Raw genomic sequence first — 48,593 nt, 5'->3', positions numbered from 1 at the left:
GATCTTAGTTTCGATTTGTGGCCAAAAATACAGCATCTCATCGCGAAGCATTGTCATGATGTCGCGCTGCCAGTCTTCCAGGATTGGAGAGTATTCTTCAATGAACCATACTAAGTCTTTTTCGGGATCCGGTGGGAAACGCTTTACCTCCGCAGCCTTGGCTGCCGCTTCTCGTTCGGCGATCAGATCGGGATCCAGATCCCACAAATCGTCGTAGGCCGATACGTATTCGGTGCTGCTTGAACGTTCTTTTTCCTTTTGAATCATTTCAATATAGCGCTTCTTATCAAGCTGATACGGCTTAATAAGCGTCGGATCGACATGCTCCTGAATGGCGAGGATCGCATCGATGAACTTTTCAACTGCTTCTGTGCCATATTTCATTTCATATTGGCTAACGCGCTCGGCCGTAGCAGACATGCTCTCGACCATATTGCGGTTGGACACGCCGAAGCGGGCGTTGTTCTTGAAGAAGTCGCAGTGCGCGAGAACGTGGGCAACGATCAGCTTGTTCTGAATGAGCGAGTTGCCTTCGAGCAGGAAGGCGTAACACGGATTGGAGTTAATGACGAGCTCGTATATTTTGCTAAGGCCGAAGTCGTATTGCATTTTCATCTTGTTGAACGTTTTGCCGAAGCTCCAGTGCGAGAACCTTGTCGGCATGCCGTAAGCGCCGAACGTATAAATAATGTCCGCCGGACATATTTCGTAACGCATCGGGTAAAAATCGAGTCCGAAGCCTTGTGCAATCTCTGTGATTTCATCAATAGATCGCTCCAATGCGCGTATCTCATCCTGGTTCATCCATCATCCCTCCGCAATCATATAAATGCGATTCATAAAAATATATGGATAGAAAGGGCCGATTATGCTGGACGGTTGGTCTTGGTAAGGTGAAAGATAGACAGGTGAAAAATTCCGAAGGAGGTAGAGGTGTTGTCGCCATCAACCGCGCTTAAGGATTTCAATACATAATTTAAACGATCCGAGACCCCAGGGACTCGGTTTTTTTTTGTGTCCGAATCGGCTGAATTCGACAGTTCTCGGCAGTTTGTGAGAATTTTGTGAGAGCCTCTCATTATACTTATTTTGAGAGAAACCGTGACTTTAGTTATAGAAGGATGAGTGATCGTGATGAGACGAATAGCAGGGGTTATATTGCTGTCGGTGCTAATGCTGGTTGCAGTGCTTAACCGCTCCACTGTCTCCATGGCAGAGACGCCCGAGCGATACGACGCTGAGAGTATTTATGCTTCTGCCAATGAAGCGGTGTTCTATGTGCGAGCTTTTCGAGATGATGGAGCGTTGATGAATGTAGGCTCGGGTTTTCTAACAGGCCCCGAAGGAACTGCGCTGACCGCTTACCATGTCGTTGATGGGGCAAGCCGATTAAACTGCGTGCTGAAGGATGGAACCGCTGTTGACTGCAGGATCACCGTGCAAGACGAAATGGCTGATACAGCGGTGCTGGAGCTCCCTTCTCGGACCGGCGGCGCATATTCATATTTGCGATTAAGGACAAGTCCGCTAAAAGCGGGCGAGAAGGTGTTTGCCATCGGTTATCCGATGAAGGGGACAAATATCATTACGGAAGGGATCGTCAACGCGCCCGTCGCCCCAATTAACGGCAGGAACCGTATTCTGATTTCGGCAGAGCTTGTAAGCGGCATGTCAGGGGGACCTCTGCTTGATGAGTTCGGCTATGCGGCGGGACTGCTGTCCGGATCGCTTCGCACGATGAATGGCATTCATCTAGCGGTGGATTCGGCCGACATCAAGCGGGTGATGGAACAGGTTAATCCATAGTAATCAAAACTAGAATGATGCTGGAGGCTGCGATTAATGAAGAAATGGGTTAAGAAAAGCTTTTGCTTGCTGTTGTCTGCAGCGATGCTGCTCGGTTTGATGCCATGGCTCGGGACCGCCGAGCGGGCGAACGCGGCAGGCGGATATGAGGATGTGCTGGTGAACGGCACCAAGCTTTACAACCAGAGCACGATCCACTTGAACCCGTCTGTCCCGAACGATGCTGCATATGAAGATGGCGGAGACGCAAGCGAATATGATGCGTTCATTTGGTTCCAAAGATCGAAGAATTCTCCGATTCCCGGCGTATTCTTCGACATGGACGATAAGGACGATTTATATGGAACGGATAAAGTGGACGACGACTTATATGGCACGATTACGGTCTCGCAAATTCCCGGTCTTAAGCAGCTTGCGGAGAGCGGGCAGGGTGAATTCCGCTTTTTCGCGCGCAATTTGTATGAATCCGACGACGATTACGTAACCGTCGGAGTTTCGACTTCGACGTTGGGAACCGTTCTAGATACGGATAACGGGGAAGATAATGCGGACACGGGCTGGAGGAAGCTGAGCCCGAACGATGTGCTCACAATTGATATCGTTGTTGACGGAACCGCCACGCTGGTCGGCGTTCATCTGTTCTTCCGAGATATTACTGCGCCGACGGTCAAGGATTATATTTTCAACACGACTGGCACAGAGCACGGCAACAGCACGATCGACGAGAATGAGCTTTTCTTGAAGTGGGGGGACGATCTTAGCTTGACTTACCCCTTCAGCGAACCGCTTAAGGCCTACTCTTCGGTTGATGCGCTTGATCTGAACAGACATGATCTGTTCATGAATCCCGCCGGAACGGGACTTCCGGCAGCCGGTCAGAAGCAGGGCATGAAGCTGCCGGATACGACGAGCTGGGGAAATTATACGGACCGTCTGTCCTATACCTATCAGGCGACCAACTACCAGCACACCGGAAACCTGCCGATCATGAACGGCGGCGAGCTGACCGCGCTCGCCGGCGGTACCAACCTCAACGAAAAGGCGCTGAAGCAGAAGCTGATCGATGCCGATTTCCACGATGCCGCCGGGAATCCGTTAATCGTGTCCAACTTCGCCGCAAGGTCGGCGTCGGACGCAGGATCGTCCTTTATTCGCGGCAAGGCGATCAATCCGTTCGATTCCGCGATCGACGCCGGCAATACGAATGACGGCTACCGCGTCATCGTGGATGCGGTGCCGCCGAAATACAGCTTTACCGCCAACGGCGTTCAGCCGGATATCGTTACCGGCAGCACCTTGAACGCGGGAGATACGATCGACTTCAAGGTGCAGTTGACGGAGGAGACGATCGCGAAGCAGGGGTTATCGGCATCCGGCCTGTTTCTGCATTTCAATAATGGAATGAAAGCCTACTATATTGAAGGGGAAAATTCAAAGGTTTGGACGTTCCGCGCGACCGTTACGGAGGATGATCTGGATGTCGCATTGCTGAAGGTCATTGCCTTGACGCATCAGTCCAGGGCGAGCAATACGCCTCCTTATGCGGACAAGGGCGTCCTTCAGGATTACGCAGGCAACCTGCTGACGGATGCGGTAAATACGTCCAAATCGTCACCGGCGCCAACAGATCCTTCCGCGCAAGTTGCGAATACGAAGATCGACTGGGCGCAGCTGTCCATCGACAACGCGGACCCGTCCTTCAGCTATATTTATGATGCCGACGGTGCAACGTCGGAGGTGTGGGGCAAGAGAGGCAAAATTACGATCGACGCGAACGATCCCGACGTGATTGCTCCTAGTTTCGACCCGACGGAGGCCGGAACGGTCAGACCGAGCCGCGGTATTTACCGTCCGCTGAATATGACAGGCGGAAACGGCAATTCTCCGGGCGTGGGGCTGGTTTACTATTACTGGAGCCAAAGTCCGGTTGACCCGCTGGCCGGCAAGGAGGCCGATCAATTCGCGGCGATCAAGCGGTATACGCTAACCGGACAACAGCCGCGCCAAGGCTTGTATCCGGGCGAGCTGCCGAATTTCAATCTGATGGTAACTAACAACAAGACGAATTTGCTGGAGCCCCCGTCTCAAGCGCTGACGGCGGCGAACAGCGGCGTCTGGTATTTGCACACCTGGACGGCGGATATGACATGGGAGACCGCCAGGGAGCTCATGCAGTATGAAAAGATGAAAACGTACAAAACGAACAACGCCGCCGCATACAACGGATGGATAGCCGATTATTGGGCAGCTAATCCAAGCGGTTCAGATGCGGACGCCGAAGTGTATGCGGGCGCCAAGGTATTGGCTGCGGTCGGCGATTACAGCGATCTCACGTTATGGACAGCGGCCGACTTCAAGCATGACGATTCCAACTGGATTTACAGCACAGCATCGATACGGCTCGATAACGAGCAACCTCAACTGTCGGCGGCGATCTCCGGCGTCAACGATACCGCGGAGGTCAAAGCGACCGTGACGGCATCGGACGCGCACAGCGGTCTGGATACGGACAAGCTGCTGTTCCAGTGGGTTAAGCCCGGTGCGCAGCCCGGCGCATTGGACTGGACGACCGTTCCGTCGAACCGCGTTGTTACAACATTGAACCATGTGATTGAGGACGGCGAATATGTTCTTTATTTGAAGGCGGCAGATATGGCGGGCAATACCGCACAGTACGTGATGACTGAGCGCGCTCTGGTCAATTCGGCCAGCACGGTAAGCATCTCGTTGTCGCCTGAAGGCTCCGAGGAATACGTGCAGAGCGGCGACATCGCCGTATCGGTTAGCGGAGCGAATATAAAGGAAATTTTGTACGCATTCAGTTTGTCTGCTGCGCGTCCGGCGGACAGTCAATTTAAGAAGGCTGCGGCTGCCGCGGCTCCGGAGCAAGAACCGGTGACCGAAGACCTTCAAGATGAAGAAACGGTCACCGAGTCGGTTTACGGAGATGAGACGTCTTCGGTAACGGAATCGGTCTATGGCAGTGTGCCGGCCGATTACACGTTGAACGGCGCGTATTACCTGCATGTTCGGGCCAAGGAAGAAGGAACGAACCGCTACTATGAATACAACAGTCTGTATCGATTCGATAACGCAGCGCCTGAGGCAGCGTTTAGCGTCAATGGCGTCAGTTATGCCCGTCCTGCGCATAGCGTGATCGTGACGGCAACCGAGCTCTATAATCCGGAAGGCATGAGCGTTTACTACCAATGGGTGCAAGAAGGAATGCCTGTACCTGACGAAACTTCAAGCGGCTGGCTGCCGCTGCCTGATGACGGCAAAGTAGCGATTGCGAGCGATATGCTGTCGCCGGGTGAAACAGCGCGCTTCACTCTCTATGTGTACAGTCAGGACGGGTTGGGCAACAGTGCCGTAACCGGCACGAACCCGTTCAAGCTATATAGGGCGGACGACACCCCGGTAACCGTGCTCCAGTCCGATTTAATCGCATTCTCTGGCGATGAGGCAAGCGGTTATAAGGCGACGATTCAAGTGGAGCTGCAGAGCGTTTCCAAAGACGGATTCGAATACGCTATTTCCAAGGATAACGGCGCTTCCTGGTCGGTATGGAAGCCGTACACCAATTATGTGCAGACGTCCGTGAACGAAAGCAATCCGCTGCAATTGAAGCTGAAGGTCAAATTTCGTTCCCAAGATGGTATTGAGAGCGGAGTTGTAGCGGTTGATACGTTGAAATATTCCGAGATGGCAGACGTGTTGTACGGAATTGCGTCCTACAGTACGCTGAAGCCGGTGAAAGGCGGAGGTCTATCGCTTAGCATCGCGGTGGCCGCTGGCATCAAGGTCGTACCGTCTGCCACGAATAATCCGGATATTCCGGAACGCATCAAGGGGAACAGCTTTGCTATCTCGCAAAACGGTGTATACGTCTTTGACCTGACCGATCTGACGGCGCCGGAACGCACAGGCAAGCTGCTTGCTGTGGTGAAAAATGTAGACAATACGGCGCCGGAGGGTTCGATTGAATTCAACATTACGGCCACGACGAGAGCCAATGTAACGGCAAAGCTCAGCACGTCGGAACCGGTGCGCATATTGAACAATGACGGCAGGTCCAGCTACGTGTTCAAGGATAACGGCCACTTCACATTCGAATTCGAGGACGAGGCGGGCAATGTCGGCACAGCGACAGCCACGGTTTCCAATATAGACCGTACGCCTCCGAGCGTCAGACTGACACAAACCTATGCCAAAGGAACGGCAGGCGACCAATATGTGACGATTAAGGATAACAACGGCCAAGTTGTGTTGGCTGAAGGCGTTAATCTGATTGTTGAGAAGACGGATGCCGCGGAAGAGGATTTCTTTGTCGTAAAAGGCAAACAATCGAATGCTTTGCTGGAGAACGGAGATGTAGAGATAGTCGTGCAAGACCGGCAGGGCAATACGACGGTGCTGGAGGAAACGGTCAGCCATCTTGCTCCGAAGCTGAAGCTTCCTGAGATTACCTACAGCTTCGTGGATAATGACGGCAATCCGCTGACTGACGACAAGATGGTGACGATTAACGGCAAAGCATACGCCAGGGGCCAAGTTAAGGTAACGCTTAGCGGCAAAGTGGACGCACCAAACCAGGTATTTCTGGGGATGGTACCGGTTAGTCAAGGCGCCGGCGGAAACAAAATCAGCAATGACGATGGCACTTACACCCATTCGACATTTTATCAGAGCAACGGAAGAACCCGAATTGTGTTGACCGACTTGCTGAATCGAAGAATCGTTTCTTCGATAGAGGTGGACGGACTCGACAATACGGCTCCGGAGATTGTGCTGGGCCGACCGATAGCTGCTGTGGCGAAGAACCAAGAGGGCTTTGATCCGCTGCAGAGTCTGGGCGGCTATACGGCAACCGACAATGTTTCCGCAAGCGATAACCTGACTGTCACGATCAGCCCTCTGGACCTCTCGCAAGTCGGCAGACATACCGTTGTCTATACGGTAACCGATGAGGTGGGCAATCAAACGAGCGTTACGCAGCAAGTCATCGTAATGGACAACAGCGGTCTGCTCATTACCGGCAACGGGCAAGTGTTGTCTTCCAGTCTGCAGGAGAAAGCGCTGTTCGATACGAACCGCATTACGTTTAATGTGAGCGGCTACGACAAAATGGACGTAAACGGCGAAGAGCTTATCAACGAGAAAGCATCCTTTACGTTGCTGTACTATTCGGGACTGTACCGTGAAGGTCAGATGAAGTATATCGCCGAGGAGCTGACGCTTGAGGAACTGATGAACAATCAGTACCAGATCGTGTTCCCGAAATCCGGTTGGTATACGCTAATCGTCAGAACGCAAGAGAGAGAAAGGGAATTCGTTTCCTTCTTCGTAGGCAACACGGATCAATAGTGAGACCATCCCAAGCATGAAGGAGTCAAAGCGGATGAAAGGTTTTAAGCAGAGTATTGTAATGCTGCTGGCCATCGTGCTGGCATTTGGATTTCCGCTCTCGGCGTTTGCCGAGGTGATCGGCGAGAGCGGTACGACGGAAATCAGCAACGGACTGGTCAAAGTGACCGTCAACAACGATACTGGCCGCTTCGCGATTCGGACGGTGGATGGCCAGCCGATCCGCAAGAAGGATCAGAATGTCAATTTGATGTTTCGCGGAGACGATCCGGAAAGCTCTTTCACGACTTTCCGGATCGACGGAACGGACTATATATTCGGGAATCCGTATAAATTCGGTGCCGAATTGTTCTCGGAGATCAGCATTCCGCAGATTGTATCGAACGCCGACGGCACGAAGCAAATCGAAACCATCTGGACGATCAAGGGCGTGCGGATCAAGCAGATTATCAAAATGTACATGAACACCTCGGACAAGATCAATTCCGGCAATGTCAATGTAGGCTATATTGTCTACAACAATACAAATGCCGATGTTCAGGTGGGCTCAAGGATTTTATTGGATACAATGGTAGGCAGCAATGACGGCCCCGCCTTGCAGGTGGGCCAGGCCTACAAGGCTCCGCTTCAAGTAGAGCGCAGGCTCGTGGACGAAGACAAGCTGCCTCCGGGCATCGGCGAGGACGAGAAGGCGCTGTACACGCTGCCCGCATACTGGGTCATGAAAGATAAGCTCGACAGTACGAATCCGCTCGCGACAAATGTAATCGCGTACGGCTTTAATAACTTTTCGGAAAACGACATGAATATCGTAGATGAAATGGTTGTCGGCCATTGGAGCAGAATGGCAAACGCCAAGTGGGATTACGAGGTTAATCCGAATCTCGATTTTACTACTGATACGAACGATTACGGCACTGCCGATTCCGCGGTCGCGTTGTATTGGAATCCGGATACGGTAGCCAAAGGCGCCGCTCACAGCTTCGAAACCGTATACGGGCTGGGCGAAATCGTGGAGGCGGACAAGGTCTTTTCCATTCGGTACATCGATCCGGTAAATCAGTTGGCAACGCTCGAAGACAGCAGCGGTTATGAGAACGAAGGCGTCTTCGATATCACGGCCGAGATCGAGAACCTGGCTTCATTCAATCTTGAGCAGTCCAGCATCAATGTCAATATGCAATTGGACAACGCGTTGAAGTTCGTTGATCTTGACGATCAGGGAAACATCAAGCGAGATGCAAGCGGCAAGATTCTTACGATAAGCGGCAATAAGCAGACCGCCATATTCCGCAAGGAAGCGACGCCGGAGGAAGCTGAACAGGGCATCGTGCCGAAGTTCAAGCCGGGGGAAACGGTTACTGCTTCTTTCAAGGTAATAGCGAAGGGGAAGGCTTGGCCGACAACGCCGGAGTATCTGATGACGGCAAGCAGCCCGGAGACCGAAGCGAAGCTGGAGGGCATCGAGGACGAAACGGTTAAAGCCCAATATATGTCCAGCAAGTCCAACTTTGTCTTCCTGCCTCCGGTAGGGACGGCAACGCAAACCTATGTGTACGCGATGTCGCCGGATGAGGTGTTCACCTCCGACGTGAAGTATATCACGCTGAACCTGTCCAACATTGAAGCGTACAATGCGGGAAATGCGACGACGGACGCGAATTTTGACTTGTATTTGAAAGAGATCGAGTCAGGCAACCGCTACAAGGTGCCGGTCAAGGATTCTGTGCTGCTGCAGCCTGCCAATGACGGACAAGTAGGCGACATGCGGATTACTTACCGGACCGGCGATCAGGTGGATCGGAACGGCGAGATAGTGACGGACGGCAGTGGCAATGAAAGGAAGGATTTGGGGCCGGCTTTGCCGCTCGGCGAATATCAGGTCGAGATCGACTACAAGGATACTGCAGATACGGGAGGCTTGTATGATCTGACTACCTCCCAGCGCTTTATGGTCAGCGATAATGAAAATGCCCGTTTGAAAAAAGCCAATATTTTGGCGGTCGTCAAGCGGACGTTCGACATCGCTTCGCCATATGACGGCGCGAGCTCGGATGAGCTGCAGGAGGCGTTCGAAGAGGCGTTCCCGAGCTACGATTTCCCGAGCCAAGCGGAATATACCGGCTTCAAAACGGCTTTTGGCGCGGCCATGCAGGCGATGGTGCTGAACGCCAAGGTGGTGGATCCGGACTTCGGCGGCGAGTACCTGCAGGAGATAACGGAAATACCGGCTTACCATCTGCGGGCGTTCGAGAGTGAAGAAGAGCTGGAGGAGTATAAGGAAAGCTTGGAGGAAGAGGACACGGGCACAGGAAGCACGGAGGACGAGGAAGGGCCTCCGGGCGATGAGGTGCTGGTCGAAATCCGAGGCATGATCAATCAAATCGGTTCCGGCGAGGATGCCCAGTATGTAGTAGATACGAAGCAGGAGCCGGCGCTTATCAACAAGGCTGTTGCTTACCGGGGCAAGGATATGGTGTTTGCCCAAGGCAAGCTGGACGTCCTCGGCGTGAAAGCGATCGCGGAAGCAACGGACAGTCCGTTCTTCGACACGCTGAGCATGAAGGGTGACGGAACGCTGAGCGTTGCCGGCAGCGGCTTCGTCTTCTACCGAGGCGAGTGGACGCTCGATTTCTTCAACGGCTTCAGCAAGTCGCTGCAGCAGGAGGAAGAGGATGAATCGGAAGAGGGCGAAGAGGAAGAGGAGCCGACCGAGGAAGAAAAGCAGAAGGAAGAGGATAAGGGCGGAGGCGAGGAGGATACTTCGCTGAACGATGCCTTGACCTGGGCTGCTGGAGCTCTCGGCGAGCGATTGAACCCGCTGCGCCAACTGCTCATTTCGGATGTGTACTTCAATCAGTACAGCTTGTTTGCCGCACCCAGCTTCTCCATTAGCGGCTTCGGCTTGAAATTCAACGATTACATTTTGCGCCCTGGGGGAATCTCCTTCGGCGGCAGCATGAGCATGAAGATCGTGGAATCGGAAATTAAAAACGTCATTTATAACGATCAGGGCTTTGTAGGTATCGACGCTAATCTGAAGTTTGATCTGAACGAGGACATCGGCCTGATCTCCCAAGCGGAAGAGGGCGCTGCGCAGGAGGAGGACGGCAGCGATATGCCGTCCGGTGAAATTACGATTGTCCATTATGTTCAGGAAGTCGAGGACGTAGACAATACGTACGGTCTGAAATTCAACGCCACGGTCAGCGGAGTCGGCGTCGGCGTTGAGCTTGCGCTCAAGCAAGTGGCGGACAAACGGATTTTGCCGGATGTCATCGGCTTCGAGGCGGAGCTGGGCGATCCTGGCGTAATGATTGCGGGAGCTACTTATTTGACGGGAATCCGCGGAGCGATTCGCGAGCTTGCGGATACGATCGCAGGCGAGGGAGACGTGCCGCTAACTCTTGAGGCCGGAGCAGACATCAGCTTCGGAATGGCTCCGGCGACCTTCTATGGAAGCATCGACATGACGCTGAAGAAGTCCGGCATTAAGCTGGTGGGCAAGCTGGATTACAGCCCTTCCCCCGATTCGGAGATGCTGACGATGCTTACGGAAGCGAAAATTGCGGCTCAGTGGATGACGCCTTGGTTCGTCAGCGCTTCGGCGACTGTTGACGTGCTGGGCTGGGATGTCATTATCGGCAAGGCGTCGCTGTTCGTCGGCCAAAATTTGATCAAAAACAGGATCGATTTCGAGGGTTTCGTGGGCGCCAAGCTTCAAATACCGTCCGATGTGCCGATTGTCGGGGGAATGCCGCTGGCTGGCGTGTCGCTGGGCCTCAACAACGATAAAATGTGGGGCAGCTTCTCGATTCTTTTTGTCAGCTTGGGCGTTACGTATTACTTCAACGGAGGAATCGAATTCGGCACCTCCGGAGAGAATTTGCCGGACGGTCTGCTTTATCTGAAGATCGACGACCCCGAGACGGGACCAAAGCTTATGGTGCTGGGCGAAGGCGCGGAGACCGTGGCAACCTCTTGGATGAACCGCGAGGAAGAGCTGCATGAAATCGAATATCATAGCATAGCCGATGGCGTCAGCTTGCTGGACAACGGTTCGATGAGTCTTGGCGTCGGCGGCATTAAAGTATCGGAAGAAGGCATGCTCCATGAGCTTCCGATGTCCGCCGTATCCGGCAATGCGATTCTGGAAGTGCAATACTACGGAGATAACCTGCCTGCGCTTGTGCTGAAGGACAATAACGGCAAAGATTACAAGCTGATCTATGACGAGAATCGGGTCAACGATCCGAATGCCAACGCCTTCACACAAGAAATCGCGGGCCAGAATGAGACGATACGCAAGGCGTACATTATGATTCCGGCCGATCGCGCTGGCAGCGGAGCATGGAAGCTGTACGCGGATCAGACCGTGGATACGCGGCTGTTCAACGTTCCTGTAGTCTCCTCGCTTGAGGAAATCAGGCTGGATCAGGATGCCGGCGGCAACCCCGATGTATTTACAGCATCGTGGAAAGCAATGAATGCCAAAGATGGAGATACGGTGAGCCTTTATTTGACTAAGGATTCGGTCCTGCCTGCCGCAGGCGGGAACGGCGAGCCTCAGGCTCCGGGAGACGCCGGCGTGCTGATCGCCAAAGATTTGGACGCAGCTTACGGCGGCAGTGTATCAGGCAATGCGACGACGGGAAGCGTGCAACTGGACGTGAGCAATCTGCAAATATTGGGCGCGGCCGAGGATTTGCGGGGCTTGATGGCCCAGGGAGATTATTACCTGCGTGCCGAACTGAAGTCCGCGAGCAGCTTCGATACGAAGACAAGCGCCAATAAGTTCGAGCTTATCGACCCGCTGGCGCCATCCGAAGTCAGCGATGCAGACATTGAGCCAGCGGGCAACGGATATTTCAAGCTGTCCTTCAAGCCAGCGGCCAAGAAGGCGGGGCAAGAAGGCTATGAACATAGCTACAGCATCGAGGGTCTGCAAGAAAAGAACGGCGAGCTTCAGGAATACGAGCCGTTTAGCTCCCTTCTTTTTACAGAGGAAGAGCTCCAGAAGTATTGGAACGAGGAAACCGGGCGGTATGAGGGCATCCGGCTCGGCGGATGGGTCGCTGCGTCTACCTCCAGTCAGGTGGATACGACGAGCCTGCAGGGAAGCGCGCCGCCTGCCGAGTCTCTGAAATACAAAGGTTTTCAGACCGGTCAAACCTATGTCGTTGGCGTGTCTGCCGCGGTGAAGCCGGATAAGGCTGCCGATAAGAACGAAAATATCCATTATGCCAAACGGGTAAATACGGCGAGCGCTTTGCTGCCGGTTGTGGATAAGCCGGTTCTTTCCTTCCAGAATACGGAATCGGCTAAGGTAACCGAATCAGCTGGCGTATATGCGGAGTTGCTGAGCGGGTCTGTGCGTCAAAGCGTGCAGGTGAAATCCGATCAGCGAAATGTAGAGGTCGAGGCGACCTATGACGGCAAGTCTCTAGGCAAGGTTGCTCTCGCAGACAACGGCAGCGGAAGCTCCGGCACATTGGACTTCGATTCTTTTGTGTCGGACGGCACGTATGCCGTTGAGCTGCGGGCGAGAAACAAAACAACGGGTGATTTCTCGATCGCAATGCTGTATTTGACGGTGGATACGACGGCTCCGGTTCTATACATCGAATCGCCTCTTCCCGGCGAGCGTACGGCGGGGGGCAAAATCAAGGTAACCGGTCAAACGAGCAATGATGCGGTTCTGAAGGTTGCGGGTCAGACGGTTGCAGTAGGCAAGGACGGCAAATTCAGCGGAGAGATTGCCGTATCGGGCGATAAGCCAACCCTGAACTTGTTGTTTGAAGCCGTCGACAAGGCAGGCAACGGCAACAGCGCTTCATTGACGGTGACGAACGGCGGCTATCAGGTGCCGGTAGGTTTGGTGCTCCGCAAAGTATCGAACATGGGCATCCGAGACGAGAAGCAGCTTGAAGCGTTCCTCCGTGTGCCGGACGGGAAGGACGCAAGCGGCAAAGCCAAATTCAAGGAAGTGCCTGTTGCCGAGTCCGACTTGGACCGTCTGAGCTACTCCTTGTATTCGGGAAATGCCGCGCAAGTATCTTCCGATGGGGTTGTTACCGGCTTGTCGGAAGGTTCGGCCATAATAGCGGCCGACTACCGGGTATCGGAAGAAGCTGCGCTGCAAGGAATGGTTGTCGTCGATGTTGTGACGGATATTGAAGCGTATACGACGGCTGTCAACGGAAAAGCGGCGGTGACGAAGGTCAACGTCGTATCAATTGGAGAAAGGGCGGATTCCGAGCTGGTGTACAAGGTGTACAAAGCAGCGAACGGAACGCCAGAGGCTCCGCGCTACAAGGACGATGTCAGCGGCTGGACGAAGCTTCCGGACGACGGGATTATTCCGGCAGCCAGAGGCGATAAGGTTGCTGCAGCCAAGCGCCCGGAAGGCGGGAAGCAGGCACTTGCGGTGTCTGCGTTGATGCCGGCGGTTATCTGGAGCAGCTCCGGCGGAGACTCAGGTGGCGGAGACGGCGGCTTCCCAGGCGACATTGGCGGAGGAGAAGAGACGGGCTCCGGATCTGATGAATCCGGTCTAAGCGCAGCGGGAGCCAATGTGAAGACGGAGAAGAAGAATGGCCGTCTGGTTGCCCGAATCGATGCAAGCGAGGCTACTGACGGTGCGACAGGCAACGACTTGCGGATTGAAGGCACGGATAAGACAGTTGTCGGGTATGAACTCACGCTGGGCCAGTCTCTGCTGGCAAAGGCGGCCGATAGAGGGCAGAATGTTCATATTTTACTTCCTTTTGCCGAGCTGTTGTTCCCTTCGGGGGCAGCTGCAGGACAGGAACTTAAGCTGACGATTGATAAAAATAGCGCTCCTAACAAGGTCAAGCTGGAGAAGCTGGCGCAAAGCCTAGGCGCGACCTTGCTGGGAGACGGCGAAGGCGCGACCTTCAACATCTCGCCTGCTGGAATGTACAAGGATCGTTCCGTCGAAGCTAGAATTGCTCTGCCGGATACCATTGCGGCCAGAGATATTTCGTCGGTCGTCCTGCAAGACGACAGCGGCAGCTGGACAACGCTTCCATGGTCAATCGATATTGTAAGCAACAAAGCCTATGTGAGCGTGACGCTGACGGGCAACGGAAGCATTGCCTTCATCAGCAACAAAGCGGCGTTCGACGATGTGAGCGACGGCAGTTGGGCGAAGGATGTGATTCAGCAGGCTGCCGGCAAGCTGTTCATGACGGGACGCACCGCGAATAGGTTCGATCCGAACAGCCGTATAACCCGGGCAGAGTACTCGGTCGTGCTGTTGCGCGTGCTTGGGTTGATGAATCAACAGGGACAGAGCAAATTCAAGGACGTCAAGGCTGACGATTGGTTCAGCCGCAGCGCAGCTATCGCTGCCGACAACGGGCTAGTCAACGGCTTCGAAGACGGAACGTTCCGTCCGCAAAGCGGCATCTCCCGCATGGAGGCGATGGTTATTGCCGGCCGTGCGATGAAGCTGGCAGGCGGAGGCGGAGCGGTTACGAAAGCGGAAGTCGATCGCATTCTGGAGTCGTTTGGTGATGGAGATTCGATTCCGCAGTGGGCCAGAGAGGCTGTTGCCATCTGCGTACAAGAGGGCATCATCTCCGGCGTTAACGGTGCGTTGCTCCCTAACGGCACGCTTACAAGGGCGCAGGCGGCAGCTATCGCAGTCAGACTAAATAGCCTTGTGCCTGCCGGCAATCTTTAAAGCAGAAGAAGAGACGCATTTCAAACGATAGATCGGGAAGGTGTTATATGCAATTTAGGCAGAAATGGATCAAGCTGCTGTGCTGCGCATTATTGCTGCTTCCCCTCCTCCCGGGAGGGGTCCGGGCTGCCGGCGGCAGCTGGGCAGATGAGGCGGTTACGAGCTGGTATGACGAGAACTACTCAACCTACAGCATTAATTCGGCGGACATGCTTGCGGGCGTTGCGTCGCTGGTCAATAACGGGATTACCGATTTTAGCGGAAAAACGTTGCAGATTTCGTCAAGCATGTCGCTGGCAGGCAACGATTGGGTGCCAATCGGCAATGCCGAGCATCCGTTCAAAGGTATATTGATCGGTCAAGCCGGATTAAATCCGGCATTGACCGGCATAACGGTTACGGGTGCCACTTACGGCGGCTTATTAGGGTCGATGAGCGAAGCTACGGTAGGCAAGTTTACGATTTCCGGCACGGTGAAGGCGGAATCCTCCGCTGAAGCGGCTGCCGGAGCAATTGTAGGGTATATGGACGGGAACAGTACGATTCTGGATGTGACCAGCACGGTTGCTGTCCAAGCGTCTGGCGCAGATCCCGGCATTGTCTATGCGGGGGGAATCGCAGGCAGTGCCTCTGGACTTCTTTCTAATGTAGTCAATCACGGAAGCGTGTCGCTTGTCGGCGCAGGCGATGCGATGGCGGGAGGCATTGCAGGCGCGACAAACGGCGAGCTGCAGATTAAGAAGGCTGAGAACACCGGTACGGTAAGCATCGCCGATGCCGTAGGCAGAGCCGATGCGGGAGGCATTATCGGATTGGCGTCCGAGCCGCTCTTGATGGCAGAGGGGCAAACCGCGTTCCGTAACAGCGGCGATCTGTTCGCCGAGAACACGGGCGGAGGCGGTATCGGGGGAATTGTCGGTCGTGTGGCTGCTGAGGCATCGGTTGAGTTCTCCGACCAAACCTTCCATACAGGGAGGATTTCGGTGAGCTCGCCTGGTGCTGATGGCAGTGCCGCCGGCGGATTGGTAGGCTTCTATGAGCCGGTCGAGGGGCTTGCAATCGAATTTGCTTTCGTTCCGTCATCGGCCGGCATTAGCAACATCGGCGGAACAGGCACGTACACAGGGGCGATTGCCGGTCTGGTGGCAGGAGATTTCGTCTGGGGAGAGGACATCAGCAACAGCGCGCAACTGTCAGCAGGAGGTATGTCGGAAATATATACCGGCGGGATTGCGGGCAAAGTACTGGGCACTGCCACCTTCCTATCTGCCGCTAAGAATAGCGCGGCGATTGGGGTTGAAGCTTACGAGAGCGGCGTGTACACCGGCGGGCTGATCGGTTTCGCCGAGACACGTCTGGTGCTCGCGAGCGATGACTCGGCTGCGTATGTGAATAGCGGCGATATTACGGTCATCGGAACAGCGTCGGACGTGTACACCGGCGGCATAGTCTCCAACATCAACTATTCCAAATCGGGGCCCAATGTCGCCAGCTTAGGCAATATTTCCGTGGGAGGAATGGAGCGGCTCTATACCGGCGGCTTTGTTGGCTATGCTTCCGGTGCGGACGCCGATATTACCGGTGAATCATACAGCGGCAATATTGAGGTTGATTCCGGCGCTTCCAGCGCCGACAGCGAAGTGTATACCGGCGGAATCGCAGGATATTACGATTTGGGAGGAACGATAGAGAGCCCCATCTTCACCGGCAAGATCGACGTGTCGGTCGTTCCCGGCAGCGGAGCTCAAACCGGAGGTATCGTTGGCGCTATAAGCGGAGGAACGATCGCCGGCGCCGTAATTGGCGGCACTACTGATATTCCTGCTCTGATTCGTTCCGGCGGAGATGCCGGAGGTGTGGCTGGTACGGCGGAAGGATCCATCGAGAATGCCGTCGTCCGCTATGCGGACATTGAGACTAGCAGCGCAGGCGGGTCCGCAGGCGGCGTGATTGGCGCAGATAGGGGCTCGCTTATTCTGGGACCGGCAACAATTGAACGAATAAGCTTGAACGCCAGCGCAGATGCGGACGGCTCCAGTCTGGGAGGCTTGGCTGGAAAGATTTCGGCGTCCGTCAGTCTGGACGCAAATGACAGAACCGTTGACCTCCGTCATATAACGGGCGTCTCAGCAGCGGAAGACTCATCGCTTGGAGGAGCGGTCGGAGATAGCGGAGCCAACATGTCTGCCTCCTACCTAAGAACGATTTCGAATATTTCCTTGGAAGCCCAAGGTGATCGCTCCGATGTCGGAGGAATTGCAGGTAGGAGCAGCGGTTCATCAGTCGGTTTGAAGGCGGATACGGTATCTATAACGGCTAGCGGATCCGACAGCAGGCTGGGCGGACTGGCAGGCAGCCTTAGCGGAGGAGCCGTTTGGAGCGGCAACGGATCCGACAGCAATAGTACAGGTCTCTCGATTGTTGCGGCCGAAGCGGCCGATGGAACGAGAATCGGCGGCATTGCAGGCGGTATATACGATTCGTCGTCGCTTCAGAGCATCGTTGCCGACAGTCCTGTCCTTAGCGCTGAAGGGGATGCCAGCATGGCGGGAGGGTTGGTCGGCGAGATGGTCGGGGGTTCGATCGCTTCCTCCATCGTTATCGGAACGCTTCCTGATTATGCGATGTTGAACGTATCCGGCAGCGGCAGCCGGGTCGGCGGTTTGGCCGGTCAAACAGAGAATGCTGCCATTACCGGCAGCGCGCCGGCAGCCAGTCTTGAGCATGTATTGGTGACCAGCGCCGAGACGGCTTCGGGAGCATATGCCGGCGGTATTGTCGGTTACAACACGGATAGCGCGATTAAGCAAGTATTCGGCTCCGTGATCAAGCTCAACGTGAAAGGTAGCGGAAGCTTCGCGGGAGGCTTGACTGGTTACAATCGGGGGGTAGCCGGATATGAGGACGAGGCTTTGGCGAAGGTGCTGCGAAGCAACAGTATCGCAGGCCTGACGATCCTTATGCCAGCTACTGCAAGCTCCTCCACTGTCGGAAGCTTGATCGGCGTGAATGATCGGAGAACCGATGAAGACTTTGACAAGGCGGCAGCTTCAGCCGTGAGCTCAATTCAGTCCAGCAAGATGACTGGAAGCGTAACGGTACACGGCGCTTCTTCTGTCGTAGGCGGTCTGGTCGGCGACAACAGGAGCTTTATTGCCAACAATAGCGTGACAGAGAAAACACCTTTGCTGGCAAGCGGCAATCTCGTTACGATTGGCGGACTGGCAGGCCAAAACTCGGGGATGCTCTATCATATGTTCTCGAATGCTGCGCTCACCGCAAGCGGCGCTTCATCGGTTATCGGCGGTATTGCGGGCGACAACGCCGGTACGATTTTGTCCTCTTATCTGGAGCATGATTTGATGATTAATAGCGGCGGAACAGCGGGCAGCTATGCCGTGATCGGAGGCTTGGCCGGCAGAAACAGCGGAACGGTGGAGCAGAGCTATACGCTATCCAAAGTGACGTCTAACGGAAACTATACGTATGCAGGAGGCCTTGTCGGAGACCATTCCGGAGAAATAATCAATGCATATGCAGGGATGGCCGTGTCGGCCAGCGGGACTGGCTCTTACAGTGGCGGATTGGCGGGGAGAATAACCGGCGGCACTGTATCCGGCAGCTATTCGGCCGGGCAGTCAACCGGTGTTCTCGGTGCTTATGCCGGCGGGTTTGCAGGCAAATATGAGAACGCGAGCAAGGAGATCATAGACAACAGCTTCTATTTGAAGGATGAAGGACTGTCTTTGAACAGCGGCGTGCTTGATTTTGGAGGAGGCACCTACAATGAGCTGAACAATTACGCCCGCTTGAGGCCTATTCTGTCTTCGGCGCTTGCCAATCAGGAGACGTTCCCGGTCATATCCGGTTGGACGTTCAGCGAAGCGGCATGGCGATACGGCTCTGCGGGGGGGCATTATAAATACCCTCAACTGAACTTGAACGGGGCAGAGACTGAGGGTCCGCGAACCGTCAGCTTGGAGTGGTACACGCGAAATCCGTCCGCCCTAACCTTTACGATTCGTACGGAGGAAGAACTCGCCGGCTTGGCGGCTATCGTTAACGGTACGGCCGCGGGAGTCGGACCATTCAGCTTTATCGGCAGAACGATCCAATTACAATCGTCCATCGATCTGAAAAATTCCGACTGGACGCCAATCGCATTCGACGAGCAGCACCCGTTCGAGGGAGTATTCAACGGCAATGATTATGCGATCAGCGATTATAAAGTATCCGGTGCAGTCCATGCAGGCTTGTTCGGCGTAATCGGCAGCGACGGCGCCGTGAGCGGGCTTGTCCTGGCGCCGATTGGCATTAGCGGCCAGACGACTGCCGGTGCGCTGGCCGGTCTGAACTTGGGCAGAGCAGAGCAAGTGAAAGCGTCGCTTGCTGAAGGCACCATCGAGGGAGCAACGGCAGTCGGTGGTCTTATCGGACGCAATGCCGGGGAAGTATCCGGCTTGTCGTTCTCGGCAGGCGGTAACGGCAAAGTTCGCAGCTCAGCCGATCAAGCTTATGTAGGCGGATTGATCGGAGACAATGGTTCCTCTTTGACCGGTGGAGCAGTAACCGTTACCTCCGGCGCAATCGAAGCTGCTGGCAGCGGGGCGCTCGTCGGTGGATTGACGGGCAGACAGAACGGCGATTTAACCGAAGCGACTCTTGTTCTTCAGAACGGCGCCGTCATTCTTGCCACAGGGACGGGCAGCGCGGCAGGCGGCATGGCAGGCAGCGCGGAATCTGGATTGGCAGAAGCGCTGAACGTAAGCTTGACGGGAGGCATGATTCAGGCGACAGGAGCGGATGCAACAGCCGGCGGCATCTTTGGACGCTCGGCCGCCTTGCAGGGAATTCGTAATTCGGAAGTGTCTGGAGACGGAAAAGCCGCTGTCATTTCCGGAATCTCCTCAGCCGGCGGCATCGTCGGCACGAAGGTTGGAGGCGGCGACGCGGCATTCGACATCGAGCAGGCTGACGTTCGAGATCTATCTATTATCTCGTCTGGAGCTGGCGCCCAGTTAGGCGGTATTGCAGGCTTCCTGTCCGAAGCCGCGGTAAATGACGTTTCGTTCAACGGTTCGCTGATGGCAACCGGCGTCAGTGCCCACGTTGGGGGAATCGCTGGCCATGCGGCTAACGTGATACTGTACAGCGTGGAGGCAGCTCCGCAAATCAGTATGACTGGCGGCTCCGAGACGAGTACGGCTGGGGGGATCGCCGGAAAGCTCGAATCCTCGAAAAGGGACGTAACGCTCGATTTCGGATATGTTGTACCGCTTTATCCAGGTGTATATGAGGCTACAGTAACGGCAGGCTCCCTCTCCATCGGCGCGATCGGCCAGACGGCGGACCTGTATGCCGGGGGAATTGCAGGAATAATGGACGGCGTTTCATTGTACAATTCGGAATCGAATCTTTCCGTTGCAGCCGCAGGAGGGAAAACGTCCTTTGCAGGCGGGGCGGTCGGCTACGCGAAGGACAGCCGCATCGTTGGCATAAGCGCTGACGGCTCCATTCAGGCCAAGGAAAGCATTCATTACAATGGGGGCGGTCTGGTCGGCCTTGCGTCCGGCGGATTCATTTTCTACGCCAAGGCGAATACGGCTGGCAGCCAGCCTGTTCACATCGGAGACAGCGTTGCGAACGGTCGCTCGGGCGTCAATTCGCATGTCGGCGGCTTTATAGGCCAAGCGGAAGGCACAGAGATTCGTTATGCTTCATCGAACCGCTCGGTCAAGGTGCAGAATGCCAACCTGTACAGCACGGTATATGCCGGGGGCTTCGCCGGGCTATTGGGCGATACGACTAGCGGCATCATTTCCGAGGCATATGCATTGGGCGGAGTAAACGCAAGCGGAGCGGCAGGCGTCTACGCCGGCGGCTTTGTGGGTGCGGCTAATGCCTACCATATTGAGCAGGCTTACGCTTCAGGCACTGTTTCCAACACTGCCTTTGATGCCAGAGGCGGCGGCTTCGCGGGAATGATCAATTATGGGACGACAATCGAAGATGCCTATTCGGATTCGCAATATGTGCGCGTAATCGGAAGCAACGGCGCGACCCGTTCCTACGCTGGGGGATTTGCGGGCTATAACGACGGCAGCATATCCCGTTCGTATGAGCGCGTGACGGAAGTATCGGCGCAAGCCGGGGGCTCCAACAGCTATATGGGCTCGTTTATCGGCTACAATTATCGCGATGGGAAGGTACAGAACTCTTATTATGAAGGAGAACTGGTCCCAATCAAGCACGATACTGCGGGTGCCTTGCAAAGCGCGAACGTAACGCGTGTTTCCTTCACTGCGGACAGCAAGCCGGAGGGCTGGAGCTTTGCGGGCGGCAATCCCGTATGGTTCTATGCGGCAGGGGCACAAGGACATCGCTCTTACGCTCCGAAGCTGCTTGGACTGGCCGAGTGGCGTTTCTCGCCGGACTTTGGCTTTGTAACCAAAACCGTAAAGGGAGAGACGGCAATCGAAGCGGGTTCTGCCGAGAAGCTTGCGGCACTTGCTCTAATGATTGATGATGCGGACGGCTCGTTGTATAAGCTGTTCGACCCAGCGGGTAACGGTCCTCTCGATATCGGAAGCATCACGCTTGCGGCCGATATTTCTCTGGCGGGCAAGCCGTGGCTGCCTATTGCAAGCTTTGCGCAAGTTCTTGAAGGCGCCGGATATATGATTTCCGGATTGACCATGGACGGAACGGAAATAGACGGTTACGGTCTTGTTGCTGAGAACCGCGGCACGATTCGCAATCTGAAGCTGGCAGACGCTGCCGTATTCGGCGGATCTGGACTTGGCTTGATTGCCGGCGTGAATGCGCCGGAGGGAATGATATCTCAAGTGACGGTTACAGACAGTCTCTTATTCGGGCTAGGAGATCTCGTCGGCGGCGTAGTTGGCCGCAACAGCGGGACGATAGAAAGCGTCGCCGTCAAGGGAGCGACGATTAACGGGAGGAACGCGGTTGGCGGAGTTGCGGGCAGCAATACTGGCGCCATAACCGACTCCTTTGCCAAGGCAGCAGTTAAGGCTGACTATACGGAAGGTGCTGGAGCGGCAGGCGGCATCGCAGGACTTCATGAAACCGGAGGAAGAATACTTCGCAGCTTTACTTACTCCGAGGTTGCGGCAGAGGCAGCCGATGCGACGGCAGGCGGTATCGCTGGATTCAGCAGAGGCGCTATTACCGATAGCTATAGCAGCGGCACAGCGGAGGCTAAGGGCCTTGAGTTCGCCCGAGCGGGCGGCATTGCCGGCTATGCGGCTCACGGAACACTGACAACCAACTTGAGCGGAGGGCAGGCTGAAGCCAGCGTCGCCGGTAGTCTGGCCAAAGGCAAGACCTTCTTCGGAGGCGTCGCCGGACAGCTTGGAGACGCGGCTGTGCTAGTCAATAACTACTACGACGCGCAGATGCTGCAGCAGCCGATTGCGTACTATCTGCCGATAGGAACGAAGTTAAGCGGTGAAGCCGGGAAGGCGGAAGGCAAGAGTACTTCCGAATTGACCGGAGGCGTGCTGCCTGTGGGAATAAGCGCCTCTACATGGATAGCTGCCAGTGGATTTTATCCGCAGCTAGCTTCGTTCAGCGGCTCCCTGGACAGCCAATTGTCTACCGTGGCGGTTATGCTGGCGAATGGGGATACGGCGTACAAGGTAAGAGGAAGCTACGGCAAGACGCCGGACGCTTCCATTGGCTGGTCAGCAGAAGGTACGGCGCCGATTGTGCTGACGGCGGTCAAGAACGGGGCAAGCCGTACGATTGCCATTAATAAGACGGCATTCCGCTATGCCGAGACGGCGACAGCGCCTGAGTCGTCCACAGAGCGAAGCTTCAAGGACAAAACGAATGTTGTATTGACGACCGGCGAGACGGGCGGAACCATTTACTATACGGTTGACGGCTCCGAGCCTAGCGAAGCATCGAAGCTCTATACACGCTCGATCGAGCTAGCAGCTTCCGCAGTCATTAAAGCGATAACTGTAGTAGAAGGCAAAAACGACAGCGACTTGCTAGTCGCCGAGTTTACGAAAACGACAATCACTGATGGCGGCACAGACGGCGGCGACGGCGGCGGTGGTGACATTGGTGGCGGCGATATAGGAATTGATATCCAGCCGGACCGGATCGTCGATGTGATGGTAAACGGCAAGTCACAGGCTATCGGCCAGGAGAGCTCTGTAACGGTGAGGGGTCGTACGACAACTACAATAGCCATTCGGGAAGATCTGCTGGCCAAGCTTCTTAACGGGCTAGCAGGGCAAGTCGAAGTTGACATCGTCTTCGGCACTTCTGCGGATGTGTATCGGGCTGAGCTGAGCGGTCAAATGATTGGGCAAATGGCCGATCATGGCGCTTTTATTCGGATTACTGCAGGCGCGGTATCCTACAGGTTAGCGGCTAAGGAGCTGCAGGCTCAGTCAGCCGGCGCTTCAGTTGTTCGTCTCGAAGTCGCCGCTCCTGCGTCCAATGCCCAAGGTATGAGGCAATTGCAGCAAGGCGCGGCTGAGGGGCATTACAACATCCTTGCGAAGGCAACCGAGTTCCGGGCTCTATATATGAAGGATGGAAAAAGCGTAGAGCTGAGCACGCTGAGCGGTTATGCCGAGCGTACCATTGAGCTCTCGGAAGAAGCCGCGAAGCATGCAGTCGCTGTGATGCTTGCCAGCGACGGGAGTCTTATTCCAATGCCAACGCGGGTTGTATATGCGGACGGCGTCTGGAAGGCTGTGGTCAAGAGCTTGTCTGGAAGCGGCATAATCGCGGTCATAACCGGGTCATCGGCGGGCTTCGCCGATGTACAGTCTCATTGGGCAAAGCAGGCGATAGAGGATTTAGCTTTCCGCATGATTGTCAGTGGAACGGGCGCAGGCAGATTCGAGCCGGGACGAAGTATAACCCGAGCCGAATTCGCGGCTATTATTGTTAAAGCGTTGGGACTGCCGCAAGCAGTTGGTTCAGCCGACGTCACTTTCCTTGATGTTGACGCTAAGGCATGGTACTCACCCTATATCAAGACTGTGAATGCTTACGGACTAGTCACCGGCTATCCGGACGGCCGATTCGGAGCGAATGATACGATCAGCCGGCAGCAGGCGATGACGATTTTATCAAGAGCGATGAGCCTGGCCGGTTACAAATCGGAAGTTACCGCAGCGGAAGCAGATGAGCTGCTGAAGAGCTACGCCGATGTTGACAGCATTGCCGACTATGCGAAGACGGGGATCGCTGAGAGTATCAAAGCTGGGCTTGTCTCCGGCAGAAGCAGATCAGAGATCGCTCCTGCCGAACCGATGACCAGAGCCGAAGTTGCGGTTATCGTTCAGAAGCTGCTGAAGTTGACCGAATTGATCTAGTGCAGCTTGTTGCAGCCGAATAGGAAACGACAATGGCCGCGTACGCAACCCTTGAGGGAGCGACGCGGCCGTTGCCGTGAGTGAGTACGAGAGCAACTATACCAGGTTCATAGTTTACCGCGCTTTTGTGAGTTTTTTGAGAGAGATTGATGATATAATGGAGCCAACTTTGCAGGAAAACGGGGTTGAACGCAATCGACACACATACGAATAGACGCAAACTTGCGGGGGTTGCGATCATCATCTTGCTCTCTTTCGCTTTATTTGCCGGCATCTACTCTCAGACTCTTCCAAGCAAAGGAGTCCCTCTGGCAGAGGAAGGCGTGCTTGATTTGACGGAATGGGATTTTGACAATAAAGGCTTCGTCATGCTGGACGGAGAATGGGAATTTCATGAGGGCATGCTGCTAACGCCAGAAGATTTTCACAATGTCCAAAAGAAGGATATCACCTATCTGGAGGTACCGGGCTCATGGCAAGGACATACTAGCGAAGGCGGCATGGAACGCCGGGGGTACGGCACCTACCGGCTTAAAGTTTTAGTCTCTGATCCTGACGAGCTGTACGGTATTAAGATCCGCAGCATTCGGATGGCCAACCGTCTGTTTATCGACGATAACGTGGAAGGCGGGAGCGGATTGCCGCATCATGTCAATGCAGCGGCCAAACCCGGCAACACCCCTTACACCGTGATTTTTAAGCCGTCGGACAATGAAATCGAAATCATCATTCAAGTATCAAACTATGTTTTTGTTACTGGCGGTATCGTCATTTCCATCCCGTTCGGCCTGCAAGAGGACATTACAACATTAAATGGAATCCAACTGGGAACCGATATTGCGGCGATCTTCGTCCTAGGCATGTTCGGCGCATACCACGTCAGCTTCTATTTTCTTGGACGCAGAGAGAAAACGTATTTGCTTAGCGGTCTTTATCTGCTTATTCTTGTCGTACAGAAATCCGTTTACGGCGAAAAAATATTGCAACAGCTGTTTCCTGGACTGCCCTTCGATATAGCCTATAAGCTTCTCGATATTAGTGAGTTTGCAAGTGCTGCAGTCATCATTATGTTCTTCTACTGCATCGATGCTCGGCTTATGTCCGTTCAAAAGCTGCGCTTAACCTTATTGCCTATCCTTTTATATATCGGCGCTGTTATTTTACTGCCCTATCGTTTGCATATTGAGTTGAAATATTGGTTTTTTGTGTATATCGGCGTTGCTGTCCTGGCTATTATTACGCGGATGATCTATTTATATAGCAACTTCCGCGATGATACATATGACCGCTCCGAGCAATTGCTATTTATCGGCGGCAGCCTTTCATTGCTCGTATTTCTAGTCGACGGCGGCCTATATGCGGAAAATATCGTTTCGACCGACATGGTGGGCAAGTTTGGCATTATTTGTTTCATTGTGTTCATGAATATTCTGCTCGCCGTAAGGTTTGCAAAAGCCTATGAGGATTCGGAGCGGCTGTCGCGCCAGCTCATGATCGCGGGTCAATTGAAGGATGAGTTCCTAACCCAAACGTCGCATGAAATCAAAACGCCTTTGCACGGCATATTGAATATAACTTCCTATCTGCTCGATGACTCGGAGCGTAATTTAACCGCTAAGCAGAAACAGCATTTATGGCTCGTCAAAGATACTTCAATGAAGCTGTCGATGCTCGTTAATGATTTGATTGACGTAACGCGTCTCAGGCAGAACGAGCTTCGTTTACAGCCCAAAGCGGTCGAGGTCAGAGGAACCGTACAAATCGTCATCGATATGCTTCAATTCGAGCTGGCCGGCAAGACGGTAAGGCTGGTTAACGAGGTCGAGCGCGATGTGTGGGTCGTGGCGGATGAGAACCGGCTGCGACAAATCGTCTACAATCTTATACATAACGCTATTAGACATACCGACAATGGCATGATTACCGTTAGCGCACACATCTCGGAAAGGCAGACGGCCATCTCGGTCGAAGACACCGGAAGAGGTATTCCGCTGGACAAGCACGAGGCGATATTCGGGTACTTCGAGCAAGCGGAAGAGCCTTTGCCGCTGGACGGCTACACAGGACTCGGCGTCGGCTTATACATAAGCCGCAAGCTTACGGAGCAAATGGGGGGCAATATACGCGTCGCCTGGTCGGAAGTCGGACGCGGTACGCGAATGACCTTTATGCTCCCGGGCGTGGAGCACATGCAAAGTTACATGCAATCGGCCTCTGCGGCTGAATTGTCGGATCCGCACCGGTTCCATATGGATATGGACGAGCTCGACATTTTGGAAGACCACGAACGCAGCGTTCTGATCGTCGATGACGAAGCGTCCAACATCCATACGCTCTTGACTATTTTAAGAAGGCAGCCGTATAACGTCATTGTTGCCTTTTCGGCGCAGGAGGCGTTGTCGAAGCTTAAGGAGCATGCTCGCATCGATCTTGTTATTCTCGATGTAATGATGCCGCATATGTCGGGCATTGAGCTTTGTCAAATTTTGCGCAGCCAGTATTCCATTATCGATCTGCCCATTCTATTCGCAACGGCTCGAGACACACAGCAGGATATCGCGCTCGGCTTCCGGGCTGGAGCGAACGATTATGTGACGAAGCCGTTCGACAGCGAGACGTTGCTTGCCCGGATCCATACGCTGCTTGCGATGAAAACGTCGATGCAAGAAGCAATCCGGAGTGAGCTTGCATTCCATCAAGCTCAAATCAAACCTCATTTTCTTTACAATGCGCTAAGCAGCGTCATTTCGTTCTGCTACACGGACGGCGTCAAGGCGGCTTATTTGCTGTCCATGCTGAGCAAGTATTTAAGGTTTATTTTGGATATGGACCGCACGGTCCTGAAAGTTCCTCTCCATCGCGAGTTGGAGCTTACCGAAGCATACATCGAGATCGAAAAAGCACGTTTCGGCGAGCGTTTCGACTTCATCTGTTATGCGGATGAGAGCATTCGAAGCGTTGCGATTCCGTCATTATGCATCCAGCCGCTTGTGGAAAACGCGATCCGTCACGGTTTGTTCGAAACCGACAGCGGCGGACTTGTAACGCTCAGCATCGCAGAGGGTGACGGCTACATTCAAGTAACCGTGGAGGATAACGGAGTCGGCATGCCTGATGATCTGATTTACCGTCTGTCTACGGATAAGCATCCGCAAGGCAGCATCGGCATCGCTAATATACGCAAACGCCTAGAGGCTATTCAAGGGGCGACATTTGCCATCGATTCAAAGCTTGGCTTCGGGACGAAGGTTACGATGTTTTTGCCGATTGAAGATTGATGAAGTTGAGGTAAACAGGCTGAAAACAGGCGGCTATGGCCCGCCAAGGGGGGACATTATGTTTCGCGTTATAATCGTAGAGGACGAAAAGCCAATCCTGAACTTAATGAAAGTCATCATCGGGCAAAATCCGCATTACACGATTTTGAATGCGTTCAGCAATCCGTTAGAGGCGCTGGAGAGGATGGCTGAACTGAAGCCGGATATCGCTTTTTTGGATGTAGAAATGCCTAAAATGAGCGGTATAGCCTTAGCGGAGAAAATCGGAGAGTTGTCTGAGTATACAAAGATCGTATTTACGACGGCCTACAAGCAGTATGCGCTCGACGCTTTTCAAGTGTATGCCTTCGATTATATATTGAAGCCCGTTACGCCAGATGCCATCGAGCGTATTGCGAATCGGCTGCTAAAGCTGCAGCTCTCTTCTCCATTAGTCTCCGCGTATTTACCGGCTTATAGTCCGATTAGCTGCTTTGGCGGCTTTGATGTACGGAATGGAACGGGGACGCAATCTGTTCGGTTTCCGACCCGTAAATCGGAGGAACTGCTAGCCTATTTCCTTTGCCACCCTCGCCGTGATATAAGCAAATGGCGCATTATCGACCTTCTGTGGCCCGAACTTCCTGAGGAGCGCGCGCTTCACAACCTGCACAATACGATATACCGCTTAAAAAAACTGACGAAGGAGCACGGACTATCGCTCGATATTCAAAAAACAAATGACGGCTACCTGCTCGAGCCGCTCCAAACCGTTTACGACGCACTTGAATATGAACAGCTTGAAACGGTGCTGACAGAAGAGTTTGCCGATATACCGCAAGCGGAGCGCCTTAGCTCATTGTATAAAGGGCCGCTGCTGGCAGGCAAAGATTATTTGTGGAAAGCATCGCTGGAGGAAAACTATGCGCGCAAATACAATTGGTTGATTCGTAACCTAGTGCTGCACGACTTTGCTATGGAGAATTGGAGCAAATCCGAGTCTCGTCTGCAGGATTATCTGTCCATATATCCGCTGCAGGAAGAGATGAATAGACTATTGCTCAAGTTGTACAACAGCATCGGAGATGTTCACAAAGCGGCGGCGCACTCTGCAAGGTTCGAAGAGCTGTGTCTCAATGAATTTGGTGTCGATCCGCTTTCGGTTTAGGCTCTTACCTATTTTGCAACCCTTTCATTAGGCGATTGCATAGGATAAAGGAACTTAATCGCGAAGAGGAGAATGAGCGTGTATCCTTTGAATTATAGCAACTGGAATCGATATCATGAATACATGAGAATAACGGATTATGGACAAAGGCCGCTAGTCGTGGATATCGAGCAGGCTGCCGAACAAAACGCTACTTATCGAACGGCGCTATGGACAGGGAAGTACTTTCAAGTAACCCTTATGAGCATTAATGTCGGAGACGATATAGGACTGGAAGTTCATCCGACGACCGATCAATTTATTCGGATTGAGGAAGGCCAAGGATTCGTTCAAATGGGTGATCGCAAGGAAGTATTGGATTTTCAAGTAATGGCTCGAGACGGCTATGCGATTATGATACCAGCAGGCAAATGGCACAACGTAACGAATACGGGGAATACCCCGCTTAAATTGTATGTAATCTATGCGCCTCCCCACCATCCATTCGGCACGGTTCAACCAACGAAGGCCGATGCCTTGTCTGCTGAATAAGGATCCGGTTCGATTATCGTCCTACTCGTTCATATAATACTGGATTGACCTCCCGATTTGCGTTATCTTATACGTATACAGGTATAGGACAGATTAGAGGAGCTGATGCAAGTGGCTTATCATTATAATGATGAGATGAAGAAACGACTTCGACGTCTGGAAGGACAAGTTCGTGGCGTACTAAGACTGATGGAGGAAGAAAAGAACTGCAAGGATGTCATTACCCAGCTGTCGGCAGTCCGCAACGCGGCAGACAAAGCGATCGCGCAGATCGTAGCTGAGAATCTGCAGCAATGCATCCTGGAGGAGCAGCAATCCGGCGGGGATACGAACAAAGTAGTGAAGGAAGCGATCGAGCTGCTAGTGAAGAGCCGTTAAAAAAAGTTAGAATCAAAATAAAGAACCTGCAATAGGGATATGACAATCACTGCGAGCGCAGAGAATAATCATCCTACTTGCAGGTTTTCTTTTCGAGAAAAACAGATTTGATCAAATTTGCCTGCAGGATTCCGATATATATATGAGTGATGATGATGCAATTTGTCTATTTACAAAGGATTTTGAGGTTTCTTGTCGAATATTCTTCACTTTAAGTTACAGTGCCTTATGAAATGGAGTGCGCATCATGTTTTATACGACTAGAGCAATAATTATTTTAGGAATGCATCGAAGCGGGACTTCACTGATTGCCAGAACGGTTGGCTCTCTCGGCGTTTATTTAGGACAGGATGCCGATATGATGCCGCAAGGAGAAGATAATCCTGAGGGGTTCTGGGAGCTTACCAGTATCGTTCAACTGCACGAGAAAATATTGAATAAGCTTGCTTCCTCATGGGACACGACCAAGCCTCTTCCTGATGAGTGGTGGCTAAGCAATGATATAGAGCCATTTAAGAACGAAATGAAGAATATAATTTCTTCTTATTTTTCCGGTAAAAAGGTATGGGGTTGGAAAGACCCAAGAACTTGCTTATTGCTTCCTCTATGGAAAGAAGTGTTGAAAGAACTGCACATAGATGCAAGCTTCGTTCTGTGTGTACGCAATCCGCTAGGTGTCGCTGCCTCTCTAAACAAAAGGGATCGTTTCTCCTTCGAGAAATCATATGCGCTATGGTCGTTGTATACGCTGCACGGCTTGTATTACTCCAATGGGGAAAAGCGAACTGTTATTTCATACGAGGAATTAATGGAAAAGCCCAATGAAGTCTGCCAACGTCTTCAGAAATTTTTGGGATGTTCGGATGAGCCTAAAATACGAGAGATCGCTGTCGCTGCTGTCAATAAAAATCTCAGGCACGATCAATTTTCAATCGATGATCTATTTCATGAGCCGGCCTCTCCTGCCGACGTTCAAACGTTGTATCGTTCTATGCTGGATATGACGACTAATGAGAATAAACATTTTATTGAGTTTGAAAGATGGGTTGTTCAAACTTTACAGAATTTTAAACAGATTTCATCCATTTTAAGCCATACGCCTAGTCATAGAATGCAAGTATTTTGGGGGGATGAGCAGGGGCATTTTTCCGAAACGAGTTCAAAGTTTGTAACAATAGAGGTAGGTTCGTCTCCAGTGCGCTATCGGGCTACTATTCCAAAGTTTGCTGGAAATACATTGCGGATAGATCCTTTGAACCGGATAGGTTTTGTACAAGTTACAGAGTTGAAATTATCCTGCGGTAACTCCTCATATGATCTCATTGATCTGTGTCCCATAGCGTATATGGACTTTATCCGAGTAACCGATAAACAGGATGAAATTATTGGAATCAGCATTAGTAACGATCCGCATATTATTCTCTCCGATCTCCCCGCCTACGATGGAGAAGTCGTGCTAAGCATTGAGATAGCCGTTTCATTTGAACTGAGTAAAGAGATCGTGAAGAGGATTAAAGCTTTGCCTACGATGGCCCAAATCTCCAGTACATTGCAAGCTATGGACGCTAGACTGCTGGGCTGGGAGAAAAGCCACATCGAGGCGGAAAATAACTTGAAAATGATCAACTCACTGCATCAGCAGTTGCAGGAGCGCGAGAGTTCGATTAATGAACTCGCAGTTCAGTCCGAGATACAGCTTGAATTGTTGGAAAGAATGTCTGACGAATACAAGCAGTTACAAGAGAAGCATGAAGAACAAGAACGTTTGCTAAATGATCGGGCTAATAATTTGGAGGACAAAAATCAAGAAGCAGAATCGGATGTAGTAAATGTTTTGCGCAATCAGCTTGAGCGGAAAACAGAGGAAGCAGAACGTTATCGCCAAGAGATTAGTTTGTATGGCAATTCATTATCCTGGAAGGTAACTAAACCGATCCGTCAATCTGCGGAACTTCTTAGACGAGCCAAAAGACGAGCAAAACGTTTGCTCAAAAAACGTATTAACCAGTTGAAAATGATTCGTTATAAGAGTCAGTCTATTCATGGACTACCGACCATCTTTGACTATGATAATTATGCCCTTGTCGTCTCTCATACGAATTTCTTGGTTTCGATGGGGGGGACAGAGAAATATATCCTTGAACAATCGGCGTATTTGGCCGAATACAATATTGGAACAATCGGAATATTTCCCGGCCAGCAATATGAATTTCTTGCTGATCTGGAAGTAACGCAGTATGGCGTAATTGTTGACGGTAAGGTGAAAGGTTACTACAGTATTGACCAAGTGGTTGATTGGGTTGTAAAAATGGCCAAGCATATAGGAAGCATGTACTCCCATCACTTGTTATACTGGAATTTTGGCGATTATGCGAAGCTACTTAGGAAGGCGCAGGAGGAATCGATCCGACATACGTTTTTTATGCACGATTTCTTTGCTCTTTGTTCTAGTTATCATCTCATGTATGAACCAGCTAATGTGGATTCATTTCAGAATGTTCATCAGAGATCATGTATCCCCGAGCTTACTCAAGCGCAGGTAGGTTGCGCTTCTATCTGTACAAGCTGTACTCATTACAATAAATTGTCTACGTGGAGAGAAGCGACAAAAATAATTATTGATTCGGCTTATCAGGTTGTCGTACCCTCCGATTTTGTAAAGGATACGGTACTATCTGTGTTCGGCGATGTTTGTCATAAAATTAAAACACATGGGCATCTCACGTTTAGCGGACAGCATTTCGTACACAAACCTAGGCATGAGAGGAAAATCCGTCTCGCATACCTGGGATACAAAATGGACAATAAGGGCTGGGCACTGTGGGAAAAACTTTATCAAAATGAGCAATTGAATGGAATTTACGAGTTTCATCATGTAGGCTCAGCACAAAATTATGATAAAAACGTCGTCTGTCATAGCTATTCTTTCGTAACTCATGGCAATATGGCTGCTGTAAATATTCTCATCGAGCAACAAATCGATGTAGTATTGCTTTGGTCGATTGTACCGGAGAGTTATTCTTATACCTTGCATGAAGCCATTGCAGCGGGCGTCCCCGTACTGACCTCGCCCAAAAGCGGCAATATTGCTAATACCCTGCAGCTGCATCCTGAACTCGGCAAAGTACTGGGAGGCGAGGAACAACTGATGGCCTTCTTGCATGATGAACAATCAGTACGGAATTTTAACTCGGGCGAACGAGCTCGCTATCAACTTGCATATAATCATTTGCCCGAATAAGAGAGGGGTTTACTCTATGATTGTTACGACCTCGATTTGTGCTAACTATTTGCCGAAAGCGATGGTTTTGGCGAAATCAGTAAAAGAAACAAATCCCGATATTAAATTTGTGGTTTGTTTATTGGAGAGACATACGCATCCCGCTGCGGAGGCTTATGAATATTTTGATGAAATTGTGTTGGCTAAGGATCTGGGGTTTGAACATTTTGAAAAAATGATTTTTAAACATTCGATTGTGGAAGCCTCGACAGCAGTAAAGGGCCAGCTCTTTGTTTATTTGTGGGAGACCTACAGCGAAGAAAACAAGTTTGTTTATCTGGACCCCGATATCCAGGTCTATGACGAGCTTGTTGAAATGACAGAAGCTCTGGATCGACATGGAATTGTATTGACGCCTCATCTTTGTCATCCTGAGGATATTATGGACGCCGTCATGGATAATGAATTAAGCGCGTTACAACATGGTGTTTTCAACCTAGGTTTCCTGGCAATCGGTAGAACAGCTTCGGGCGAAGGAGAGCGTTTTATAAGGTGGTGGGCGAGTAGGCTAGCCATGTTTTGTTACGATGACATCCCGCGGGGAATCTTCACCGATCAAAAGTGGATCGATCTTGCTCCTTGCTATTTCGATGTTTATATTTTGAAACACCCTGGCTACAATGTTGCCCCTTGGAACTTATCGAAAAGAAAAATAACTTATACTCAAGGTTTTCAGGTTAACGGAGAAAAGCTGCGCTTTTTTCACTATTCAGGGTTTGATTCTGGCGCGAATGAAGGCATGATTAAAAAATATGTACCGGATAAAAGCAATGCGGTCTATCAACTGAGAGATGCTTATGTTCAAGATCTAAATGCTAGGGGACAAGATCAATTGGGACGTACACCTTGGTCATATGACTGCTATTATGATGGAAAACCGATCTCGCGAGCTGCAAGAATTTCTTATCGGGATGTACCTGAGCTTTTTTATGTTGTTGATAATCCGTTCAATAAAAACGATTCGTTTTATCTAAATTATCAAAGTATCCATCAAAGTGCCCAGCAAGTCATCAGACAAGGAAAAAACTTAATTAAACGTTTGCTAAAAAGGGTGTGAACACAACTACATTTGACTGGGGAGTTAAAGCATTGAATAAATGGATTTATGTAGTGCTCGCTATCGCTTTAGGTTTACGAGTTTATTATATTGTTACCAATACATTTCCTCCGCTCGAAGGAGATGCTTTTGGTTATGACAAGATGGCTAAGCAGTTTTTGGATACCGGTGTGCTCGGATACTTGAAAACCACGCCGAATGCCTTTGTTATGCCAGGTTTTCCTGTTTTGCTATCAGCGGTTTACCTTATATTTGGAACGGATTTGATTTGGTTTCGTCTTTTGCAAGTCATATTGAGCGTCATCACGCTATTTGTTGTATATAAAATCTCTCAAAAGTTTATGAAAGAAAGTTATTGTATATTAATTGCGGCAATTATGGCTATCTATCCAGGCTTCATCTATGCGAATGGACTCGTATTGACAGAGGTAAGCTTTACGCTGCTGATGGCTTTGTTCCTATGGATGTTATGGCTTGGTGTTGAGAGTGGCAGCAAGATACATTTAGTGCTGTGCGGAGCTTGTTTAGGAATGAGCGTCATGTTCAGACCAACGCTAGCTACGCTGATTGTGCCGATTATTGCGTTCTTTATTATGCAAGTTCCCTCAAAGAAGCGAATACTTCAGTCGATTCTCTATGTCGGTTTGAGTTCATTCGTCCTTGTATTGCCATGGTGGATTAGAAATTATCTATTGTTCGATAAGCTTGTTTTATTTACGACATCCGGGGGCAATCCGTTTCTTTGGGGCGTTCATCCCTATCTTATTGGAGTGTTAGATACGTTTAATGCTATCTATAAGTTGAATCCGGACGAGCTTTCGCGCAATCAGCTATGGACGAGCAAAGCTAAAGAGATGTTTGCGGATCAAATGCATAATGGATTATTTATTAAATGGTTTGTTTTTGGGAAGATGAATTTATTTTGGAAGCTGCCTTGGGTCGAAAATGGCGAGATCGCGCATTTATTAGAAAAGCTTAGAAATCCGTTGCATCTCCTATTAGTGATCGGCGGTTGGATTGGTATTTGGCTTAGCGTGATTCGCAGAAGTCCTTTGCAATGGATTGCAGTTGTGATGATTTCTTACACAATTTTGCATCAAGTCATGCTGGCAATTCCCAGATATGCATTCCCGGTCATGCCTTATATGATTATTATGTTTGTTTATGTATTATCTTCAGCAACTGATCTACTGAGGAAGAGGTTAGCGCGATGATACGTAAAATTTGCTTGGTTTTAACAACGATTTGCCTGTTGATGGTAATTGGCGGGCTTCTATTAAACCGGGATAGGGAAGAAATGCGTTGGAAGCAAAATGGAAGTATAGAGCTAAATCATGAAGTGTACACCAATATGAATGAATGGACAGCCTATAACATTTTGAAAGACGGGGATTGGGAATCAACAAGCATTGATCCGATTCTAATTAGTCCACTCTTTGCGGCTGCCGATGGGAAAAAAACCTACCTTCATATCAAGATGGTTACGGACAGCGATCGAATTCAAGTGTTCTGGAGAGGACGTAATGAGGACTTTGCAGAAGAACGAAGTAAAGTGTTTGACAATCATTCTGCCATCGAATTAATGCTTGAAGGTGATGTAGAACAAATTCGCATCGATCCGGCTGAACAACCAGGAGTTAGCTTTGAGATACATCAAGTTGATGTGAAAAGATACAAGTAGGAGGGCTGACGACAGGATGTATGATCTTGCCGAGGGATGCTTTAGTTTAGGGTGTCGCTGTTTTGAAGAAGGGGAACTGCACCTTGCATTAAAGCATTTCAATAAAGCGTTAGAGCTGGGGTATGAGGAATACGAAGTTATACGAAATCGTTCACAAGTATACGCTGCAATGAAGCTTACGGGTAAAGCGATCCGTGATGCATACCATTGTTTGCGCTTACTGCCCGATGATTCCCATACGGAGGCTGTTATTCAGCAGATACGGGCTTTGAAAGCAGAGCTCGAAATTCCCATTGTAAAAACAACCGAAACGGAGCTAACGAACAATAAAGATGTACTCCCGTACTTTCTTATCGTCGGTACGCAGAAAGGAGGGACAACGTCGCTCTATAAGTACTTGTTACAGCATCCGAATGTACATCCAGCGGTGACAAAAGAGATTCATTATTTTGATGAACTGCTGCACTTTGGCCTGGATTGGTATCTGACTCACTTTCCCGAATCGTTGCCTCATGGAGATATAACGGGTGAAGCTACGCCTTATTACTTATTTCACCCGCATGTGGCGACACGAATCAAAGCGGCGCTTCCAGCTGTGAAAATTATTGTTTTGCTGCGAAATCCGATTGAGCGGGCTTTTTCTCATTATCAAATGATGGTGCGAAGAGGGTTGGAAAAGTTGTCTTTCTCTGAAGCTCTACATGCCGAACAGGATAGAATTGCAACGGAATATGCACGTATGGAGCGGGATAATACCTACTTTAGTCCGACTTGTACGCAATATTCCTATCTGAAACGAGGTTTATACAGTGAGCAGTTGGAGCGATGGTTCCAGCAGTTTCCGCGCGAGCAAATCTTAGTTATTAGGAGTGAACAATTGCTGCAAGATACGGCAGCTAGCTATAAACAAGTGTTGCAGTTTCTTCAATTGCCTGACTGCGATCTGGAACAGTATGCCATGCATCACGAAGGTGGGTATAAAGACGAAATTGATTCGGATACAAGATCATGGCTGGAACAATATTTTGAAAAGGACCAACGGAGGCTCGCACTTCAATTGGATGGAGAATGTTACAAATAAACAGGAACATCATTAGTCGGACATACTTGTTTTTGGATGTGGACAATCTTCGTTTAGGTCTGAATAAGGATTTGAGCATTCGCTGTTACAAGAATAAGACATATTAGAGTTGATAAACAACAATGGATAAAGAACCTGCAAGAGGAGTGAACTTCCGCTGCGATCATCGCAGCCGTCGCTTCCATCTTACAGGTTCTTTTCGTTTTGTTTGATGCCGTACATCGCGTGGTCAGCGTCGTTAATAAGCTCCTTTAAGCTGGAACCGAGACCGTAGTTCGCACTGATGCCAATGCTAGCGGATACTCGTATGGTATGGTCGCGAATAAGGAATGGCTCCTTGATCGATTCTTTGATCTTGCCGGCTACGAAATCGATGTCATTGTTGTCCACAAGATGCTGGAAGCAGATGAGGAATTCGTCGCCTCCGTAACGGACGAGAACATCGCTCTTGCGCACACCTTGCTTCAGTCGCGCAGCGATCTCTAGCAGAAGCAAATCGCCGACGTCATGACCGTAGGTATCGTTCACGTCCTTGAAGTTATCGATGTCGATGAACATTACGCTGAACTGCTTGTCTGCTCCGTTCTGATAGACATGGCTTAAGTAGCGTCGGTTATACAGCCCTGTCAGGCTGTCAGTAACACTAGCGTTCTCTAGCTCAATGACATAGCCGAGGATGACGGCCAAAGACTTCACGGTGGAGAGCTGCTGATTATTCAGCTCAATCGGTTCGCCTCCGAGCAAGCAAATCGCGCCAACCGCTTCATTGCTGCTTGTCTTGACGGCAACGCCAACCATAGAACGCTGGGCAAGCTGTGCCGCTGCGGGGAGTCCAGCCAGTCTGGAATCGTCAGACATGTCGTTAATCGTAAGATGGGGGCCGCTATGGCTGTCATCAATGATGAGCTTACAGAGCGGTGTCAGTAAAGATTGCGGTATCGGATCCGAATCATCGCTGCGATTGAACGCTTTCAGGATGCGATTGGTAGTTATATCGGATGTTGCGATTAGGATCATGTTCACTTGAAGGAAATGCTTTAATGTGTCTACGATATGTTCGGCTGCATCTTCTAGTGAGCGGTCGTAACTGCTCATGTTCTCAACTCCTGCCGTAGTGTTGAAACAAGGGAATTCCCTTCTTATTCCATAGTAGTCGAAAAGGCATATATACTCAAGGCTGAATTCGCAATTCATTGGGGATTTTGCACTATGCTTATATGGAATATATAGTAAGCGAATGAATGTGGATGGAAAAACACTTCAATTCACATTGTGAATAAACAAATACATTAATTCAACTAGTTATAAAATTAACACTTGAATTAATTCGAATCTTATTGTTAAATGAAATTATGAAAGGGCTTCATCGCGTAATCTAATTAATTATTTTATTAACATTAACTAAAATGAGGTGTAAACGGATGGCAAGCAACAAGGCAACGATGATCGTAGACAAGGATTTTATTATCGGGGAAGTTGATAAACGTATTTATGGTTCATTCATTGAACATTTGGGACGCGCCGTATATGGCGGCATTTATGAAGCGGATCATCCGACGGCTGATGAGCAAGGCTTCCGTTCGGACGTTATTGAACTCGTGAGAGGCCTTGATGTACCGATCGTTCGTTATCCTGGCGGCAACTTTGTATCCGGATACAACTGGGAAGATGGCGTTGGCCCGCTCGATCAACGTCCAAGAAGACTTGAGCTGGCATGGAGAACGATCGAACCGAACTGGATCGGCTTTAACGAATTTATGGATTGGTGCAAGAAGGTCGGTACGGATGCAATGATGGCCGTCAACCTCGGTACGCGCGGCATTGACGAAGCACGCAACCTAATCGAATATTCGAACCATAAATCCGGCTCGTATTGGAGCGATTTGCGCATCTCGCACGGCTATAAGGATCCGCATAACGTGAAGACTTGGTGCCTCGGCAATGAAATGGACGGCCCTTGGCAGATCGGCCATAAGACGGCTTATGAATATGGACGGCTGGCGAATGAGACCGGCAAAGCAATGCGCTGGGTAGACCCAACGATTGAACTCGTTGCTTGCGGCAGTTCCTACAACGGAATGCCGACTTACCCTGAATGGGAAGCAACTGTACTGGACCTTTCGTATGATACGGTTGACTATATTTCGATTCACCAATATTATGGCAACAGGGATAAAGATTCGCAAAACTTCCTTGCGCTGTCACTGGGCATGGATGAATATATCGATACGGTAATTGCTACTTGCGATTACATCAAATCAAAGAAACGCAGCAAGAAAAAAATTAATCTTTCGTTCGACGAGTGGAATGTATGGTATCATTCCAACGATCAGGACAGCAAGATCGATCCGTGGTCGATTGCCCCTCCTCAGCTGGAAGACATATACAACCACGAGGATGCACTGCTTGTCGGCTGTATGCTAATCAGCATGCTTAAGCGTGCAGACCGGGTGAAGATGGCGTGTCTAGCCCAACTAGTTAACGTTATCGCTCCGATTATGACGGAGAACGGCGGCGCAGCATGGAAGCAAACGATCTATTATCCATATATGCATGCCAGCATCTTCGGTCGCGGAACGGTGCTTGTACCGCTTGTGAAGTCTCCGAAGCATGATACGAAGCAGTATACGGATGTTCCTTACTTGGAATCCGTTGCCGTGCATAACGAAGAGAAGAACGAAGTAACCATATTCGCGGTTAACCGTCATCTGTCCGAGTCGCTCTCCTTCGAGATCGATCTGCGCAGCTTCGGCGCTTTCCAGCTTATCGAGCATATCGTGCTCGAAAATGATGACCTGAAAGCATCAAATACGGCTGCGAATCCTGATAACGTGAAGCCGCATACGGCAGGTAACGCTACGATTACGGACAACGGCAAGATCGAAGCACAGCTTGCCAAAGCTTCGTGGAACGTGATCCGCATTAAGTTGTAATCGCAAGCACGATTGGTTTTAGAAGCTGCATACGGGGTGTCCCAAGTTGCAATTGCGACTTATGGGATGCCCCTCTGTTGTCCAAATATAGGAAAGCATAAGATTCAATCCTATTCTTCTGCCTATATTTCAACGCGAAACGAAAGCTTTTGCCGCCAAGGACGGCACAGAACCGAGCTGCGCAAAGACGCAGCTAACGGTTCGTGCGTAGCGACAGCCGTTTACGCTTGTATTATGAAAGAAGGAGGCGATCCAAACAAATGATTCATGCGAATACCGATTCGGAATGGCTTCCATTATATGAAGCGTTAGCGAGCCAAGTACGCTTATCCATCATTAATCTGTTGGCCAGCAAGCCGATGAACGTGAAAGAGCTTGCCGAATCGCTCGGACTGAGCAGCGCAATCGTAACGATGCATGTGAAGAAGCTGGAGAAGGCGGGGCTTGTCCATACGAAAATGGTTCGAAAGCATGGCGGCACGCACAAAATTTGTTCGCTTGCCGAAAGATCGATTGCGATTGAGTTGCCTCATCCGATCCCCGATGTGAAGAAAATGCATGAGATTAGCGTGCCAGTCGGACATTATACGCAGTTCGAGGTACATCCGACCTGCGGTATCGCTACGGTTGACAAGACGATCGGTCAATATGACGATCCGCGCTTTTTCCTCGAGCCGGAGCGCATGAACGCAGGCATTCTTTGGTTCGGCAAAGGATTCGTCGAGTACAAGGTGCCGAATTATTTGCTGCCGGGTCAGAAGCCGTTGGCGCTTGAGATTGTGCTTGAGATCGGGTCGGAAGCGCCTGGCATTAATGAGAACTATCCTTCAGACATCTACTTTGAATTGAACGGCAAAGACATGGGCACTTGGACAAGCCCTGGCGATTACGGCGACGTAAGAGGGCGATATACGCCATCGTGGTGGCTGGACAGCGTGAATCAATACGGGCTGCTCAAGGTGATACGCATTCAGGAGGACGGCACATTAATAGACGGCCAGCATATGTCCGATATGTCGATCGGAGAGATTGGCCTCGACCGTAACTTTTGGACGTTCAGCATAGGAGTAAAGGATGAAGCTGCTCATGTCGGCGGTCTAACCTTGTACGGCAAAGGCTTCGGCAATTACAATCAAGATATTTTGTTCCGTGTATTCTATGAGGACGCCCGCAGCAATTAAGGCGGCATTGTGACGGATAATAGACGCTCCTATTCGCTTTGACGGGTAGGAGCTTTACTCGTTGCGTGATTTTTATAAATGCCAATTCGCGCATAAATCGATATAATAGGAAGAGAAGCATGAAAGCGGGAGGTGCAGGAATGCGTACAATGTTCTCTTTTTTGCATAAATATAAGGCAGCGACCGCTGTGGCGCTCTTGCTAATGTTGACGGAGCTTATGGTCGAGTTAATCCAACCGTTCATTATATCCAAAATCATAGATAATGGCATTGGCAACGACAATATGACAGTCGTTCTGCAGTGGAGTGGCGTACTGGTTGGATGTTCGTTCATTGCTTTCGGTGTCGGTATTGTAAGCTCGTTTTATGCGTCCCATGTCAGCCAAAGCTTCGGCTTTGACGTGAGAGAGCGGTTGTACGAGAAAGTGCAATCGTTTTCTTTTGCGAATTTCAATCGTTTTCCGGAGTCCTCGCTTATTACGCGGTTAACGAATGATGTGATGCAGCTTCAGAATACGGTGTTCATGGGACTGCGGATCATGCTTCGCGCTCCGCTGCTCGTTATCGGCAGTGTTGTGATGGCATTCATCGTTCATCCGAAGCTGGCGTTGTTCCTCGCAGCAGGCATACCGTTTCTAGGCGTATTTCTCGTATGGGTGTTGCAAAAGGGCGAGAAGCTGTTTCGCTCCGTGCAGCAGCAGCTTGACGGGGTGAACGGCGTGATGCAGCAGAATTTAAGCGGCATGCGGCTCATACGCGTGTTCGTTCGAATGAAGCATGAAGCGACCAGATTCGCCTCCTCGAGCGAGCGTCTAATGGAGAAGACGGTCGCTGCGATGAGGCTGACCGAAACGACGATGCCGATTATATTGCTCGTTATGAATACATGCGTGTTGATTGTACTGTGGTTCGGACGTTTCGAGCTGGACCGAAGCGGAGCGAGCGTCGGCGAGGTTGTCGCAATCGTCAACTATGCGATGCGGACGACGGGCGCGTTGTCGATTCTCTCGATGATTATTGTGAACTTCTCTCGTGCAAGGGCATCGGCTCAGCGCGTGGAAGAGGTGCTGATGACCGACATCGATCTTCTCGATACGGAAGAGAGCGATAGGGAGGCAAGGCTTAGAGCGGGAGACGTTTCGTTCGAAGGGGTTTCCTTCCGCTACCCTGATACGGGCGAGCATGTATTGGAAGCGATTACGTTCGAGGCGAAGGCAGGCGACACGGTAGCAATTATGGGTGCGACCGGTTCCGGCAAAACGTCGCTTATGCAGCTCATTCCGAGGCTGTACGATTTGGATGAAGGCATTATTCGTCTAGATGGTGTTGATAATCGACAGCTGAAGCTAGCCCAGCTTCGCGGTCAGATCGGATATGTGCCGCAAGATATTATGCTGTTTACCGGTACTGCTGCCGACAATATTCGCTGGGGCAAGGAAGATGCCACTCAGGAAGAAATTGAACAGGCGGCAAAGCTGGCACAAATTCACGACACCATCATGAAGCTGCCTTTGCAATATGAGACTATCGTGGGCCAGAAGGGCGTTAACTTGTCCGGTGGGCAGAAGCAGCGGCTTACGATTGCCCGCGCGCTTGTGCGGCAGCCTGTCATTCTGCTTCTCGACGATAGTACGAGTGCGCTCGATGTTCAGACGGAAGCGAGGCTTCTCGCTGCTCTTAAGCAGATGCATTGCACAACCTTCCTTATCACGCAAAAAATAAGCACAACGATAGGCGCCGACACCGTATTGCTGCTTGATGACGGGAGGCTTCTCGCTCAAGGCACGCATGAGCAATTATTGAATGGTTCTAATCTGTACCGTCGAATCTTTGAATCGCAGTTCGGGAAGGAGGGCGTGTCCAATGCTTAACCAATTGAAGCGGCCATTCCAATACGAACGACCCGAACGAGCGGCTGAGGCTAGGTCCGGAACCGGAGACAAGGCGGAAGCACCGAAGAAGAAGCCGCGTGCCCGTAACGCCTCGATCACGCTGAAGCGAATGGGCGGTTATCTGATGCAATATAAAGGCCGATTATCGGCTGTTGTCGCAATGGTCGTGCTAAGCTCGGCATTATCGCTGCTTGGCCCGTATTTGGCGGGGAAGGCCGTTGACCGATTCCTTATCGATCGCGACAGCGGGTTTATCACCTTCCTCGCACTTATGGCAGTGGTATACGGCATGCATTCCTTAACGATGTGGCTGCAAAGCATATGGATGATTACGATTTCGCAGAAGACCGTCTACCAGATGCGTGTTCTGTTGTTCAATCAACTGCACCGGTTGCCGATTCCATATTTCGCGAAGCGTCAGCAAGGCGAACTGATGAGCCGGGTGACGAATGACATTGAGAATGTCAGCTCCTCGCTCAACAGCTCGGTTATTCAACTGCTGTCCAGCGTATTACTGCTTATTGGTACAGTATCCGTCATGCTGTCACTTAGCCCGCTGCTTACGCTGCTCACTTTCCTTATCGTTCCGCTTATGGTGTACGGGATGAAGTGGATCACGAATCAGACGAGCAAGCTGTTCAAGTCGCAGCAGCGTAATCTTGGCGATCTCAATGGTTATATAGAAGAAACGCTCTCCGGTCAGCGTATCGTCAAGGCATTCTCACAGGAGCAGAACGTCATATCCTCCTTCCGCATCCGCAATGAACGGATACGGGTGTCTGGCTTCTGGGCTCAGACGATATCAGGCTTCATTCCGAAGCTGATGAACGCGCTCAACAATCTAAGTTTTGCGATCGTTGCCGGCGTTGGAGCAATTCTCGCTCTGCAAGGCTCCATTTCGGTGGGCGTTATTATTATTTTCGCGGAATATGCGAGGCAGTTCACAAGACCGCTTAACGATTTGGCTAACCAATGGAATACGCTGCTGTCGGCCATTGCAGGTGCGGAGCGGGTGTTCGATGTACTCGATGAGGAAGAGGAGTGCAAGGACGAAGGCGAAGCAGCTGTACTGGACATTGTGAAAGGCGACATCTCCTTCGATCGCGTATCGTTCTCCTATGGCGAGGGAGCGCAGACGCTTAGAGAGGTGAGCTTCCAAGCTTCGCCGGGTGAGACGATTGCGTTAGTTGGTCCGACTGGAGCTGGCAAAACAACGTTAATCCAGCTGCTGTGCCGATTCTATGAACCGAGCGGCGGCCGAATTATGATCGACGGCCGCGATGCAGGCAACTGCACGCGCGAGAGCCTTCGCTCGCATATGGCGTTCGTGCTGCAGGATCCGTTTTTATTCGAGGGAACGGTTCGAGACAATATTCGTTACGGAAGGCTGGACGCAACCGACGAGGAGATTGAACAGGCAGCGAAGCTTGCCAACGCGCATTCCTTCATTACAAGGCTTCGGGGCGGCTATGATGCACTGCTTAAACTCGATGGCAGCGGGATAAGCCAAGGTCAGAAGCAATTACTTGCCATTGCTAGAGCGATACTGGCCGACCCATCTATACTCGTGCTTGATGAAGCGACAAGCAGCATCGATACCGTTACGGAAATCAAAATTCAAGAAGCGTTGCAGCGCCTTATGCAAGGACGCACCAGCTTCGTGATTGCCCATCGTCTAAATACGATCCAGCAAGCCGACAAAATCGTCGTACTGCAGGACGGCGTTTTGACAGAGATCGGATCTCATGATGAGCTGCTAGCCAATAAAGGGTTTTACAGCAAGCTCTTCAGCGGACAGCTGGACAGCACCGTATTAAGCGGCGCACATTCCTAGCTTTAACTTCTGACCTTCGTTGTCGCCTATTAAACTCCAACTCAGCAGACGTACAATCGATAGAGAAGCGCTTGCCATACTATGGCTAGATGCTGATTATTGCAGGACGTATGAGCTAGAGTAGGGAGGAATAGGAGAGAGTGGCTGAAGGAGACAACCATATCAAGCGGCATAGTTACACAGTTACGAAAGAGCTGTACAATCGCCGGTTTGGACATATGAGCGGCGTCATATGGATAACCGGGCTATCAGGCTCAGGCAAGTCTTCAATCGCGAACGAGCTGAATACGATGCTTTATGAGCGCCATATTTATAGCATCGTGCTTGATGGCGACAATTTGCGGTTAGGGCTCAACAAAGATTTGGGCTTCAGTACTAAGGATCGAAGAGAAAATGTGCGCCGTACGGCCGAAGTAGCAAAGCTGCTCGTGCAGGCTGGCGCAATCGTGATCGTTGCGCTCGTATCCCCGATAAGAGCGGATCGCGATATGGCAAAATCGATGTTCGAGGAAGGCGAGTTCGTCGAGGTGTACGCCGATTGCCCGCTTGCTGTATGCGAGCAACGCGATTCGAAGGGTCTATACAGAAAAGCGAGAACGAATGAGATTGCTCATTTTACGGGTATTTCCTCACCCTATGAGCCTCCTAGCAATCCTGATATCCGTCTCAGCTCTGACTTATTGTCGGTCAAGCAAGCTGCGGGAACTATTATGTATTACTTATTCGAAAATACGAGTGTATGAACGAGAGCTAGCATTCGTTCATATAATAGAGATATCTTACTGAACCGCCTTTATGGCGGTTTTTTGCATGAAATGACGGCGACAGCCATATACGCTTGAGTATTGCCGATTAAGAATGAAACTTCACGATGATTTCCAAGTATAAGAGTGTAAGAAGTGATAGTAGAGAGGGTTTCATTAGGAGGCGACGCCATGACAACAATAGAATGTTTGGAATGCGGAAGAAGCAATGAGGTAGATACGGACAAGCTGCTGACTGAAGGTTGCGCTTATTGCGGCAGCAAACTGGTAGAAGAAGCGGTTCCTTATGAAGTTTCGACGAGTGAGCTCGAAGAGACGCTTCATGGAGAGGCGACGGGAACGGTTTCACCTAGTGAGGTTGACGTGAATAAGTGGGTCGGCAAAATCGGCGATCACGACAAGCAGGTCAAATACGTAGAGGAAGGCTTCTGGGCGAAGGTGAAGCGACATGCGGCCAAAGTGCCTTTTGCCAAGGAGGTCGTCACACTGTATTATTGCTCGGTCGATCCGAAGACGCCGCTATCGGCTAAGGTGACGGCGATAGGCGCGCTTGCCTATTGGATCATGCCTATCGATCTTATTCCCGACTTCATTCCTGTTGCGGGTTTCGTAGACGATGCTACCGCAGTTTTGATTGCCTACAAGGCGATCAGCGGTCAGATAACCGATGAGCATCGGGAGAAGGCGGAGCAGTTTTTTGTTCTTAGCAAAAATGTAAAGCTTATCGACCGTACCGCTAAATAAATAAAAGGCTGCCGACATGCAGGACATCAATTAGTCCTTGCCGGCAGCCTTCTTCTATTTCATGATGAGTTAAAACAAGCTCCAGTCAAAATGCTGCGACATCGTCTGAAGCAAGTCCACGCCAGCGATGCTGTTCCCTTTGCGATTAAGTGACGGGCCGACGAGCCCGATGCCGTATTTGCCAGGCACCATGGTAAGAATGCCGCCAGACACGCCGCTCTTCGCAGGAAGCCCGACTTGAATCGCGAATTCGCCGGATGCGTTGTACATGCCGCATGTCGTCATGAACGTTTTGGCGATTTGAACGTAGCGCCGCGGAATCAACTGCTTTCCTGTTCGCGGATTTACGCCGTCGCTTGACAATACGAGTGCCATGCTGGCCAAGTCGGCACAGGTGACGTTGATCGAGCAATGCCGGAAGTAAACATCAAGCACTTCCTCTACTTCGCCCTCGAGCACGCCGTTATCCTTCAGCAGGTACGCCATGGATCGATTCAAGTTAGCCGTCTCCGACTCGGAGCGGTATACGTCATAGTCGTAATCGAGCGTATCGTTGCCGGCAAGCATTCGGAAGAAATGCAACACGCGGGCAGACTTATCTAGTGAATGTTCTCCTGCAATTAATGATGATATGGCGATTGCTCCTGCGTTGATTAGCGGATTGAATGGGATTCCGGGCTGTACGAGCTCGAGCTTAAGCATCGAGTTGAAGTTGTCGCCGGTAGGCTCCATGCCTACTTTGCTGAACACCGCCTCTTCTCCGTTATCGAGCAGCGCCAAGATGAGCGTAAATACTTTGGAGATGCTCTGCATGGTGAATGATAGACTGCAATCGCCAGCCGATATAGAGCGGCCTTGTCCATCAAGGATATGAATGCCAAGTGCTTCTATAGGAGCCTTGGATAGCTCAGGGATATAGGAGGCCACCTTGCCTTCCGTGCCATGCCGGCGACTTTCCTCTACCCATTGGGGCAGCTTGATGCGAAGCTGATCGAATTCCTCTGATGTCATTGCCCGTGTCCTCCTTATTAACGATACGAATTAGTATATGCGAAAAAAACGTACGGCTGTCGAACCTATTCGACAGCCGTTTCGAATATTCCTACTGCTAGTTGATTAAAGCAATTTGTCTACGATCCTCTCGATCAGGTGAGTACCAATTTGTTATATAGAACTGTATTTTGAAGCAGAATTTTGATATCTTCATATTAATCGACAATGACAGTGAGGGAACGTTATGAATAAAAATCGTTTGTCTAGACAAGAATCGTTTTGGACTGAGCTAAAGTATCCCTTATCGCATGCGGATGCCTTAATGACATTGACAAAGCAAGAACTTATTAAGCTTGGCCAACGTATGCAACTTAGCGGTCTCACTAAGTATAAGAAAGAGGAACTCGTTGTTAAACTTGTAGAGCTGTACGCTGAGAATATTTGGCCAATAACGCGTGTATGGGATCAAGCTCGTTGGAAGCTTATTAAACAAATTGCAAATAATGGCGGTATAGGAGAGAAACCTTTACTTGAAATACAACAGTATGAGTATTTTTGTGAAATCGGCATTTTGTTCCCTAGTATCCATGAAGGCAGACATGTGCTCTTAATGCCTGCCGAGGTTGTGGCTTTCTTTAATGATAGTGAGAATAGCGGAAGTGGTTCTTTAATAGAACGCAATACCGAATGGATACGTTTAAGTATCGGTTTATTAAACTATTATGGTGTATTAACGATTGAACAAATAACGAAGTTTGTCATGTCGAATGCGGATCACAAGTTGGCCTCATTTGATATGTTAAATGTGTTATACGATGCTTCATTGTATTATGATGAAATTAATTATTTTGACGATGATGCATTTTTTGATTCTCGTGTTTCTAATGTAAGTCAAGTTATTAACGAGCAAGCGAAACGAACAGACTTAGAATATCGTCATTTTACGAAACATGAGATATGGCGTGCAGGAGAACCGGGGTTTATTGAAAGAAATCCTTCGTTCATGAAGCTTGAAAAATATATAAAGCATCTTTATGAGATGGATACGGAAGAAGCAGAGCTGATGGCAGACCTATGCTTAGATGCTGCCAAGAATGGTCAATCATTAGCTGACATGGTCCATATCGTTCAAGATTTCGTGGAGATCCCCTACTTGCCAATCATGAACGAAATAACGAGTATGCTTGCAGCACTCTATAATGATACTAAGCAGTGGCAGCTAAAGGGGCATTCCCCTAATGAACTTGCTGCAAGTAGAGATATGCTTCGATTACAAGTTCTAAAATCTGCACCTTCTCCTAGTGAAGCTTCAGTTATTAATATCCAGACGAGAACGAAAGTAGGGCGAAATGATCCTTGTCCTTGCGGAAGCGGCAAAAAGTTCAAAAAGTGCTGTGGTTAAGGCAGATAGAGGGCTATTTTACGTAATATCATAATCTTTTTAAAAAAGTTTAGAAAAAAGCTTGACCAAGTTATATAGCCCATGGTATATTCTAATTCCGGCCGAGAGAAACACACGCCGGACACGAAAGAAATGATTGTTCTTTGAAAACTGAACAACGAGCGAAACTGCCAG

Annotated in this window: 22 protein-coding genes and 1 pseudogene; 20 read left to right on the top strand and 3 right to left on the bottom strand. The window is 50.7% G+C overall.

Annotation, left to right across the window (positions count from 1 at the left end; genetic code table 11):
* The coding region (locus tag V8F51_RS29780; protein ID WP_337104137.1) for a SpoVR family protein at positions 1-804 on the bottom strand (804 nt) is incomplete at its 3' end.
* Between the two features lie 330 nt (positions 805-1,134).
* Between V8F51_RS29780 and V8F51_RS29775 the strand changes: the two genes are divergently transcribed.
* The 13 genes and pseudogenes from V8F51_RS29775 (at position 1,135) to V8F51_RS29715 (ending at position 36,676) form a co-directional block, all read left to right on the top strand.
* Positions 1,135-1,806, top strand: a complete 672-nt coding sequence (locus V8F51_RS29775; RefSeq protein WP_337104138.1) for a S1 family peptidase — start codon at positions 1,135-1,137, stop codon at positions 1,804-1,806.
* Between the two features lie 36 nt (positions 1,807-1,842).
* Positions 1,843-7,173 carry a hypothetical protein gene (locus V8F51_RS29770; RefSeq protein WP_337104136.1) on the top strand — a complete coding sequence of 1,777 codons (5,331 nt, stop codon included), beginning with the start codon at positions 1,843-1,845 and terminating at the stop codon, positions 7,171-7,173.
* Between the two features lie 34 nt (positions 7,174-7,207).
* Positions 7,208-14,881 carry an S-layer homology domain-containing protein gene (locus tag V8F51_RS29765; protein WP_337104135.1) on the top strand — a complete coding sequence of 2,558 codons (7,674 nt, stop codon included), beginning with the start codon at positions 7,208-7,210 and terminating at the stop codon, positions 14,879-14,881.
* Between the two features lie 47 nt (positions 14,882-14,928).
* The gene (locus V8F51_RS29760) at positions 14,929-24,243 is read left to right on the top strand and encodes an S-layer homology domain-containing protein (RefSeq protein WP_337104134.1); all 9,315 of its coding nucleotides are present in this window, start codon (positions 14,929-14,931) and stop codon (positions 24,241-24,243) included.
* Between the two features lie 185 nt (positions 24,244-24,428).
* Positions 24,429-27,521, top strand: coding sequence for an ATP-binding protein (locus V8F51_RS29755; RefSeq protein WP_337104133.1), 3,093 nt, complete (start codon positions 24,429-24,431; stop codon positions 27,519-27,521).
* Positions 27,522-27,579: 58 nt separating this feature from the next.
* Positions 27,580-28,668 carry a response regulator gene (locus V8F51_RS29750; RefSeq protein ID WP_337104132.1) on the top strand — a complete coding sequence of 363 codons (1,089 nt, stop codon included), beginning with the start codon at positions 27,580-27,582 and terminating at the stop codon, positions 28,666-28,668.
* 90 nt (positions 28,669-28,758) lie between these two features.
* Positions 28,759-29,199, top strand: a pseudogene (locus V8F51_RS29745) (cupin domain-containing protein); the annotation flags it as partial.
* Positions 29,200-29,310: 111 nt separating this feature from the next.
* A complete protein-coding gene (locus V8F51_RS29740) occupies positions 29,311-29,577 on the top strand; it encodes a metal-sensitive transcriptional regulator (RefSeq protein WP_337104131.1) in 267 nt (88 codons plus the stop codon).
* A gap of 247 nt (positions 29,578-29,824) precedes the next feature.
* Positions 29,825-32,818: a sulfotransferase gene (locus V8F51_RS29735; protein WP_337104130.1), complete on the top strand. Its 2,994-nt coding sequence runs from the start codon at positions 29,825-29,827 to the stop codon at positions 32,816-32,818.
* Between the two features lie 16 nt (positions 32,819-32,834).
* Positions 32,835-33,914 (top strand): glycosyltransferase, encoded by a 1,080-nt coding sequence (locus V8F51_RS29730; protein ID WP_337104129.1) that lies wholly within the window; start codon positions 32,835-32,837, stop codon positions 33,912-33,914.
* 32 nt (positions 33,915-33,946) lie between these two features.
* Positions 33,947-35,128, top strand: a complete 1,182-nt coding sequence (locus tag V8F51_RS29725; RefSeq protein WP_337104128.1) for an ArnT family glycosyltransferase — start codon at positions 33,947-33,949, stop codon at positions 35,126-35,128.
* Positions 35,125-35,595 (top strand): hypothetical protein, encoded by a 471-nt coding sequence (locus V8F51_RS29720; RefSeq protein WP_337104127.1) that lies wholly within the window; start codon positions 35,125-35,127, stop codon positions 35,593-35,595. The genes V8F51_RS29725 and V8F51_RS29720 overlap by 4 nt, the downstream gene beginning before the upstream one ends.
* Before the next feature lie 16 nt (positions 35,596-35,611).
* The gene (locus V8F51_RS29715) at positions 35,612-36,676 is read left to right on the top strand and encodes a sulfotransferase family protein (RefSeq protein WP_337104126.1); all 1,065 of its coding nucleotides are present in this window, start codon (positions 35,612-35,614) and stop codon (positions 36,674-36,676) included.
* A 186-nt stretch (positions 36,677-36,862) separates the two neighbouring features.
* On the opposite strand, the gene V8F51_RS29710 is transcribed toward V8F51_RS29715, so the two are convergent.
* Positions 36,863-37,771, bottom strand: coding sequence for a sensor domain-containing diguanylate cyclase (locus V8F51_RS29710; protein ID WP_337104125.1), 909 nt, complete (start codon positions 37,769-37,771; stop codon positions 36,863-36,865).
* 326 nt (positions 37,772-38,097) lie between these two features.
* Here V8F51_RS29710 and arfA point away from each other — a divergent pair, with 326 nt between their 5' ends.
* From arfA to V8F51_RS29680, 6 genes are all read left to right on the top strand, one after another.
* Positions 38,098-39,609 (top strand): arabinosylfuranosidase ArfA, encoded by a 1,512-nt coding sequence (gene arfA, locus V8F51_RS29705; protein WP_337104124.1) that lies wholly within the window; start codon positions 38,098-38,100, stop codon positions 39,607-39,609.
* Between the two features lie 260 nt (positions 39,610-39,869).
* Positions 39,870-40,790 carry an ArsR/SmtB family transcription factor gene (locus V8F51_RS29700; RefSeq protein WP_337104123.1) on the top strand — a complete coding sequence of 307 codons (921 nt, stop codon included), beginning with the start codon at positions 39,870-39,872 and terminating at the stop codon, positions 40,788-40,790.
* A gap of 140 nt (positions 40,791-40,930) precedes the next feature.
* Positions 40,931-42,661 carry an ABC transporter ATP-binding protein gene (locus tag V8F51_RS29695; RefSeq protein WP_337104122.1) on the top strand — a complete coding sequence of 577 codons (1,731 nt, stop codon included), beginning with the start codon at positions 40,931-40,933 and terminating at the stop codon, positions 42,659-42,661.
* Positions 42,654-44,516 carry an ABC transporter ATP-binding protein gene (locus tag V8F51_RS29690; protein ID WP_337104121.1) on the top strand — a complete coding sequence of 621 codons (1,863 nt, stop codon included), beginning with the start codon at positions 42,654-42,656 and terminating at the stop codon, positions 44,514-44,516. The genes V8F51_RS29695 and V8F51_RS29690 overlap by 8 nt, the downstream gene beginning before the upstream one ends.
* A gap of 140 nt (positions 44,517-44,656) precedes the next feature.
* Complete coding sequence (gene cysC, locus V8F51_RS29685; protein ID WP_337104120.1) at positions 44,657-45,259, top strand: adenylyl-sulfate kinase; 603 nt, start codon at positions 44,657-44,659, stop codon at positions 45,257-45,259.
* Between the two features lie 192 nt (positions 45,260-45,451).
* Positions 45,452-46,024: a YkvA family protein gene (locus V8F51_RS29680; protein WP_337104119.1), complete on the top strand. Its 573-nt coding sequence runs from the start codon at positions 45,452-45,454 to the stop codon at positions 46,022-46,024.
* 69 nt (positions 46,025-46,093) lie between these two features.
* On the opposite strand, the gene glsA is transcribed toward V8F51_RS29680, so the two are convergent.
* Positions 46,094-47,035, bottom strand: coding sequence for a glutaminase A (glsA, locus tag V8F51_RS29675; protein ID WP_337104118.1), 942 nt, complete (start codon positions 47,033-47,035; stop codon positions 46,094-46,096).
* A gap of 226 nt (positions 47,036-47,261) precedes the next feature.
* On the opposite strand from glsA, the gene V8F51_RS29670 reads away from it, so the two are divergent.
* On the top strand, positions 47,262-48,419 hold the full coding sequence (locus V8F51_RS29670) for a YecA/YgfB family protein (protein ID WP_337104117.1): 1,158 nt from the start codon (positions 47,262-47,264) through the stop codon (positions 48,417-48,419).
* Positions 48,420-48,593: the final 174 nt, after the last annotated feature.

The organism is Paenibacillus sp. YIM B09110, from assembly GCF_037167145.1.
Taxonomy (GTDB): Bacteria; Bacillota; Bacilli; order Paenibacillales; family Paenibacillaceae; genus Pristimantibacillus.
The sequence above is the reverse complement of the archived record's forward strand: the minus strand, read 5'-3'. Positions and strand labels throughout refer to the sequence as shown.

Coding starts and splice junctions, on each gene's coding strand:
- V8F51_RS29775 (WP_337104138.1), top strand. CDS start 1,135: ATGAGACGAATAGCAGGGGTTATATTGCTGTCGGTGCTAATGCTGGTT.
- V8F51_RS29770 (WP_337104136.1), top strand. CDS start 1,843: ATGAAGAAATGGGTTAAGAAAAGCTTTTGCTTGCTGTTGTCTGCAGCG.
- V8F51_RS29765 (WP_337104135.1), top strand. CDS start 7,208: ATGAAAGGTTTTAAGCAGAGTATTGTAATGCTGCTGGCCATCGTGCTG.
- V8F51_RS29760 (WP_337104134.1), top strand. CDS start 14,929: ATGCAATTTAGGCAGAAATGGATCAAGCTGCTGTGCTGCGCATTATTG.
- V8F51_RS29750 (WP_337104132.1), top strand. CDS start 27,580: ATGTTTCGCGTTATAATCGTAGAGGACGAAAAGCCAATCCTGAACTTA.
- V8F51_RS29735 (WP_337104130.1), top strand. CDS start 29,825: ATGTTTTATACGACTAGAGCAATAATTATTTTAGGAATGCATCGAAGC.
- V8F51_RS29730 (WP_337104129.1), top strand. CDS start 32,835: ATGATTGTTACGACCTCGATTTGTGCTAACTATTTGCCGAAAGCGATG.
- V8F51_RS29720 (WP_337104127.1), top strand. CDS start 35,125: ATGATACGTAAAATTTGCTTGGTTTTAACAACGATTTGCCTGTTGATG.
- V8F51_RS29715 (WP_337104126.1), top strand. CDS start 35,612: ATGTATGATCTTGCCGAGGGATGCTTTAGTTTAGGGTGTCGCTGTTTT.
- V8F51_RS29710 (WP_337104125.1), bottom strand. CDS start 37,771: ATGAGCAGTTACGACCGCTCACTAGAAGATGCAGCCGAACATATCGTA.
- arfA (WP_337104124.1), top strand. CDS start 38,098: ATGGCAAGCAACAAGGCAACGATGATCGTAGACAAGGATTTTATTATC.
- V8F51_RS29700 (WP_337104123.1), top strand. CDS start 39,870: ATGATTCATGCGAATACCGATTCGGAATGGCTTCCATTATATGAAGCG.
- V8F51_RS29695 (WP_337104122.1), top strand. CDS start 40,931: ATGCGTACAATGTTCTCTTTTTTGCATAAATATAAGGCAGCGACCGCT.
- V8F51_RS29690 (WP_337104121.1), top strand. CDS start 42,654: ATGCTTAACCAATTGAAGCGGCCATTCCAATACGAACGACCCGAACGA.
- V8F51_RS29680 (WP_337104119.1), top strand. CDS start 45,452: ATGACAACAATAGAATGTTTGGAATGCGGAAGAAGCAATGAGGTAGAT.
- glsA (WP_337104118.1), bottom strand. CDS start 47,035: ATGACATCAGAGGAATTCGATCAGCTTCGCATCAAGCTGCCCCAATGG.
- V8F51_RS29670 (WP_337104117.1), top strand. CDS start 47,262: ATGAATAAAAATCGTTTGTCTAGACAAGAATCGTTTTGGACTGAGCTA.